52 protein-coding genes and 5 tRNA genes (1 of these 57 running past the window's edge) are annotated in these 57,671 nt (G+C 54.0%); 48 read left to right on the plus strand and 9 right to left on the minus strand.

The genetic code is table 11. The features are described 5' to 3' along the window. Nucleotides 1-246: 246 nt before the first annotated feature. Nucleotides 247-2,976, minus strand: coding sequence for a two-component sensor histidine kinase BarA (gene barA, locus ACFQW4_RS22900; protein WP_271461260.1), 2,730 nt, complete (start codon nucleotides 2,974-2,976; stop codon nucleotides 247-249). Nucleotides 2,977-3,066: 90 nt separating this feature from the next. On the opposite strand from barA, the gene rlmD reads away from it, so the two are divergent. The 6 genes from rlmD (at nucleotide 3,067) to queE (ending at nucleotide 11,625) form a co-directional block, all read left to right on the plus strand. Continuing rightward, entirely contained in the window at nucleotides 3,067-4,383 is a 1,317-nt protein-coding gene (rlmD, locus tag ACFQW4_RS22905; RefSeq protein WP_377727871.1) for a 23S rRNA (uracil(1939)-C(5))-methyltransferase RlmD, read from the plus strand. 32 nt (nucleotides 4,384-4,415) lie between these two features. Next, complete coding sequence (gene relA, locus ACFQW4_RS22910; RefSeq protein ID WP_101762592.1) at nucleotides 4,416-6,647, plus strand: GTP diphosphokinase; 2,232 nt, start codon at nucleotides 4,416-4,418, stop codon at nucleotides 6,645-6,647. 112 nt (nucleotides 6,648-6,759) lie between these two features. Further along, entirely contained in the window at nucleotides 6,760-7,551 is a 792-nt protein-coding gene (mazG, locus tag ACFQW4_RS22915) for a nucleoside triphosphate pyrophosphohydrolase (protein WP_101762593.1), read from the plus strand. Between the two features lie 241 nt (nucleotides 7,552-7,792). Then, nucleotides 7,793-9,430 carry a glutamine hydrolyzing CTP synthase gene (gene pyrG, locus ACFQW4_RS22920; protein WP_007891723.1) on the plus strand — a complete coding sequence of 546 codons (1,638 nt, stop codon included), beginning with the start codon at nucleotides 7,793-7,795 and terminating at the stop codon, nucleotides 9,428-9,430. A 75-nt stretch (nucleotides 9,431-9,505) separates the two neighbouring features. Continuing rightward, a complete protein-coding gene (gene eno / locus ACFQW4_RS22925) occupies nucleotides 9,506-10,804 on the plus strand; it encodes a phosphopyruvate hydratase (RefSeq protein WP_377727876.1) in 1,299 nt (432 codons plus the stop codon). 149 nt (nucleotides 10,805-10,953) lie between these two features. Then, nucleotides 10,954-11,625, plus strand: coding sequence for a 7-carboxy-7-deazaguanine synthase QueE (gene queE, locus ACFQW4_RS22930; RefSeq protein WP_101762595.1), 672 nt, complete (start codon nucleotides 10,954-10,956; stop codon nucleotides 11,623-11,625). A 54-nt stretch (nucleotides 11,626-11,679) separates the two neighbouring features. On the opposite strand, the gene queD is transcribed toward queE, so the two are convergent. Continuing rightward, a complete protein-coding gene (queD, locus tag ACFQW4_RS22935; RefSeq protein ID WP_167391191.1) occupies nucleotides 11,680-12,039 on the minus strand; it encodes a 6-carboxytetrahydropterin synthase QueD in 360 nt (119 codons plus the stop codon). Nucleotides 12,040-12,336: 297 nt separating this feature from the next. Here queD and cysJ point away from each other — a divergent pair, with 297 nt between their 5' ends. Genes cysJ through ACFQW4_RS22950 form a run of 3 tightly spaced genes read left to right on the plus strand, consistent with a single transcriptional unit; the run spans nucleotide 12,337 to nucleotide 16,594 of the window. Further along, nucleotides 12,337-14,139: an NADPH-dependent assimilatory sulfite reductase flavoprotein subunit gene (gene cysJ / locus ACFQW4_RS22940; RefSeq protein WP_354468327.1), complete on the plus strand. Its 1,803-nt coding sequence runs from the start codon at nucleotides 12,337-12,339 to the stop codon at nucleotides 14,137-14,139. After that, nucleotides 14,139-15,863: an assimilatory sulfite reductase (NADPH) hemoprotein subunit gene (gene cysI / locus ACFQW4_RS22945; RefSeq protein ID WP_101762597.1), complete on the plus strand. Its 1,725-nt coding sequence runs from the start codon at nucleotides 14,139-14,141 to the stop codon at nucleotides 15,861-15,863. The genes cysJ and cysI overlap by 1 nt, the downstream gene beginning before the upstream one ends. Continuing rightward, nucleotides 15,860-16,594, plus strand: a complete 735-nt coding sequence (locus ACFQW4_RS22950; RefSeq protein WP_101762598.1) for a phosphoadenylyl-sulfate reductase — start codon at nucleotides 15,860-15,862, stop codon at nucleotides 16,592-16,594. The genes cysI and ACFQW4_RS22950 overlap by 4 nt, the downstream gene beginning before the upstream one ends. 323 nt (nucleotides 16,595-16,917) lie before the next feature. Here the strand turns inward: ACFQW4_RS22950 and ACFQW4_RS22955 are convergent, their stop codons facing one another. After that, the gene (locus ACFQW4_RS22955; protein ID WP_280172009.1) at nucleotides 16,918-17,202 is read right to left on the minus strand and encodes a YciI family protein; all 285 of its coding nucleotides are present in this window, start codon (nucleotides 17,200-17,202) and stop codon (nucleotides 16,918-16,920) included. 9 nt (nucleotides 17,203-17,211) lie between these two features. Then, nucleotides 17,212-18,234 (minus strand): aminopeptidase, encoded by a 1,023-nt coding sequence (locus ACFQW4_RS22960; protein ID WP_377727882.1) that lies wholly within the window; start codon nucleotides 18,232-18,234, stop codon nucleotides 17,212-17,214. Nucleotides 18,235-18,482: 248 nt separating this feature from the next. Here ACFQW4_RS22960 and cysG point away from each other — a divergent pair, with 248 nt between their 5' ends. The 15 genes from cysG to ACFQW4_RS23035 all read left to right on the plus strand — a co-directional run bounded on the left by cysG (nucleotide 18,483) and on the right by ACFQW4_RS23035 (nucleotide 32,114). Continuing rightward, entirely contained in the window at nucleotides 18,483-19,898 is a 1,416-nt protein-coding gene (gene cysG, locus ACFQW4_RS22965; protein ID WP_377727885.1) for a siroheme synthase CysG, read from the plus strand. 9 nt (nucleotides 19,899-19,907) lie between these two features. Then, nucleotides 19,908-20,816: a sulfate adenylyltransferase subunit CysD gene (cysD, locus tag ACFQW4_RS22970; protein WP_007893231.1), complete on the plus strand. Its 909-nt coding sequence runs from the start codon at nucleotides 19,908-19,910 to the stop codon at nucleotides 20,814-20,816. Nucleotides 20,817-20,826: 10 nt separating this feature from the next. Then, nucleotides 20,827-22,254 (plus strand): sulfate adenylyltransferase subunit CysN, encoded by a 1,428-nt coding sequence (gene cysN, locus ACFQW4_RS22975; RefSeq protein WP_377727887.1) that lies wholly within the window; start codon nucleotides 20,827-20,829, stop codon nucleotides 22,252-22,254. After that, on the plus strand, nucleotides 22,254-22,859 hold the full coding sequence (cysC, locus tag ACFQW4_RS22980) for an adenylyl-sulfate kinase (RefSeq protein WP_008104549.1): 606 nt from the start codon (nucleotides 22,254-22,256) through the stop codon (nucleotides 22,857-22,859). The genes cysN and cysC overlap by 1 nt, the downstream gene beginning before the upstream one ends. Before the next feature lie 55 nt (nucleotides 22,860-22,914). Next, nucleotides 22,915-23,235, plus strand: a complete 321-nt coding sequence (locus ACFQW4_RS22985; protein ID WP_101762603.1) for a DUF3561 family protein — start codon at nucleotides 22,915-22,917, stop codon at nucleotides 23,233-23,235. A 171-nt stretch (nucleotides 23,236-23,406) separates the two neighbouring features. After that, a complete protein-coding gene (gene ftsB, locus ACFQW4_RS22990) occupies nucleotides 23,407-23,724 on the plus strand; it encodes a cell division protein FtsB (RefSeq protein ID WP_101762604.1) in 318 nt (105 codons plus the stop codon). Between the two features lie 3 nt (nucleotides 23,725-23,727). After that, nucleotides 23,728-24,444 (plus strand): 2-C-methyl-D-erythritol 4-phosphate cytidylyltransferase, encoded by a 717-nt coding sequence (ispD, locus tag ACFQW4_RS22995; RefSeq protein ID WP_137386339.1) that lies wholly within the window; start codon nucleotides 23,728-23,730, stop codon nucleotides 24,442-24,444. Further along, nucleotides 24,444-24,926: a 2-C-methyl-D-erythritol 2,4-cyclodiphosphate synthase gene (gene ispF / locus ACFQW4_RS23000; RefSeq protein ID WP_061719965.1), complete on the plus strand. Its 483-nt coding sequence runs from the start codon at nucleotides 24,444-24,446 to the stop codon at nucleotides 24,924-24,926. Before ispD ends, ispF begins: the two co-directional genes overlap by 1 nt. Then, nucleotides 24,923-25,966: a tRNA pseudouridine(13) synthase TruD gene (gene truD, locus ACFQW4_RS23005; protein ID WP_377727893.1), complete on the plus strand. Its 1,044-nt coding sequence runs from the start codon at nucleotides 24,923-24,925 to the stop codon at nucleotides 25,964-25,966. Before ispF ends, truD begins: the two co-directional genes overlap by 4 nt. Then, a complete protein-coding gene (gene surE, locus ACFQW4_RS23010) occupies nucleotides 25,947-26,708 on the plus strand; it encodes a 5'/3'-nucleotidase SurE (protein ID WP_101762607.1) in 762 nt (253 codons plus the stop codon). Before truD ends, surE begins: the two co-directional genes overlap by 20 nt. Next, on the plus strand, nucleotides 26,702-27,328 hold the full coding sequence (locus ACFQW4_RS23015) for a protein-L-isoaspartate(D-aspartate) O-methyltransferase (RefSeq protein WP_008104533.1): 627 nt from the start codon (nucleotides 26,702-26,704) through the stop codon (nucleotides 27,326-27,328). Before surE ends, ACFQW4_RS23015 begins: the two co-directional genes overlap by 7 nt. Before the next feature lie 172 nt (nucleotides 27,329-27,500). Beyond that, nucleotides 27,501-28,616, plus strand: a complete 1,116-nt coding sequence (nlpD, locus tag ACFQW4_RS23020) for a murein hydrolase activator NlpD (RefSeq protein ID WP_309833548.1) — start codon at nucleotides 27,501-27,503, stop codon at nucleotides 28,614-28,616. A 48-nt stretch (nucleotides 28,617-28,664) separates the two neighbouring features. Beyond that, nucleotides 28,665-29,663: an RNA polymerase sigma factor RpoS gene (gene rpoS / locus ACFQW4_RS23025; protein WP_007893257.1), complete on the plus strand. Its 999-nt coding sequence runs from the start codon at nucleotides 28,665-28,667 to the stop codon at nucleotides 29,661-29,663. A gap of 424 nt (nucleotides 29,664-30,087) precedes the next feature. Continuing rightward, nucleotides 30,088-31,341, plus strand: coding sequence for an MFS transporter (locus tag ACFQW4_RS23030; RefSeq protein ID WP_377727899.1), 1,254 nt, complete (start codon nucleotides 30,088-30,090; stop codon nucleotides 31,339-31,341). 26 nt (nucleotides 31,342-31,367) lie between these two features. After that, nucleotides 31,368-32,114 (plus strand): GolD/DthD family dehydrogenase, encoded by a 747-nt coding sequence (locus tag ACFQW4_RS23035; RefSeq protein WP_101762610.1) that lies wholly within the window; start codon nucleotides 31,368-31,370, stop codon nucleotides 32,112-32,114. A 108-nt stretch (nucleotides 32,115-32,222) separates the two neighbouring features. On the opposite strand, the gene mutS is transcribed toward ACFQW4_RS23035, so the two are convergent. Then, nucleotides 32,223-34,766 carry a DNA mismatch repair protein MutS gene (mutS, locus tag ACFQW4_RS23040; RefSeq protein ID WP_137386334.1) on the minus strand — a complete coding sequence of 848 codons (2,544 nt, stop codon included), beginning with the start codon at nucleotides 34,764-34,766 and terminating at the stop codon, nucleotides 32,223-32,225. Between the two features lie 377 nt (nucleotides 34,767-35,143). On the opposite strand from mutS, the gene mltB reads away from it, so the two are divergent. Both mltB and ACFQW4_RS23050 read left to right on the plus strand, forming a co-directional pair. Next, nucleotides 35,144-36,226, plus strand: coding sequence for a lytic murein transglycosylase B (gene mltB, locus ACFQW4_RS23045; RefSeq protein WP_101762612.1), 1,083 nt, complete (start codon nucleotides 35,144-35,146; stop codon nucleotides 36,224-36,226). A gap of 85 nt (nucleotides 36,227-36,311) precedes the next feature. Further along, nucleotides 36,312-36,647 carry a zinc ribbon domain-containing protein YjdM gene (locus ACFQW4_RS23050; protein ID WP_377727904.1) on the plus strand — a complete coding sequence of 112 codons (336 nt, stop codon included), beginning with the start codon at nucleotides 36,312-36,314 and terminating at the stop codon, nucleotides 36,645-36,647. Between the two features lie 32 nt (nucleotides 36,648-36,679). On the opposite strand, the gene ACFQW4_RS23055 is transcribed toward ACFQW4_RS23050, so the two are convergent. Further along, nucleotides 36,680-37,567: a dihydrodipicolinate synthase family protein gene (locus ACFQW4_RS23055; protein WP_377727907.1), complete on the minus strand. Its 888-nt coding sequence runs from the start codon at nucleotides 37,565-37,567 to the stop codon at nucleotides 36,680-36,682. Nucleotides 37,568-37,733: 166 nt separating this feature from the next. Between ACFQW4_RS23055 and tam the strand changes: the two genes are divergently transcribed. The 15 genes from tam to luxS all read left to right on the plus strand — a co-directional run bounded on the left by tam (nucleotide 37,734) and on the right by luxS (nucleotide 48,533). Further along, a complete protein-coding gene (tam, locus tag ACFQW4_RS23060; protein ID WP_192411990.1) occupies nucleotides 37,734-38,510 on the plus strand; it encodes a trans-aconitate 2-methyltransferase in 777 nt (258 codons plus the stop codon). A gap of 102 nt (nucleotides 38,511-38,612) precedes the next feature. Continuing rightward, the gene (gene pncC, locus ACFQW4_RS23065; protein ID WP_192236520.1) at nucleotides 38,613-39,107 is read left to right on the plus strand and encodes a nicotinamide-nucleotide amidase; all 495 of its coding nucleotides are present in this window, start codon (nucleotides 38,613-38,615) and stop codon (nucleotides 39,105-39,107) included. A 93-nt stretch (nucleotides 39,108-39,200) separates the two neighbouring features. Beyond that, on the plus strand, nucleotides 39,201-40,271 hold the full coding sequence (gene recA / locus ACFQW4_RS23070) for a recombinase RecA (protein WP_101762617.1): 1,071 nt from the start codon (nucleotides 39,201-39,203) through the stop codon (nucleotides 40,269-40,271). Nucleotides 40,272-40,386: 115 nt separating this feature from the next. Then, nucleotides 40,387-40,902, plus strand: a complete 516-nt coding sequence (locus ACFQW4_RS23075; protein ID WP_222234628.1) for a regulatory protein RecX — start codon at nucleotides 40,387-40,389, stop codon at nucleotides 40,900-40,902. Between the two features lie 135 nt (nucleotides 40,903-41,037). Beyond that, entirely contained in the window at nucleotides 41,038-43,665 is a 2,628-nt protein-coding gene (gene alaS / locus ACFQW4_RS23080) for an alanine--tRNA ligase (protein WP_377727914.1), read from the plus strand. A gap of 249 nt (nucleotides 43,666-43,914) precedes the next feature. Beyond that, entirely contained in the window at nucleotides 43,915-44,100 is a 186-nt protein-coding gene (gene csrA / locus ACFQW4_RS23085) for a carbon storage regulator CsrA (protein WP_008104508.1), read from the plus strand. Nucleotides 44,101-44,405: 305 nt separating this feature from the next. Further along, nucleotides 44,406-44,498 (plus strand) — tRNA-Ser (locus ACFQW4_RS23090). A gap of 8 nt (nucleotides 44,499-44,506) precedes the next feature. Continuing rightward, nucleotides 44,507-44,583 (plus strand) — tRNA-Arg (locus tag ACFQW4_RS23095). Nucleotides 44,584-44,668: 85 nt separating this feature from the next. Then, nucleotides 44,669-44,745 (plus strand) — tRNA-Arg (locus tag ACFQW4_RS23100). Nucleotides 44,746-44,800: 55 nt separating this feature from the next. Then, nucleotides 44,801-44,877, plus strand: a tRNA-Arg gene (locus ACFQW4_RS23105). Nucleotides 44,878-44,921: 44 nt separating this feature from the next. Then, nucleotides 44,922-44,998 (plus strand) — tRNA-Arg (locus ACFQW4_RS23110). 241 nt (nucleotides 44,999-45,239) lie between these two features. Next, nucleotides 45,240-45,806, plus strand: a complete 567-nt coding sequence (gene yqaB, locus ACFQW4_RS23115) for a fructose-1-phosphate/6-phosphogluconate phosphatase (protein WP_008108985.1) — start codon at nucleotides 45,240-45,242, stop codon at nucleotides 45,804-45,806. Then, nucleotides 45,803-46,231, plus strand: coding sequence for a YqaA family protein (locus tag ACFQW4_RS23120; protein WP_101762620.1), 429 nt, complete (start codon nucleotides 45,803-45,805; stop codon nucleotides 46,229-46,231). The genes yqaB and ACFQW4_RS23120 overlap by 4 nt, the downstream gene beginning before the upstream one ends. Nucleotides 46,232-46,262: 31 nt before the next feature. Beyond that, nucleotides 46,263-47,867, plus strand: coding sequence for a glutamate--cysteine ligase (gene gshA / locus ACFQW4_RS23125; RefSeq protein ID WP_101762621.1), 1,605 nt, complete (start codon nucleotides 46,263-46,265; stop codon nucleotides 47,865-47,867). A gap of 150 nt (nucleotides 47,868-48,017) precedes the next feature. Beyond that, nucleotides 48,018-48,533: an S-ribosylhomocysteine lyase gene (gene luxS / locus ACFQW4_RS23130; RefSeq protein ID WP_192236523.1), complete on the plus strand. Its 516-nt coding sequence runs from the start codon at nucleotides 48,018-48,020 to the stop codon at nucleotides 48,531-48,533. 53 nt (nucleotides 48,534-48,586) lie between these two features. Here the strand turns inward: luxS and ACFQW4_RS23135 are convergent, their stop codons facing one another. Together ACFQW4_RS23135 and ACFQW4_RS23140 are read right to left on the minus strand one after the other, a co-directional pair. Continuing rightward, nucleotides 48,587-49,873, minus strand: coding sequence for an HlyC/CorC family transporter (locus ACFQW4_RS23135; RefSeq protein WP_110868330.1), 1,287 nt, complete (start codon nucleotides 49,871-49,873; stop codon nucleotides 48,587-48,589). Nucleotides 49,874-49,883: 10 nt separating this feature from the next. Continuing rightward, nucleotides 49,884-50,678 carry an inner membrane protein YpjD gene (locus tag ACFQW4_RS23140; RefSeq protein ID WP_008108993.1) on the minus strand — a complete coding sequence of 265 codons (795 nt, stop codon included), beginning with the start codon at nucleotides 50,676-50,678 and terminating at the stop codon, nucleotides 49,884-49,886. Nucleotides 50,679-50,845: 167 nt separating this feature from the next. On the opposite strand from ACFQW4_RS23140, the gene ffh reads away from it, so the two are divergent. The 7 genes from ffh to tyrA all read left to right on the plus strand — a co-directional run bounded on the left by ffh (nucleotide 50,846) and on the right by tyrA (nucleotide 56,952). Then, on the plus strand, nucleotides 50,846-52,207 hold the full coding sequence (ffh, locus tag ACFQW4_RS23145; protein ID WP_101762624.1) for a signal recognition particle protein: 1,362 nt from the start codon (nucleotides 50,846-50,848) through the stop codon (nucleotides 52,205-52,207). A 142-nt stretch (nucleotides 52,208-52,349) separates the two neighbouring features. Continuing rightward, nucleotides 52,350-52,598 (plus strand): 30S ribosomal protein S16, encoded by a 249-nt coding sequence (gene rpsP, locus ACFQW4_RS23150; protein ID WP_007893313.1) that lies wholly within the window; start codon nucleotides 52,350-52,352, stop codon nucleotides 52,596-52,598. A gap of 18 nt (nucleotides 52,599-52,616) precedes the next feature. Continuing rightward, nucleotides 52,617-53,165 (plus strand): ribosome maturation factor RimM, encoded by a 549-nt coding sequence (gene rimM, locus ACFQW4_RS23155; RefSeq protein WP_008108998.1) that lies wholly within the window; start codon nucleotides 52,617-52,619, stop codon nucleotides 53,163-53,165. A gap of 35 nt (nucleotides 53,166-53,200) precedes the next feature. After that, nucleotides 53,201-53,965 (plus strand): tRNA (guanosine(37)-N1)-methyltransferase TrmD, encoded by a 765-nt coding sequence (trmD, locus tag ACFQW4_RS23160; protein ID WP_377727941.1) that lies wholly within the window; start codon nucleotides 53,201-53,203, stop codon nucleotides 53,963-53,965. Between the two features lie 42 nt (nucleotides 53,966-54,007). After that, nucleotides 54,008-54,358, plus strand: a complete 351-nt coding sequence (gene rplS / locus ACFQW4_RS23165; RefSeq protein ID WP_007893316.1) for a 50S ribosomal protein L19 — start codon at nucleotides 54,008-54,010, stop codon at nucleotides 54,356-54,358. 386 nt (nucleotides 54,359-54,744) lie between these two features. Continuing rightward, nucleotides 54,745-55,824, plus strand: coding sequence for a 3-deoxy-7-phosphoheptulonate synthase (locus tag ACFQW4_RS23170; protein WP_377727926.1), 1,080 nt, complete (start codon nucleotides 54,745-54,747; stop codon nucleotides 55,822-55,824). Nucleotides 55,825-55,830: 6 nt separating this feature from the next. Further along, nucleotides 55,831-56,952 carry a bifunctional chorismate mutase/prephenate dehydrogenase gene (tyrA, locus tag ACFQW4_RS23175; protein ID WP_377727929.1) on the plus strand — a complete coding sequence of 374 codons (1,122 nt, stop codon included), beginning with the start codon at nucleotides 55,831-55,833 and terminating at the stop codon, nucleotides 56,950-56,952. 34 nt (nucleotides 56,953-56,986) lie between these two features. Here tyrA and pheA read toward each other — a convergent pair whose 3' ends face one another. Then, nucleotides 56,987-57,671, minus strand: partial view of a bifunctional chorismate mutase/prephenate dehydratase gene (pheA, locus tag ACFQW4_RS23180; protein WP_192236526.1) — the 3' portion only. 479 nt of this gene lie beyond the right edge of the window; the window shows 685 of its 1,164 coding nt (coding positions 480-1,164); its start codon lies beyond the right edge, outside the window — the gene reads right to left on this strand; its stop codon occupies nucleotides 56,987-56,989.

Here is a 57,671-nt window from a genome sequence, read left to right on the forward strand (position 1 = left end):
AATGACATGGTATCTCTCGCATCCCAGGACATAAGCGACTCCATAAACGGGTTCTTATGCCTTAGTTGTAAGTGTCTACCATGTCCCCGAACAAGTGTTCACCATGTCCCCGGACTGTACACTCCCAGAGGGAGAGGGAACCGATCGGAGCGATGGAATAAGTTTGCACGTAACTTCAGCATGCTCAGGGCAACTCCCTCGCCCGCTTGCGGGAGAGGGCTGGGGTGAGGGGAAAATCGCACCGCACTAACCCAACGCCAACAATTTCCTCGCTTCACGCGCCACGTTCGCCATCTCATCGCTCAACTCCAGCAGCTCCGGCTCCAGCGCGTCGATATCGCTCTCCTGATGCAAACTCTTCTCCAGCTGCTGACACAGCTGCTTCAGGCGCGGCACGCCGCTGTAGCTGGCGCTGCCGTGCAGCTTGTGGATAATCTCGCGCAATCCCACCACATCATTGCTCGCCATTGCACTCTCTACGCGCTCTTCCACTTCCGGCAGGAAATCGAGCAGCATTTGCAGCAAATCGCGGGCTAAATCGGGTTTATTGGCGGCCTGACGTAGCGCCAGCGTCCAGTCCAGTGACGGCGCCACATGTGGCTGTTGCGGCTGTGGCATGACCCGGTTCGGCGCGTAACGCTGCAGCAGTTGGCTCAGTTTGTCCTCATCAATCGGCTTCGCCAGATAGTCATTCATGCCAGCGTTGATGAGCTGCGCACGTTCGCCGTCCAGCGCATGCGCAGTAACGGCGACAATCGGTGTGGTGGCGTGCAGCGGCAGGCTGCGGATGATTTCGCTGGCGCGGATGCCATCGATATCCGGCATCTGAATGTCCATCAGAATCACGTCCAGCTTGTGCAGGCGCGCCTGACGAATCGCCTGCTCGGCGTTATCACACAGAATGATGTGCTGCACCTGCTCCTCCAGCAGTGCGCCAATCAGTTTCAGGTTGGCGGGATTGTCATCCACCGCCATTACCGTCAGCGGCTGACGTGCGCCGCGCGGCAGCGCATCGCTTTGCCAGTCATGTAAGTCCAGCAGCATCGGCAGCAAGCGCGTCAACGAGACCGGTTTGGCGATACACCCGGCAATGCCGCGCGCCCGTAAGTCATCGGCAAACAGCATCATTTCACTCGGCAGCGCCAGCAGCACCGAATCGGCGCGCGCATGCAGACGTTTAATCAATGCATCCGGCAACGTCGCAGGATGCGGCTCGGTGACCGGCAAACCCATCAGCAGCAGCGGGAAGTGCGTCTCGGGCATCTCTTCCAGGCTGGAGAAGTGCTGCACCTGCAGCGGCGTGATGCTTAGCATCTCCTGCACCGCTTTCGCCACCGCTGGATGTGGCTCGATATACGCCAGCGGCGTGGCGCGCAAATCGTCCAACATGCGCGGAATGGCTGGCGCATTGGGATTGAGATCGAGATGAATATGCACCCAGAAGGTCGAACCCTGATTCGGGCGGCTGTGGAAGGCAATTTCGCCGCCCATTTCGCTCACCAGTTTCTGCGTGATCACCAACCCTAAACCGGTGCCGCCATGACGGCGCGTAATGCTGGCATCGGCCTGACGAAACGCCTGGAATAGCTGCGACTGCTGCTGTTCAGAGATACCGATGCCGGTGTCATGCACCTGAATCTCCAGCTCGACGCGCGTAGTGTTGATGCTGCGCAGCTCAACGCGCAAATCGATATGACCGTGCTCGGTGAATTTAATCGCGTTACCAATCAGGTTAATCATGATCTGCTGCAGGCGCAGCGGGTCGCCAATCACATTATCCGGCACCTGTTTTTCCAGGCACACGGTAATTTCCAGCCCTTTGTCATGGGCGGACGGCGCCAGCAGCACCAGGGTTTCATCCAGCGTGGCGCGCAGCGGGAACGGGATCGACTCCAGCACCAGCTTGCCGGCTTCCAGTTTCGAGAAATCGAGCACGTCATTAATGATGCTCAGCAGGTTATTCGCCGAACGCTCGATGGTGCTCATGTAGTCGCGCTGGTTGGTGCTCAGCCCGGTTTTTAGCATCTGACGGGTAAAGCCAATTACGCCGTTCAGCGGCGTACGCAGCTCATGCGACATGTTGGCGAGGAATTCCGATTTGATGCGCGCCGCTTCCTGCGCGCGCTTCTTCGCCAGATCCAGCTCCACGTTCTGAATCTCCAGCTGCTCCAGCGTTTCACGCAGATCGTAAGTCGCCTGATCGATGTTCTGCTGCATCTCTTCGTGGTAGGCGGTGAGCGACATTGCCATGGCGTTGATGCCGTTTTTCAGAATGCTCAGCTCGCCCAGCATGTAACCATCGACGCGACTGTCCAGCTGGCCACGACGAATGCGGTCCACAGTGGTAACCATATTGCGAATGGGGCCGGTGACGTCGCGCATCAGGCGATAGGCAAACAGCATGGCGATACACAGGCAGAACAGCAGCAGCAGCGTGGCGACAAATACTTCTTTGTACTGCTCCAGCCGCACCGATTGCAGATCCAGTTCGATCGCCACATAACCCAGCGGATTCCCGGCTGGTTTGGCATCTTCGCCCGGCAGCTCATCCACCGAATAGCGTTCAGAGATAATCGGCGTGCGCAGAATCATAATTGTGCCTTGCCGCTCCACCGAGACGCCATCTTCCAGCGTGGAGATGTCCTCTTTTTGCAGCAGCGCCAGATTCTGATTGTTATTCGAGGTGACGTAGACGTGATTGTTGTTGTCGAAAATGGTGATGGCACGGACAATATCGGAGTGGCGGCGATGCAGCAGACTGACTAACTCGCGAATCGCATCGCGGTTGTGCCACGTCATGCCGTATTCACTAGAGACCGCCAGCGGTTCGATGATGTTCGCTCCCGCGTCGTGCACCTGATGCTGTAATTCGTTGTAGCGGTGCACCACAAAGAAGGTACTGAGCAGCAGACCAATCATCAGCGTTGGTGCCAGTATCAAAATCATCATTCGCGCCCGCAGGCTGTATTTGGTCATAATTGTGGCCTGGCGACTCCTGGCATTTTTTCCCTGTGCAAGCACGGTTATTGGCTGCACACCCAATTAACGTAGAGATTTCACAATACTATGGCGCAATTTTACTCCGCAAAACAGCGTGTGACGACGAAGGCTCGCATATCCGTCACCATTGAAGACCTCGATCCTTTCGGACAAGGTGTTGCGCGCCATAAAGGCAAGGCGATGTTTGTTAGCGGCGCGCTGCCCGGTGAACAGGCGGAAGTGACGGTGTTCGAGGATAAAAGCAAATACGCACGCGCCAAAGCCAACAAGATCATTAATCCCAGCCCACAGCGGGAAACACCGCGCTGTGTCCATTTTGGCATGTGCGGCGGCTGCCAGCAGCAACATGCCTCGGTGGCTTTGCAGCAGGAGAGTAAAGCGCGCGCCTTAAGCCGCATGTTAAGCCGCGAAGCGCCGCTGCCGGTGAAGGTGGATGAGATCATCAGCGGCAGCGCGTGGGGCTACCGTCGCCGGGCGCGTTTAGGATTGCAGTGGCAGCCAAAACAGCAGCGTCTGCAAATGGGGTTCCGTCAGGCCGCCAGCAACGATCTGGTTGAACTGAATCAATGCCCGGTTTTGGTGCCCGAACTTGAAGCGTTGCTGCAGCCGCTGCACCAGTGCCTCAGCGATTTACAGGCAGTTAAACGGTTAGGCCACGTAGAATTGGTGCTGGCGGATAATGGCCCGCTGATGGTACTGCGTCATCTTGATGCATTATCTGCCGGCGATCGCGCAAAACTGGAACGCTTTTCGCATGAGCAGCAACTGTCGCTCTATCTGGCTGATGGCAGTGAAAGTTTGCTGGCGCTGAATGCGCGCAAACCTTTTTATCACTCGTTGAATTTGCCACTATCCTTTAGCCCGCAGAATTTTATTCAGGTCAACGATGGTGTGAATCAGCAGATGGTCGCCAAAGCCATTCAATGGCTGGATTTGCAGCCAGAGGATCGTGTGTTGGATTTGTTTTGCGGCATGGGAAACTTTACCTTGCCATTAGGAAAGTTCGTACAAAATGTTGTAGGTGTGGAGGGCGTTGCAGCATTAGTGCAGCAGGCAGCGTATAATGCTGAGCAGACTAATCTCAAGAATGTTCGCTTTTTCCAGCATAACCTGGAGGAAGATGTATCGCGTCAGCCGTGGGCGACGCAGGGATTTAACAAGGTGTTACTGGATCCAGCGCGTGCTGGGGCCGCGGGCGTAATGGCGCATGTGGTTAAACTTGCGCCGCAACGTGTGGTCTATGTTTCCTGTAACCCTACAACGCTGGCGCGTGACAGTCTGACATTGCTGTCAGCGGGCTACCATTTGGAAAGGGTCGCGATGCTGGATATGTTCCCCCATACCAGTCATCTCGAATCCATGGTGCTGTTTAGCAAAGCATAAGCGATGTCCACATCGCTGTGGCAGGAGAGGATATGGTTGCGGTTAGAAGTGCGCATTTAAATACGGCGGGCGAATTTGCCCTCGACCAGTGGATCGCCAGTTTGAGTATCAACAATCCGCAATCCTGTCAGCGACTGGCGGATGCGTGGCGCTACTGTGAAGCCGAAACGCACAACCATCCTGATCAAGCTCTGCTGCTGTGGCGCGGTATTGAGATGGTGGAAATTCTCACCATGCTCAGCATGGACATTGATAGCCTGCGCGCGGCGCTGCTGTTCCCGCTCGCCAACGCCGATGTGGTGAGCGAAGAGGATCTCGAAAAAGCCTTTGGCAAAGAGATTGTGATGTTGGTGCACGGCGTGCGCGACATGGATGCCATTCGCCAGCTGAAAGCGATTCACAACGATTCGATGGCCTCCGAGCAGGTGGATAACGTGCGCCGTATGTTGCTGGCGATGGTGGAAGATTTCCGCTGTGTGGTCATCAAGCTGGCAGAACGTATCGCCCATCTGCGTGAAATGAAAGACGCGCCAGAAGATGAGCGCGTGCTCGCGGCGAAAGAGAGCACCAATATCTACGCGCCGCTGGCCAACCGCTTGGGTATCGGCCAGCTCAAATGGGAGCTGGAAGATTACTGCTTCCGCTATCTGCATCCCGATGAATACAAACGCATTGCTAAGCTGCTGCATGAACGCCGTATTGACCGCGAAGGCTATATTGAAAGCTTCGTTGCCAACCTGCGTGCCGAGATGCAGAAAGAGGGCGTGCGTGCTGAAGTGTATGGTCGTCCGAAACACATCTACAGCATCTGGCGCAAGATGCAGAAGAAGTCATTAGCGTTCGATGAGCTGTTTGACGTGCGCGCGGTGCGTATCGTGGCGGAACGGCTGCAGGATTGCTACGGCGCGCTTGGTACGGTGCATACGCTGTTTCGCCATCTGCCGAGTGAGTTTGACGACTACGTTGCCAATCCCAAGCCTAACGGCTATCAATCGATTCATACCGTGGTGCTGGGTCCGCAGGGCAAAACGGTGGAAATCCAGATTCGTACGCGCCAGATGCATGAAGACGCCGAGCTGGGCGTCGCCGCACACTGGAAGTACAAAGAAGGTCCAACCTCCAGCAACGCGCGCGGCGCGGCAGGACATGAAGGGCGCATCGCCTGGCTGCGTAAGCTGATTAGCTGGCAGGAAGAGATGGCTGATTCCGGCGAGATGCTGGAAGAGGTGCGCAGCCAGGTATTCGACGACCGCGTGTATGTGTTTACCCCGAAAGGTGACGTGGTCGATCTGCCGGCGGGATCAACGCCGCTCGACTTCGCCTACCATATTCACAGCGATATCGGCCACCGCTGCATTGGCGCCAAAATCAGCGGGCGCATCGTGCCGTTTACCTATCAGTTGCAGATGGGCGATCAGATTGAAGTGATCACCCAGAAACAGCCAAACCCAAGCCGCGACTGGCTGAACCCGAACCTCGGCTATATCACCACCAGCCGCGGACGCTCGAAAATTCACGCCTGGTTCCGCAAACAGGATCGTGACAAAAATATCATTGCTGGCCGTCAGATCCTCGAAAGCGAGCTAAATCAGATGGATATCAGCATGCGCGAAGCGGAAAAACTGCTGCTGCCGCGCTATAACGTCAGTTCGCAGGATGAGCTGCTGGCGATGATTGGCGGCGGCGATATTCGCCTCAATCAGATGGTGAATTTCCTGCAGGGCAAGCTCAACAAGCCGAGCGCCGAAGAGGAAGATCGCGAGGCGCTGCGCCTGCTGACGCAGAAGTCACATGCGCCGTCCGCGCGCAAAGAGAGCGGTCGCGTGGTGGTGGAAGGCGTGGGCAATCTGCTGCACCACATCGCCCGCTGCTGCCAGCCGATTCCTGGCGACGATATCGTGGGCTTTATCACCCAGGGGCGCGGCATCTCGATTCACCGCGCCGACTGCGACCAGTTAACCGAGCTGATTTCGCACGCACCGGAACGTATCGTTGATGCGGTGTGGGGCGAGGATTACTCCAGCGGTTATTCGCTGGTGGTACGCGTTACCGCCAACGATCGTAGCGGCCTGCTACGCGATATCACCACCATTCTGGCAAACGAGAAGGTCAATGTGCTCGGCGTCTCCAGCCGCAGTGACACCAAAAAGCAGCTGGCGACCATTGATATGGATATTGAGATCTATAACCAGCAAGTGCTTGGCCGCGTGCTGGCACGTCTTAATCAGGTGCCGGATATTATCGACGCGCGCCGTTTGCATTGATTCAGAGCCGTTTGTCCCCCATCCCGACCTTCCCCCGTTCGCGGGGGAAGAAGACGCTGCCGTATTTGTAACCGGCGCAGTCTCTCCCAAAATTTTCCCAAAGGATCCTTTCATGACGCCCTTAAATCGCCTGCTCACCATCATGCAAACCTTGCGCGACCCGGAGCGCGGCTGCCCGTGGGATCGTCAGCAAACCTTCGCCTCGATCGCGCCTTACACGCTGGAAGAAACCTACGAAGTGATCGATGCCATCCAACGTGAAGATTTTGCCGATCTGCGCGGTGAACTTGGCGATCTGCTGTTTCAGGTGGTGTTCTACGCGCAGATGGCCGATGAGCAGCAGCGCTTTAATTTCGATGACATCTGCAACGCCATCAGCGACAAACTTGAGCGCCGTCATCCGCACATTTTTGGCGATGTTCAGGCTGCAACCAGCGAAGAAGTGCTGAAAAACTGGGAAGCCATCAAGCACAGCGAACGCGCAGAAAAATCGCAGCACTCGGCGCTGGACGACATTCCTAAAGCGCTGCCGGCATTAATGCGCGCGCACAAAATTCAGAAGCGTTGCAGCTCGGTGGGCTTCGACTGGAACAATCTCGGCCCGGTGCTGGATAAAGTGCATGAAGAGATCGATGAGGTGATGCACGAAGCGCAGCAAGCGGTGGTGGATAACGCCAGGCTGGAAGAGGAAATCGGGGATTTGCTGTTCGCGACCGTCAATTTGTCGCGCCATTTAGGCAGCAAAGCGGAAGTCGCCTTGCAAAAAGCCAACGATAAATTTGAGCGCCGCTTCCGTGAAGTTGAAGCCATCATCGCCTCACAAGGGTTAGCCATGAGCGATGCGACCCTGGATCAAATGGAAGCCGCCTGGCAGCAGGTGAAAGTGAGCGAGAACAAACAGTAAGCGAATCTGGCGCTTATTCCAGCACTGCGCATAAATTCGCCGCTTGAGCTTACTCGATTCAGCCTTGCGGCGACTTTGTGACGTACATCAACATTTCGCACTATGCTATCCGCTATGTTACCGGCTTACCTGTGGAGGACGATGGTGTGATTCATCAATTGTGGCTTAAGACGACTTCAAGTATACTATTTTCCCGTCTTGGTTATTCCACCGTCTTTAAACCTAAACTCTCAGGTTCAGCATGACAACGAATTATATTTTTGTGACCGGCGGGGTTGTTTCCTCTCTGGGCAAAGGCATTGCCGCAGCCTCCCTCGCAGCCATCCTTGAAGCACGTGGTCTGAATGTGACCATCATGAAACTCGATCCGTACATCAACGTCGATCCGGGTACCATGAGCCCAACGCAGCACGGTGAAGTATTTGTTACCGATGATGGGGCCGAAACCGATCTGGATTTAGGTCACTACGAGCGCTTCATCCGCACCAAAATGTCGCGCCGTAACAACTTTACTACCGGTCGTATCTACTCAGAAGTGCTGCGCAAAGAGCGTCGCGGTGACTATCTGGGCGCCACGATTCAGGTTATTCCACACATCACCAACGCCATCAAAGAACGCATTATTGAAGGCGGCGAAGGTCATGACGTGGTTCTGGTCGAGATCGGCGGTACCGTGGGTGATATCGAATCCCTGCCGTTCCTCGAAGCGATTCGTCAGATGGCGGTCGATGTCGGTCGTGAACACACCATGTACATGCACCTGACGCTGGTGCCATATATGGCGGCCGCAGGCGAAGTGAAAACCAAGCCAACCCAGCATTCAGTGAAAGAGCTGCTGTCGATCGGGATTCAGCCAGACGTGCTGATCTGCCGTTCTGACCGCGCGGTGCCGGCGAACGAACGCGCTAAAATCGCGCTGTTCTGTAACGTGCCAGAAAAAGCGGTTATTTCCCTGAAAGATGTGGATTCCATCTACAAGATTCCAGGCATGCTGAAATCGCAAGGTCTGGATGATTACATCTGCAAGCGTTTCAATCTGAACGCGCCGGAAGCGAACCTGGCCGAATGGGAACAGGTTATTTACGAAGAAGCCAATCCGGGCGGCGAAGTGACCATCGGTATGGTCGGCAAATATGTCGAACTGCCGGATGCGTACAAGTCAGTGATTGAGGCCTTGAAACACGGTGGCCTGAAAAATCGCGTTACCGTGAATATCAAATTGATCGACTCGCAGGATGTTGAAACGCGCGGTGTCGAATTACTGAAAGATCTGGATGCTATTCTGATCCCTGGCGGCTTTGGCTACCGCGGTGTGGAAGGCAAAATGATGACGGCGCAATACGCCCGTGAGAACAACGTGCCTTACCTGGGAATTTGCCTGGGTATGCAGGTTGCGCTGATGGAATTTGCCCGCAACGTTGCCGGTATGGAAGGCGCGAACTCTACGGAATTTGTGCCAGACTGTAAGTATCCGGTGGTTGCGCTTATCACCGAATGGCGTGACGAAGAGGGCAACGTTGAACAGCGTACTGAGCAGAGCGATCTGGGCGGCACCATGCGTTTGGGCAGCCAGCAGTGCCAGTTGACGCCGGAAAGCAAAGTGCGTCAGTTGTACGGTTCTGAAATCATTACCGAACGCCACCGTCATCGTTACGAAGTAAACAATATGTTGCTGAAGCCGATTGAAGCGGCGGGTCTGCATATTGCCGGTCGTTCTGGCGACGATCAGCTGGTTGAGATCATTGAGATCCCGAACCACCCGTGGTTTGTTGCCTGTCAGTTCCATCCGGAATTCACGTCGACCCCACGCGATGGTCATCCGCTGTTCGCTGGCTTTGTGAAAGCCGCGCAGGAACACCAGAAGCGTTTAGCGAAGTAAGTTTCACGAACAACGCGCGAACTTTTCGCGCGTTGTTTGTCTTAGGATTGACTAACTTGTACTGAGGAAAATCGAATGTCCAAAATCGTAAAAGTCATCGGTCGCGAAATCATCGACTCCCGTGGCAACCCAACTGTAGAAGCAGAAGTGCATCTGGAAGGCGGTTTCGTTGGTCTGGCTGCTGCGCCATCAGGTGCATCAACCGGTTCTCGCGAAGCTCTGGAGCTGCGTGACGGTGACAAATCTCGTTTCCTGGGCAAAGGCGTAACCAAAGCGGTTGCGGCTGTTAACGGTCCAATCGCTAACGCGGTAACCGGTAAAGATGCCAAAGACCAGGCGAAGATCGATAAGATCATGATCGAGCTGGACGGTACTGAGAACAAATCAAACTTCGGTGCTAACGCCATTCTGGCGGTTTCACTGGCTGCTGCTAAAGCTGCTGCTGCCTCTAAAGGCCTGCCGCTGTACGCACACATCGCTGAACTGAACGGCACCCCAGGCAAATACTCTATGCCGCTGCCAATGATGAACATCATCAACGGTGGTGAGCACGCCGATAACAACGTCGACATCCAGGAATTCATGATTCAGCCGGTTGGCGCGCCAACCCTGAAAGAAGCGATTCGCATGGGTTCTGAAGTCTTCCATCACCTGGCGAAAGTTCTGAAGTCTAAAGGCATGAGCACTGCAGTTGGTGACGAAGGTGGCTACGCGCCAAACCTGGGTTCTAACGCCGAAGCGCTGGCTGTTATCGCTGAAGCGGTAAAAGCAGCAGGCTACGAACTGGGCAAAGACATCACCCTGGCGATGGACTGCGCAGCATCTGAATTCTACAAAGACGGCAAATATGTGCTGGCTGGCGAAGGCAACAAAGCCTTCTCTTCAGAAGAGTTCACCCACTTCCTGGAAGACCTGACCAAACAGTACCCAATCGTTTCTATCGAAGACGGTCTGGATGAATCTGACTGGACTGGTTTCGCCTACCAGACCAAAGTGCTGGGCGACAAAATCCAGCTGGTGGGTGACGATCTGTTCGTAACCAACACCAAGATCCTGAAAGAAGGTATCGATAAAGGCATCGCTAACTCCATCCTGATCAAATTCAACCAGATCGGTTCACTGACCGAAACTCTGGCTGCAATCAAGATGGCGAAAGATGCGGGTTATACCGCGGTGATTTCACACCGTTCAGGTGAAACCGAAGATGCAACCATCGCTGACCTGGCGGTAGGTACGGCGGCTGGCCAGATCAAAACCGGTTCTATGAGCCGTTCTGACCGTGTTGCTAAGTACAACCAGCTGATTCGTATCGAAGAAGCGCTGGGCAGCAAAGCACCGTTCAACGGTCTGAAAGAAGTTAAAGGCCAGGCGTAATCGCCTGAGTATGCTGCCTGCGGGCAGCATCGTCTGAATGAAGCCCCGCCTTGTGCGGGGCTTTTGCTTTTATTTGGCACGAAGCAGCTGTGACCTGGCGCATAAGATCTGCCATAATCTGCGCCTCAAATTTTAGACGTGAGTAAATAATGTTCTACCCGATTAACGAAATGTTCCAGACGCTGCAGGGCGAAGGTTTTTACACCGGTGTTCCGGCGCTGTTCATCCGCTTACAAGGATGTCCGGTGGGCTGTAGCTGGTGTGATACCAAACATACCTGGGAAAAGCGGGCGGATCGGGAGACCTCGCTGGGTGATATTCTGGTCAAAACCGTGGAAAGCGATGCGTGGGGCAGCGCCGATGCGGCCATGTTGATCGACACCATCCAACGTCAGGGCTGGACCGCACGTCATGTGGTGATCACCGGCGGCGAACCGGCGATTTTTGATCTGCGCCCTTTGACGGAACAATTAGAAGCGGCGGGTTTTGCCTGCCAGATCGAAACCAGCGGCACGCACGACGTGCAGTGTTCCGACGCAACATGGGTGACGGTTTCACCCAAGGTGAACATGCGCGGTGGCTATGATGTTTTGCCGCAGGCACTGCAGCGTGCCGATGAGATTAAACATCCGGTGGCGCGTGAGCGTGATGTGGAAGCGTTAGATACGTTGCTGGCAGGATTACACGACGATAAAAAGCGTATTGTGGCACTGCAACCGATCAGCCGTGGTGATGCGGCAACGAAACTCTGTATTGAAACCTGTATCGCCCGCAACTGGCGGCTTTCGATGCAGACGCACAAATACCTGAATATTGCCTGAGTTCTAAGGTCGCCATGCATGGCGACCTCACTCACGGTTACGGCTTCACTGACCTCAACCGCGATAAACGCAGCCGGCGGTGCAGGTCTCTTTAATCATTACCGCACTCAATTCCGGCAGAATCGGCTTCATCTGATCCCAAATCCATTTCGCCAGCACTTCACTGGTAGGATTCTCCAGACCCGGAATGTCATTCAGATAGTGATGATCGAGGCGTTCATACAGCGGCTTAAACTTCGCCTTCAGTTCGGCAAAATCCATCACCCAACCGGTATGCGCATCCACTTCGCCGGTAATTTCTAATCGCACCAGGAATGAATGGCCGTGCAAACGCCCACATTTATGGCCTTCCGGCACGTGAGGTAAGCGGTGGGCAGATTCAAACTGGAACTCTTTAAATAACGTGGTAGACATAATGGCTCTCAGACTTAAAAACCGCTGAAGTCTACCTGAATTGCAGATTTTTCGCACCCGCTGGCAACGAAAAGGGCATTTTGCGCCATGCCGACAGCAAAACGCCTAATTAACTCATTGAATCATATCGCCTTCATTTACCACTTTTGCTGGTTAACTTTACCCGAAAAACCACTTAGTCATTTTGGTTATTTAATATGTCGAAGGCGTATTTAATCGTTAATATACAGCCCGGTAACCTACGCACTCTTTCGCAACATATTGATCCGGACTTCTGACACTGGAATTTTTAACGCAATGACGACTCAGGCACCAGGTTCACTGCTTCCGTTATCACCGGAGCAACTCGCGCGCTTACAGGCGGCGACCACGGATTTCAACACCACTCAGATGGCCTGGCTCTCCGGCTATTTCTGGGGCATGGTCAATCAGACGCCGGGTGCGGCTGCCGCGCCAGCGCCTGTGCAGGCAGAAACCCCAACCATCACGCTGATCTCCGCCTCGCAGACCGGTAACGCGCGTCGCCTGGCTGAGCAACTGCGTGATGACCTGCTGGCTGCTAAGCTGAGCGTCAATCTGGTTAACGCCGGCGATTATAAATTCAAGCAGATCGGTCAGGAAAAGCTGCTGGTGGTGGTGACTTCCACGCAAGGCGAGGGCGAGCCGCCGGAAGAGGCCGTGGCGCTGCATAAATTCCTGCTGTCGAAGAAAGCGCCGAAGTTCGCAGGCACAGCGTTTGCTGTGTTCGGTCTCGGCGATACCTCTTATGAGTTTTTCAGCAAAGCCGGTAAAGACTTTGATGAACGTCTGGCTGAGCTGGGTGCAGAACGACTGCTGGATCGTGTGGATGCCGATGTTGAATACAAAGAGCAGGCGAACGCCTGGCGTCAGCAGATCACCGAGATTCTGAAAGCGCGTGTGCCGAGCGAATCGCCAGCACAGGCCGCCATCACCGCGGCGGGCAGCGTTAACCTGGTCGACAGCAGCCCGTACACCAAAGAAGAGCCGCTGGTGGCCAGCCTGGCGGCCAACCAGAAGATCACCGGACGCGATTCGGATAAAGATGTGCGTCACATTGAGATCGACCTTGGCGATTCTGGCCTGCGCTACCAGCCGGGCGACGCACTCGGCGTGTGGTTTGAAAACGATGACGAGCTGGTGCAGGAACTGCTGCAGCTGGTGTGGCTGAAAGGTGACGAGCAGGTTGAGGTGCAGGGCAAAACCCTGCCGCTAGCCGAAGCGCTGAAAACCCATTTCGAACTGACGGTTAACACGCCACAAATCGTTGAACAGTATGCGGCGCTGTCCCGCAATGATGCGCTGTTGGCGCTGGCCGGTGACAAGCCGAAGCTGCAGAGTTATGCGCAGAGCTTCCCGATTGTCGATATGGTGCGTCAGGCACCGACCGAACTGAATGCTGAACAATTAACCGGCCTGCTGCGTCCGCTGACGCCGCGCCTCTACTCCATCGCCTCATCGCAGGCGGAGAACGAAACCGAAGTGCACATCACCGTAGGTGCGGTGCGCTTTGAAATCGACGGTCGTCAGCGCGGCGGCGGCGCCTCAACATGGTTGGCGGATCGTATTGAGGAAGAAGGCGAAATTCGCGTCTTCATCGAGCACAACGATAACTTCCGTTTACCGGCTAACCCGGAAACGCCAGTGATCATGATTGGTCCGGGCACCGGCATCGCGCCGTTCCGCGCCTTTATGCAGCAGCGCGATAACGATGGCGCAGGCGGTAAAAACTGGCTGTTCTTCGGTAACCCGCATTTCACCGATGATTTCCTCTATCAGGTGGAGTGGCAGAAGTATGTCAAAGATGGCCTGCTGACCCATATTGATCTGGCATGGTCGCGCGATCAGGCCGAGAAGGTTTACGTACAAGATAAAATCCGCGCCAAAGGTGCGGAGGTGTGGAGCTGGTTACAGGAAGGCGCACACCTTTACGTCTGCGGCGACGCCAATCGTATGGCGAAAGACGTTGAGCAGGCATTACTGGATGTGGTGGTCGAACACGGCGGCATGGATCGTGAAACGGCTGACGAATTTTTAAGTGAGCTGCGCATTGAGCGCCGTTATCAGCGAGACGTTTACTAATGAGCGAAAAACATCCTGGACCGCTGGTCGTTGAAGGCAAGCTGGTCGACGCTGAGCGTCTGAAAAAACAGAGCAACTACCTGCGCGGCACCATCCTCGACGATCTCGACGATGGCCTGACCGGCGGCTTCACCGGCGACAACTTCCTGCTGATCCGTTTCCACGGTATGTACCAGCAGGATGACCGCGACATTCGTGCCGAGCGTGTAGCGCAGAAACTCGAACCGCGTCACGCCATGATGCTGCGTTGCCGTCTGCCGGGCGGCATCATCACGCCAACGCAGTGGCTGGCAATTGATAAATTCGCCACCGATAAAACCATTTATGGCAGCATCCGGTTGACCAACCGCCAGACCTTCCAGTTTCACGGCATTCTGAAGAAGAACGTCAAGCCGACGCACCAGATGCTGCACGAAGTCGGGCTGGATGCGCTGGCGACCGCCAACGACGTGAACCGTAACGTGCTTTGCACCTCGAATCCGGTGGAATCAGAGCTGCATCAGGAAGCGTACGAGTGGGCGAAAAAGCTGTCAGAGCATCTGCTGCCGCAAACCCGCGCTTACGCGGAAATCTGGTGGGACAAAGAGAAGGTCGCCACCACCGACAAAGAGCCGATTCTTGGCGAAACCTATCTGCCGCGTAAATTCAAAACCACGGTGGTGGTACCGCCACACAACGATGTCGATCTGCACGCCAATGACCTGAACTTCATCGCCATCGCCGAGCAGGGCAAGCTGATTGGCTTTAACCTGCTGGTGGGCGGGGGCTTGTCGATTGATCACGGCAACAAAGCAACGTATGCGCGCACCGCAAGCGAATTCGGCTTTCTGCCGGTCGAGAAGATCCTCGACGTGGCGGCTGCGGTGGTCACCACGCAGCGCGACTGGGGGAATCGCACCGATCGTAAAAATGCCAAGACCAAATACACGCTGGAACGCGTCGGTGTTGAAACCTTCAAAGCGGAAGTGGAAAAGCGTGCCGGTCTGACCTTCGAACCGATTCGTCCGTATGCGTTCACCTCGCGCGGCGATCGCGTTGGCTGGGTGAAAGGCATCGATGAGAAATGGCACCTGACGCTGTTCATTGAGAACGGCCGTCTGCTGGATTATCCTGGCCGTCCGCTGAAACGCGGCATCGCCGAAATTGCCAAAATCCATCAGGGCGATTTCCGTCTGACGGCTAACCAGAACCTGATTGTGGCTGGCGTGCCGGAGAAGCAAAAAGCGCAGATCGAAGCCATCGCCCGTGAACACGGTTTGATGGAAGCGGTCACGCCGCAGCGTGAGAACTCGATGGCGTGTGTGGCGTTCCCGACCTGTCCGCTGGCGATGGCCGAAGCCGAGCGCTTCCTGCCGTCGTTCGTGACCAAAGTGGAAGAGATCATGCATAAGCATGGTGTCGGCGAAGAGCACATAGTGTTACGCGTTACCGGTTGCCCAAATGGTTGTGGCCGTGCTTTGCTGGCGGAGTTAGGTCTGGTGGGCAAAGCGCCGGGCCGTTACAACTTACACATTGGCGGCAACCGCGAAGGTACGCGCATTCCACGCATGTACCGCGAGAACATCAACGAAGGCGAAATCCTCGCCAGCATTGATGAGCTGGTGGCGCGCTGGGCAACCGAGCGTCAGGCCAACGAAGGCTTCGGCGACTTCGTGATTCGCACCGGCATTATTAAAGCCGTGGTTGATCCCGCCCGTGATTTCTGGGACTCGGAGGCAGTATGACGGTACTCGATCTCGCAGCACTGAATGGTTCATCAAAAGTTGACCGCATCATGGCGCTGGCGGAAAGCAACGTGCAGTTGGAGAAACTCTCCGCTGAACAACGCGTGGGCTGGGCATTAGAACAGCTGCCAGGCGCATTTGTGTTGTCATCCAGCTTTGGTATTCAGGCGGCGGTTTTGCTGCATATGGTGACGCAGCAGAAGCCGGACATTCCGGTGATCCTGACCGATACCGGTTACCTGTTCCCGGAAACTTACCGCTTTATTGATGAGCTGACCGACAAGCTCAATCTCAACCTGCAAATCTTCCGTGCGGAGACCTCAGCGGCATGGCAGGAAGCGCGTTATGGCAAACTGTGGGAGCAGGGCGTCGAAGGGATTGAGCAGTATAACCAGATCAACAAAGTGGAACCGATGAACCGCGCGCTGGAAACGCTGGGCGCGCAAACCTGGTTTGCTGGCCTGCGCCGCGATCAGTCTGGCAGTCGCGCCAGTTTGCCGGTGCTGGCGGTGCAGCGCGGCGTGTTCAAGATTCTGCCGATCATTGATTGGGATAACCGTCAGGTGCATCAGTATCTGACCCAACACGGATTGAAATACCATCCGCTGTGGGATGAAGGTTATCTGTCAGTGGGCGATACGCATACCACCAAAAAGTGGGAACCGGGCATGGCAGAGGAAGAGACACGCTTCTTCGGCCTGAAGCGCGAGTGCGGGTTGCATGAAGGTTGATTGGTAGGTGCTCGTTGTCCCCCGTCTTTGGTTTGTGCTCGCTTTCCCCCTCCTCTGTCCTCCCCCATAAATGGGGGAGGAAGATGCTGCCAGTTGGTGCTCGCTTTCCCCCTCCTCGGTCCTCCCCCATGAATGGGGGAGGAAGATGCTGCCAGTTGGTGCTCGCTTTCCCCCTCCTCGGTCCTCCCCCATAAATGGGGGAGGAAGATGCTGCCATATGTGAGTTCTGAAGCTGCATGTGGCAGCGTCTCCTTCCCCCGCTAGCGGGGGAAGGCCGGGATGGGGGACAGCCAGCACAATCGAGTAGAGGATTGTCAGCACAATCAGACCCCCTGCAACCCCACAAACTCTTCCGCCGCACGCGTCACATTCACTTTCGTCACTTCATAATGCGCCACCGCCACAAACGGATCTTCCGCCAGGATGGTATCTAATCGCGCACGATCAATATCCTTCACCAACAGCACGCCGCCGGTGCGTGGATCTTTGCGTCCCGCCGCGATAAACACGCCGTTAGCGAAATAGCGATCCAGCCAGCTAATGTGCGGTTCCAGTAACGCTTCCACTTCTTCTACCGGACGAAAATAGTTCAGATATACCACGTACATAGGGAATCCTCAGGTTGTCGGATTAGCAAGCTCGGTCAGCAGCGGCAGCAGAATCTTCACGCTGTCATGCGTGCGCTGGGTGATGCGGCCAGGCAGCCAGTGATCGAGGTAGTTGAGATTATCGCGCTCGGTTTGATGGCGCACATTGCCTTCCGGGAAGTGGCTGGAACGCGCGCGCTGCTGCTGCCCATCTTTGTTGCCCAGCGTCCAGTTGGCGGCGGTGACATCCATCAGTGGCATGCCGGCTTTGTCGAACGGATTGACGCCGGGATAATCGCGTGCGGTCATCGCGTGGCTGGCGGCGGAGATACCGTAACGGTGCGCCAGCTGCACGGCACGCGCGCTGGTCTGTTTGCGCACCGCCGCTGGCGTATTGATGCCGCTGTTAAAGTAGAGATGATCGCCGACAATCAGGCTATTCAGATCGATCACCAGCAGCGTGTTCTTCTTCTCCTGCGCGCTCATGCGCGCCAGATAATCATCCATGCCGTGCAAACCCGCTTCACCGGCGCTCAGCGCCACAAAGCGCACGCCGTAGTGCAGCGGCGTTTTGCTTAGCGCCTGCGCCAGCTCCAGCATCACGCCAAGCCCGGAGGCATTGTCATCCACGCCCTGCAAACGCAGGCCGCCGAGATTGTTATCGGCTTCGTGGCGGCTGAGCGGCGTCCAGGTATCCAGGTGCGTAACGATCAGGATCTCCTGCGGCACTTCACCGGCACGCGCGGCAATCACCGACGTGGCCGTAACTTTGTGGGTGCGGCTCTCGCCCTTTTTCTCCAGCCAGCTATAGCTGGTTTTAAACTGGCGGGTATTACTCTGATATCCCAACTGGCTGAACTGCTGCTGCAGATAATCGGCAGTCAGCAACTCGGCGGGACTGCCGCTCATGCGGCCGGGGAAATAAGTGGCGATATGGCGAAGCTGCTGTTCGGCAAAATGCCCTTGCGCGCTGTTGCTCGCAGCCTGAACAAAGAAAGGCAAACCGCCCGCGAGCAGTGCAGCCAGCACAGTGCGGCGGAGAGTGGCAAACATAGTTAGCGTCCTTTTCTGACATCCGGTCATGCTAAAAAAATTCCGACTTAGTATGAAACTGTGACGACACTTGCACAATTTGATTTGCTCCGAAACACCAGCAATATCATTTGTTAAGCACAAAATGTTATCAGCAATCCTGGGTCGTTATTCCATTCGGTAACTACTCATTCCAATTCGTAATTTCATCTGCTGGAAGGGCGGGACGTATAGTCGCGTTAACTTATTGTAAAACTAGCAAGGTTAACGTGGATTATCTGCCTCTCTTTGCCGATCTCAAAAGCCGTCCGGTGCTGGTTGTCGGCGGTGGCGACATCGCGGCGCGCAAAATAGAACTGCTGCGGCGTGCCGGTGCGCGCGTGCTGGTCGCCGCGCGCGAACTCGGTCATGAGCTGCAGGCGCTGCTGGAAATTGAGGCGATTGAATGGATCGCTGAACGCTTTGATCCGGCGCAGCTGGATGGCGTGTTCCTCGTGATTGCCGCTACCGATGACAACGCGCTTAACGCGCAGGTGTTCGATGCCGCCAATGCGTGCCACAAGCTGGTGAACGTGGTGGACGATCAGCCGAAGTGCAGCTTTATCTTCCCGTCGATTGTCGATCGTTCACCGCTGGTGGTGGCGATCTCCTCTAGTGGCACCGCGCCGGTGTTGGCGCGTCTGCTGCGTGAAAAAATTGAAGCGTTACTGCCGGCCAATCTCGGACAGATGGCGGAAGTGGCTGGGCAGTGGCGCGACAAAGTGAAGCAGCGCTATCACCGCATGTCTGACCGCCGTCGCTTCTGGGAACGCGCCTTTAACGGTCTGTTCGCCAGCCAGATGGCGGCGGGTAACGTCCATGAAGCGCGGCGCACGCTGGATCACGAACTGGAAAACGATAGCGACAATCAGGGCGAAATCACGCTGGTAGGCGCCGGTCCGGGCGACAGCGGTTTGCTGACGCTGCGTGGCTTGCAGGTGATGCAGCTGGCCGATGTGGTGCTGTATGACCATCTGGTCAGCGACGAAGTGCTTGAGCTGGTGCGGCGCGATGCCGACCGCATCTGCGTCGGCAAACGCGCCGGTGCGCATTCTGTGCCGCAGGAAGAGACCAATCAGATGCTGGTGACGCTGGCGCAACAGGGTAAACGCGTGGTGCGCCTGAAAGGCGGCGATCCGTTTATTTTTGGCCGCGGTGGCGAAGAGCTGCAGGCGGCGCAGGCCGCGGGCATTCCGTTCCAGGTGGTGCCGGGCATCACCGCTGCAGCAGGCGCAACCGCCTATGCCGGTATTCCACTGACCCATCGCGACCACGCGCAGAGCGTGCTGTTTATTACCGGTCACTGTCGCGCGGATGGCGACGGCATTGATTGGCCGTCGCTGGCGCGCGCACGTCAAACCTTAGCGATTTATATGGGCACGGTGAAAGCGGCGGAAATCGCTGCCGGGCTTATCGAACATGGCCGCGCCGCCTCCACGCCGGTGGCGGTGATTGGGCGCGGCACGCGTCAGGATCAGCAGGTGCTGACCGGCACATTGGATCAACTGGAGGCGCTGGCTGCGGCCGCGCCCACGCCAGCACTGTTAGTGATTGGCGAAGTCGTAAATTTGCACGGGCAATTGGCCTGGTTCCAACATTCGGCACAGCAGGGGGCTCGCGAGTCCGCCGTTGTCAATTTGGCTTGAGGAAAAATTATGGACCAAAATCGACTTACTCATCTGCGCCAGCTGGAGGCAGAGAGTATCCATATCATCCGCGAGGTGGCGGCCGAGTTCAGCAATCCGGTGATGATGTACTCCATCGGTAAAGACTCCTCGGTAATGCTGCATCTGGCGCGTAAAGCCTTCTATCCGGGCACGCTGCCGTTTCCGCTGCTGCATGTTGATACCGGCTGGAAATTCCGTGAAATGTACGAGTTCCGCGATCGCACCGTGAAAGCGATGGGCGCGGAGTTGCTGGTGCATCGCAACCCGGAAGGCGTGGCGATGGGCATCAACCCGTTTGTGCACGGCAGCGCCAAGCACACCGACATCATGAAAACCGAAGGCCTGAAGCAGGCGCTGAACAAATACGGTTTTGATGCGGCATTTGGCGGCGCACGTCGTGATGAAGAGAAGTCGCGCGCGAAAGAGCGTATCTACTCCTTCCGCGATCGCTTCCACCGCTGGGACCCGAAAAACCAGCGCCCTGAGCTGTGGCACAACTACAACGGCCAGATTAACAAAGGCGAAAGCATCCGCGTGTTCCCGCTCTCCAACTGGACCGAGCTGGATATCTGGCAGTACATCTTCCTCGAGAATATCGAGATCGTGCCGCTCTACCTCGCCGCGCCGCGTCCGGTGCTGGAGCGTGATGGCATGCTGATGATGATCGACGACGACCGTATCGATCTCCAGCCAGGTGAAGTGATCAAGCAGCGCATGGTGCGTTTCCGTACGCTCGGCTGCTGGCCGCTGACCGGCGCAGTTGAATCAGAGGCGCAGACGCTGCCGGAAATTATTGAAGAGATGCTGGTCTCCACCACCAGTGAACGCCAGGGACGTGTGATTGACCGCGACCAGGCCGGTTCGATGGAAATGAAGAAACGTCAGGGTTATTTCTAAGGAGACGCAGATGAATACCGTTATTGCACAACAGATTGCCGATCAGGGCGGCGTAGAAGCCTGGCTGACCGCGCAACAACATAAAAGCCTGCTGCGTTTCCTGACCTGCGGTAGCGTCGACGACGGCAAAAGTACGCTGATTGGTCGCCTGCTGCACGACACGCGTCAAATTTATGAAGACCAGCTCTCCTCGCTGCACAACGACAGCAAACGTCACGGGACGCAGGGTGAGAAGCTGGATCTCGCGTTACTGGTTGATGGCTTGCAGGCCGAGCGCGAGCAGGGCATCACCATTGATGTGGCGTATCGCTATTTCTCCACTGAGAAGCGCAAATTTATTATTGCCGACACGCCAGGACACGAGCAGTACACCCGCAACATGGCGACCGGTGCATCGACCTGCGATTTGGCGATCCTGCTGATCGATGCGCGTAAAGGCGTGCTGGATCAGACGCGTCGTCACAGCTTTATCTCCACGCTGCTGGGCATTAAGCATCTGGTGGTCGCCATCAACAAGATGGATCTGGTGGAGTACAAGCAAGAGACCTTTGAGCAGATCAAACAGGATTACCTCGATTTCGCCGCGCAGCTGCCGGAAGACCTTGATATTCGCTTTGTGCCGATGTCGGCGCTGGAAGGCGATAACGTGGCAACGCCCAGCGTCACCATGCCGTGGTACAGCGGCCCAACGCTGCTCGACGTATTAGAAACCGTTGAATTGAACCGCGTGGTGGATCATCAGCCAATGCGTTTCCCGGTGCAGTATGTGAACCGTCCTAACCTCGATTTCCGTGGTTATGCCGGTACGCTGGCGTCGGGTGTGGTCAACGTCGGTCAGCGCGTGAAAGTGCTGCCATCGGGCGTGGAATCGACCATCTCGCGCATCGTCACCTTCGATGGCGACCTGCCTGAAGCGGGTGCCGGTGAAGCGATTACGCTGGTGCTGAAAGATGAGATCGACATCAGTCGTGGCGATCTGCTGGTGGATGCGGAAGCCGAGCTGCAAGCGGTGCAATCCGCCACCATTGACGTAGTGTGGATGGCGGAACAACCGCTGCAGCCGGGCCAAAGTTACGAAGTGAAGATCGCCGGTAAGAAAACCCGCGCGCGCGTCGAGAAAGTGATCCATCAGGTGGAGATCAACTCGCTGGAGAAGCGCACCGTGGACAGCCTGCCGCTTAACGGGATCGGACTGGTCGAACTGACCTTTGACGAACCGATGGTGCTGGACGCGTATCGCCAGAATCCGGTGACTGGCGGCATGATCTTTATCGATCGTATGAGCAACGTGACGGTTGGCGCGGGCATGATTAATCAGCCGCTGACCGATGTGCGTACGCAATCAGGTCAGTTCAGCGATTTCGAGCTGGAGCTGAACGCGCTGGTGCGTCGTCACTTCCCACACTGGAACGCGCGCGATCTGCTGGGTGGCAAGTAATGGCGCAACACGATGAAAACGTGGTGTGGCACGATCATCCGGTAACGCGCGAGGAGCGCGAACAGCAGCACGGCCATCAAGGCGTGGTGCTGTGGTTCACCGGGCTTTCCGGCTCGGGGAAATCCACCGTAGCCGGCGCGCTGGAGCAGGCGCTGCATCGGGCCGGTGTGAACACCTATCTGCTGGATGGCGACAACGTGCGTCACGGTTTGTGCCGTGACCTCGGCTTTAGCGATGACGATCGTAAAGAGAACATTCGTCGTGTCGGCGAAGTGGCGAAACTGATGGTCGATGCCGGTTTGGTGGTGCTGACTGCATTTATCTCGCCGCATCGCGCGGAACGCAACATGGTGCGCGATCTGCTGGCTGAAGGGCAGTTTATCGAAGTGTTTGTCGATACGCCCTTGGCCGTGTGCGAAGCGCGCGATCCCAAAGGTTTGTACAAAAAAGCCCGTGCCGGTGAGCTGCGTAATTTCACCGGTATCGATAGTGTTTACGAGGCGCCAGACGCCCCGGAAATCCACCTTGATGGCGAACAATTGGTTACAAAACTCGCCGGCCAATTGTTAGACCTGCTGCGTCACCGCGATATCATCAGATCCTGAACCGACAGCGGCAAATCCCTTTGGGTTTGCCGCGCTTAGCGTCAACAGGATCTCTATGCAGAACGTAACGCCCATGCTAGCCCGTAAAGATGAACGCACCCCGGATGAGTCTCGCTCATCACTGCCGGGCGGCGTGTTTGGCTTTCTCTCGTACTGGTGCGCACTGGCGATTCCGTTCATGCTCTACGGCTCCAACACGCTGTTCTTCTTCCTCTACACCTGGCCATTCTTCCTCGCGCTGCTGCCGGTTTCGGTACTGATTGGTATCGTGCTCAGCCTGATGATCCGCACTCATTTATTCTGGAGCGGGATCGCCACGGCGATTGTGGTGGTGTGCTTGTTCTGGCTGCTGTTCTCATTTCTCTCCGGTTGGTAACGCCCAGCTGATGTGCAAACGCATCGGCAGGTTACAAAACTTTACCTGCCGTCTCGCCTCCCACTCTGGCATTATTTGCACGGCTAAACGCCCGTGCGCGGCATTTTCGCCGTCGCAGTGGAGTCCAGCGTCAAGTTATGGGATGATTGGGCCGTTTTTCAGGGGGCGGGGATGGGAAAACTGACGTTACTGCTACTCGTGCTGCTGGGATGGCTTCAATATTCCCTGTGGCTGGGTAAGAACGGTATTCATGACTATACGCGCGTCAACGAAGACGTCGCGACACAACAGGCGAATAACGCCAAGCTTAAAGCGCGTAACGATCAGCTATTCGCCGAAATTGACGATCTCAATGGCGGCTCTGAAGCGATCGAAGAACGCGCACGTAATGAACTGGGCATGATTAAGCCCGGTGAGACTTTCTATCGTCTGGTGCCAGACCAGAACAAACGTAACGCGCAACAAGCTGCGCAAAATCAACAACGATAAGCCATGAACAAGCGCCCGATCCTTGCGGATGTGATTGCCGTGGTGCCCGCCGCAGGTGTGGGCAGCCGAATGCAGGCTGCCTGCCCAAAACAGTATCTGACCATTGGTCAATTCACCCTTCTTGAACACAGCGTCGCTCGTCTGCTGGCACATCCTGCGGTAAAACAGGTGATTGTGCCGGTCAGCAATGATGATGGCTGGTTCGATTCACTGCCGCTGGCGCAGGATTCCCGTATTCTCCGCGTGACCGGTGGCGACACGCGCGCCGAATCAGTGCTGGCGGGCTTAAACGCCATTCACCACAGCGAATGGGTGCTGGTGCATGACGCCGCGCGTCCTTGCCTGCATCCGGACGATTTAGCACGTCTGCTGGCGGTACGTGAGTACAGCAAGGTTGGCGGAATTCTGGCGGCGCCGGTGCGCGACACCATGAAACGCGCCGAACCGGGCAAAACCGCCATCGCCCACACCGTTGAACGCGAGGATTTATGGCACGCGTTAACGCCGCAATTTTTCCCGCATCAACTGCTCACCGCTTGCCTGACGCGCGCACTCCATGAAGGCGCTACCATTACCGATGAAGCGTCGGCGCTGGAGTATTGCGGTTATCACCCGGAATTGGTGAGTGGACGCAGCGACAATATTAAGGTGACGCGGCCAGAAGATCTGGCGCTGGCGGCCTTCTATCTTACCCAGATTCAGTTACAGGAGAGCGCATGATGCGTATCGGTCACGGTTTTGACGTTCACGCTTTTGGCGGCGAAGGTCCGTTAGTGATTGGCGGGGTGCGTATTCCCTTCGAACACGGTTTTATTGCCCATTCTGATGGTGATGTGGCGCTGCATGCGTTGACGGATGCCTTGCTCGGCGCGGTGGCGATGGGCGATATTGGCAAGTTGTTCCCGGATACCGATCCGGCGTTTAAAGGCGCTGACAGCCGCGGTTTGCTGCGCGAAGCCTGGCGTCGGATTCAGCTGAAAGGCTATCGCATCGGTAACGTTGATGTGACCATCATTGCGCAGGCACCGAAAATGTTGCCGCATGTGCCGCAGATGCGCGTCAATATCGCCGAAGATCTCGGTTGCCATATGGATGACGTCAACGTCAAAGCCACCACCACCGAAAAGCTGGGCTTTACCGGGCGTGGCGAAGGCATTGCCTGTGAAGCGGTTGCGCTGCTGATAAAGGCCGATCAGGCATGAGTGAACTGCATTACCTGCACGGCGTGCCGACTGCCACCGGCGTCATAAAAGCCAATCCCGAAGATTTCGTGGTGATTGAAGATCTTGGCTATCCCTATGATGGCGAAGGTGAACAGCTGTTGGTGCGCATCCGTAAAATTGGCTGCAATACGCGCTTTGTCGCTGAAGCCATCGCCAAATTTCTCGGCGTGCCGGTGCGTGACCTTAGCTACGCCGGCATGAAAGATCGTCATGCCGTCACCGAGCAAACGCTCTGTTTCCGCGTGCCCGGCAATGGCATGCCGAATCTGGCCGGATTCCAGCTGGAAGGCGTTGAAATCCTGCAGGTGATTCGCCACAAACGCAAACTGCGTACCGGCGCGCTGGCGGGCAATGCGTTCCGCTTAGTGGTGCGTCAGATCTCCGATCGCCGTGAAGTCGACGCACGTTTACAGCAGATTCAACAGCGCGGCGTGCCGAACTACTTTGGTGAGCAGCGCTTTGGTCGTGGCGGCAACAACCTAACGCAGGCGAAACAGTGGGCGCAAGAGACATTCCGTCCGCGCGATCGCAATATGAAAGGTTTGCTGTTGTCAGCGACCCGCAGTCATCTGTTTAATCAGGTGACCAGCGCGCGTTTGCAGCGTGATGGCGCACTGGATGTGGTGCAGGTGGGCGATGCGGTACAGCTGGCCGGTCGCGGCAGCTGGTTCGTGGCGCAGGCGGAAGAGTTGCCTGACGTGCAGCAGCGCATCGATAATCATCAACTGCGCATCACTGCGCCGCTGCCGGGTCGCGGTGATGCGGGTCCGCAAGGCGACGCGCTGCTTTTTGAGCAGCAGAGCCTGGCAGGCGCAGAAGAATTGATTACACTGCTTGAGCGCGAGCGGGTTGATGCCGCGCGTCGTGCAATGCTGGTGGTGCCAAAGGATCTGCGCTGGGAATGGTGGGACGATGTGACGCTGGAGATGCAGTTCTGGCTGCCCGCGGGCAGTTTTGCCACCAGCGTGGTGCGTGAGCTTCTCCAACAAGAAGGTAACAATGCGGATATTGCTGAGTAACGATGATGGAATTCATGCGCCAGGTATTCAGACGCTGGCGCGTGCTTTACGTGAGTTTGCCGAGGTGCAGGTTGTCGCGCCCGATCGCAATCGTAGCGGCGCATCTAACTCGCTCACGCTGGAGACGCCGCTGCGTACCTTTACACATGAAAACGGCGATATCGCGTTGCAGATGGGCACGCCGACCGACTGCGTGTTCCTCGGCGTGAACAAGCTGATGCAGCCGCGTCCCGATATCGTCGTGTCCGGCATCAACGCCGGTCCAAACCTTGGCGACGATGTGATTTACTCCGGTACCGTCGCTGCGGCAATGGAAGGGCGCCATCTTGGCTTGCCTGCGCTCGCCGTTTCGCTCAACGGACATCAGCATTACGACACCGCCGCATCCATCACTTGTACGCTGTTACGTGCGCTGTCGCGCGCTCCGCTGCGTACCGGCCGTATTCTCAATATCAACGTGCCTGATTTGCCGTTAGCGGAGATCAAAGGTTTCCGCGTGACCCGCTGCGGCAGCCGCCATCCCGCCGATCAGGTTATCTGCACCGAAGACCCGCGCGGCCAGCCGCTTTACTGGATTGGCCCGCCGGGGCAAAAGCTGGATGCAGGCCCGGATACCGATTTCGCTGCGGTGGATGCGGGCTACGTTTCGTTGACCGCGCTGCATGTGGATTTGACCGCGCATGCTGCACAAGAAGTATTGAGTGACTGGCTGACCCAGGCAGAGGTAAAACTCGCATGGTGAATCGCCGCATCGAAACGCTTTTGGAGCAGCTGCGCGCGCAGGGCATTCATGATGAACACCTGCTGAAAGCCATTGCCGATGTGCCTCGTGAGCGTTTTATCGATGAGGCGTTTGAGCATAAAGCGTGGGAAAACGTTGCGCTGCCGATTGGCAACGGCCAGACCATCTCTCAGCCTTACATGGTGGCGCGCATGACCGCCTTGTTAGAGCTCACGCCGGAATCGCGCGTGCTGGAAATCGGCACCGGTTCTGGCTATCAGACCGCGATTCTGGCGCATCTGGTTAATCATGTTTATTCCGTCGAACGCATCAAGGGCTTGCAGTGGCAGGCTAAGCGTCGCCTCAAGCAACTCGATCTGCATAATATCTCTACCCGGCATGGCGATGGCTGGCAGGGCTGGGCGACGCGAGGTCCGTTTGATGCCATTATCGTGACCGCCGCACCGCCTGAAATTCCGACTTTGCTGATAGCGCAATTAGGTGACGGCGGCAAAATGGTGCTGCCGGTTGGTGAGGATCAGCAGGTATTGAAGCGTTTGCGTCGTCAGGGCGATGAATTGATTGAAGAAATCATCGAACCCGTGCGCTTTGTGCCGTTGGTTCAGGGCGATCTGGCCTAGGACAGCATTACGCAATTCTTCACAACTGTTACATGGCACGGCACAGTTGATATTGTTACTATCCTTGTTTATCAATGCTAAAAACCGTTTTTAACGTTACGCGCAGTGGATAATGCGGTTAACGCCGTTACACATTTATATTCAGGGTTGCCATCACGGGGGATCAGTGAGCATGGGAAGCACAGCATTTCAATTACGCCGTTTGGCGGCACTTTCTTTGGTAGGTTTTTGGCTGGCGGGCTGTAGTTCTGGCGATAATACACAGGCACCCATTAGCCAGATTGGTGGCAATAGCGGCGATAGCGGTATGGCTTCAGCCCCAGTCGGCGGCATGATCTCTTCGCAAAACAGCGCTGTGCCCGCGATGCCACGTGGCGGAATGTTAAGCGGCGGCACACCATCGGCACAACCGTCAGGTGGAATGGTAAGTGACAATAACAATGTGGCCACGGAAAATGGTCGCATTGTGTACAATCGCAATTATGGGAATATTCCTAAAGGTAGCTACGGTGGTGAAACCTATACCGTTAAACGTGGCGATACCCTGTTCTACATTGCCTGGATTACCGGCAACGATTTTCGCGATCTGGCACAGCGTAACAATATTGCAGCCCCGTATGGCTTGAACGCTGGGCAAACGCTGCAGGTTGGTAATGGTAACGGCCAGACCATTACCGGTGGAAACGCGATTACTGCCGCCGATGCAACGCAGGGCGGCGTGCCAGTTACACCGAGCCAGACGCAAATTAAATCCACCCCTGTTGCACAGCAACCTGTTATTACGTATTCTGATGATTCGGGTAATTCGTCGGGTAGCAAATTGCTGCCGTCGAAAGGAGCAAATAATGTGGCAACGACCACAGCTCCGGTTGTCGCACCACCTACAGTCAGCAGCACGACTAATAGCACAACTCCAGTGGGAAGCTGGCGTTGGCCGACTGATGGGAAGATCATCGATAACTTCTCCGCTGCGGAAGGCGGAAATAAAGGGGTCGATATCGCCGGTTCGCGTGGACAACCTGTTGTCGCCACAGCTTCGGGAAGAGTGGTGTACGCAGGCAACGCGCTCCGTGGGTACGGTAATTTAATCATCATCAAACACAATGATGACTACCTGAGCGCCTACGCCCATAACGACTCTATGCTGGTCCGGGAACAACAGGAAGTTAAGGCGGGGCAAAAAATCGCTACCATGGGTAGCACCGGTACCAGTTCAGTACGATTGCACTTTGAAATTCGTTACAAGGGGAAATCCGTAAACCCGTTGCGTTATTTACCGCAGCGATAATCCGGCAGAACCTTGGTTCTGCCCTTGGATCACGGGTAGGAGCCGCTAATGAACCAGAATACGCTGAAAGTTAACGATTTACATGAAGATGCGGAATTCGAGGAAAACAACGGAGCTGAGGTTTTTGATGAGAAGGCTCTCGTTGAGAACGAACCTGGTGATAACAACGACGTAGCGGAAGAAGAGCTGTTGTCACAGGGTGCGACGCAACGCGTTTTGGATGCGACGCAGCTTTACCTCGGAGAGATTGGTTATTCACCGCTGCTGACGGCAGAAGAAGAAGTCTTCTTTGCGCGCCGTGCACTGCGGGGTGACATTCCATCTCGCCGCCGCATGATTGAAAGTAACTTACGCTTGGTAGTAAAGATTGCCCGTCGTTATAGCAATCGTGGTCTGGCGCTGCTGGATCTGATTGAAGAGGGTAATCTCGGCTTGATTCGCGCCGTAGAGAAGTTTGACCCAGAACGTGGGTTCCGTTTCTCAACTTACGCCACGTGGTGGATTCGTCAGACAATTGAACGGGCGATTATGAATCAAACCCGTACCATCCGTCTGCCAATCCACATCGTTAAAGAGTTAAATGTTTACCTGCGTACCGCGCGTGAACTTTCGCACAAGCTTGATCATGAGCCAAGTGCTGAAGAGATTGCCGAGCAGCTAGACAAGCCTGTTGATGACGTGAGCCGTATGCTGCGTCTCAATGAGCGCATTACCTCGGTCGATACACCTTTGGGTGGCGATTCCGAAAAAGCGCTGCTGGATATCCTGGCCGATGAGAAAGACAACGGTCCAGAAGACACCACGCAAGACGATGATATGAAACAGAGCATCGTTAAGTGGTTGTTTGAACTGAATGCCAAGCAGCGTGAAGTGCTGGCGCGTCGTTTCGGCCTGTTAGGCTACGAAGCGGCAACGCTCGAAGATGTCGGTCGTGAAATCGGGTTGACCCGTGAACGCGTACGTCAGATTCAGGTGGAAGGACTGCGTCGTCTGCGTGAGATTCTGCAGACGCAAGGTTTGAACATCGAAGCACTGTTTCGTGAATAACAGAATACGTGGTTAATACAAGAAGCGGTGGTGAAAACCACCGCTTTTTTATTGGTTAAAATATACATACAGCACTTGTTAATTGATCAAAGTAAAATCTTTTAACGCTATCACTTAAACCCTCACCTAAATAGATAAACGTAAATTAAATCCATTAGATGTTAATTAAACATCTAATAAATGCTCAATTTATCTTGCTCTCATTTAGAGAATTGTAATGTTGCGCACGACTTTCTTTGCAATTTTGCCTTATTTCTTTTCTCCGTGTCACTCTGATAAAAGTTTTTAACATGGTGCTATGCCATTTTCTTGCTCGCTGTATCACCAGGATATTCAAGCAATGAATAACTAAAAGGGAGTGAGAAGAACAATGTGTGTGCAAAGCAGCAGTACAAAGTCACAATACTCCAGAGTGGTTTTTGGGATGCCAATATCTCTGCTATGGGGATATATTGCGATGGCCATCTTCATGACCGGCGATGGCATCGAACTGGCTCATCTCTCCCGATATCTCTACGATCTCGGCTATGGAGAAAAACAAGTTTCATTAGTTTTCACCGTTTATGCGTTAACGGCAGCAGTTTCAAGTTGGCTTTCCGGTGCCGTCAGTGAAATTTATGGTCCGAAGAAAATTATGCTCACCGGCGCTATTTGGTGGATGGTGTTACATGCCGTATTTGTTTATTTTGGCGTAAGTGAAAATAACTTTACCTTAATGTTGGTGAGTTATACGTTGCGCGGCTTCGCTTATCCGCTGTTCTTTTATGGATTCTATGTATTAGTAGTGCAGCGCACGCCTGAGCATCGACTTGCCTCCGCAACCGGCTGGATATGGTCGATGTTTACCATTGGTTATGGCATTACCGCTTCCTTCCTCTCCGGCCTTCTGGTGCCTGAAATTGGTTTCATTAATACGCTTTGGCTTTCACTGCTGTTTGCTGCGGTGGGCGGTGTGATTATATTGTTTACGGTTAAAACTCAGAGTGAACACAATCTAAATAGTAACGGCGTCAGTCGCAAAGAAAAATTGCGGGAAATATCGCGCGGAATAACCTTGATCTTCGAAGACCGCAGTATGTTCTTTGCGCTGATAACACGCATCTTATGTAATGTGGCATTATTTGGCCTGCCGGTATTTATGCCGATCTATTTCACCCGTGAATTAGGATTTTCTACTAAAGAGTGGGCGACTATCTGGGGCGTATTTTTCCTGGTTCAACCACTAACCAATGTGCTTTGGGGCATTATTGGCGATCGTATTGGCTGGATTTTTCAAATGCGCTGGTTTGGTTTCTTCGGATGCACGATTACCACTGCCGCTTTCTATTATTTACCCTCATTTTTCCCAGGTAATCTGGCGTTAGCCATTGTCTGCGCGCTGTTATTAGCCTTAACGCTTACCTCCTTTGTGCCAATGGGGGCTATTTTCCCGATGCTGGCGCCGCAGCATAAAGGCGCTGCGGTTTCGGTGCAAAATCTGGGTGGTGGTTTCGGTAATCTAATTGGTCCGGCGGTTGCCGCACTAATGTTCGGCCTGTCATTTGAAATCAAGCACGTGATTATTACTTTCTCCGTTCTCTATTTTGCTGGCGGCGTCATGACATTCTTTATTCGTGATCCCCAACCAAAAATAGAGCGTAACGCTCCTTTCAAGACCACGGCCAGCGAATCCGAATAAATACCCCCAATGAAAAGGACCACAATATGACAACACCATTTTCACTGCAAAATAAGGTCGCCATCGTCACCGGCGCCGCATCGGGAATTGGTTACGCCATTGCCCGCTGTTTAAGTGCTGCGGGTGCTCAAGTGGCGATGATCGATCGCGCAGAAGAGGTAAAAACGGTTGCCAGCAAGATGGACAACCCTGCGCGAGGTTACGTTTTCGATCTGGCTAATGTCGAAGCGCTTGGCGAACTGGTTGAGCAGATTCACCATGATTTTGGCCGCATTGACATCCTGGTCAATAACGCCGGTATTGGCATGCTGGAATCCGTGGGCGAAGTGCAACTCGCCAGCTGGAATACCACGATGTTGATTAACATGACCGCGCCATTCTTCCTCGCTCAGCATTGTGCTCGATATATGAAAGAACACGGTTTTGGCCGCCTGATTAACATCGCCTCACAGGCCAGCGTCATTGCACTCAATGAGCACGCGGCATATTGCACCAGCAAATCGGGTATGGTGTCTTTCACGCGGGTGTTGGCAGCGGAGTTGGGGCCGTTTGGTATTACCGCTAATGCCATTTCACCAACGGTGGTTGAGACGGAATTAGGTAAGCGTTACTGGCATGGGGAGCGAGCGGAGCAGATGAAATCAAAAATCCCATCACGACGTTTTGCCACACCTGACGAAGTCGCGAGTACGGTGTTGTATCTCAGCAGCAATGAAGCGGCAATGGTCAATGGCGAGAATTTAGTGATCGATGGGGGATATAGTGTGATTTAAAGCCGGGCGAGTTGATTAGTATGAGCCCGCTGAAATTGCTTAACACCAGGGAATTGTAAGAAAGAAAAAATGGCCCGCACAGAACGTTGCTTCTGGGCGGGCGAATAACTACACCAGCGTTTTCAAGCGATAGATCCATTCCAGCGCTTGCTTCGGCGTTAAGCTGTCTGGGTCCAGTGCCTCAAGCGCATCAACCGCCGGTGAGGTTTCTGCCACCAGCAACTGCATTTGCGAACCTTCCACTGTGGATGCGGCGGAGCTGCCAGATAACGCTTCCAGCTCCTTCAGCTTGTTACGCGCGCGCTTAATCACTTCCTTCGGCACGCCCGCCAGCGCCGCCACCGCGAGACCATAACTTTTGCTTGCTGCACCATCCTGCACGCTGTGCATAAAGGCGATGGTGTCTCCGTGTTCGACCGCATCCAGATGCACATTCACGACACCTTCCATTTTTTCCGGCAGCGTGGTCAGCTCGAAATAGTGGGTGGCAAACAGCGTCATGGCCTTAATGCGATTCGCCAAACTTTCAGCGCAGGCCCATGCCAGCGACAAACCATCATAAGTCGAGGTGCCACGCCCGATTTCATCCATCAGTACCAGACTGTTTTCGGTAGCGTTATGCAGAATGTTGGCGGTTTCCGTCATCTCCACCATAAAGGTTGAGCGTCCGGAAGCCAGATCATCAGCAGCCCCGACGCGCGTGAAGATGCGATCGATAGGGCCGATGACGGTCTCTTCTGCTGGCACATAGCTGCCTATCCACGCCATCAGCGCGATCAACGCTGTCTGGCGCATGTAGGTACTTTTACCGCCCATATTGGGGCCGGTAATGATCAGCATGCGACGCTGCGGTGAGAGTGACAGCGGATTCGCGATAAACGGCTCTTTCAATACCTGCTCGACCACCGGATGGCGGCCTGCAGTAATACGGATGCCGGCTTTTTCTTGCAGCACCGGGCGGCAATAATTCAGCGTCCATGCACGTTCGGCCAGGTTTGCTAGCACGTCCAGCTCAGAGAGTGCAGCCGCACTGATTTGCAGGGCTTCAAGATGCGGTAGCAAGCGGTCAAACAGCTCATCGTAAAGACCTTTCTCCAGCGCCAGCGCTTTGCCCTTCGACGTCAGGACCTTATCTTCATACTCTTTTAGTTCAGGAATGATATAGCGTTCAGCATTCTTCAGCGTCTGGCGGCGAACGTAATGAATCGGCACCAGATGGCTTTGACCACGGCTGACTTGAATGTAGTAGCCGTGAATCGCGTTAAAGCCGACTTTCAGCGTATCCAGCCCGAGTTTCTCGCGCTCTCGGATTTCCAGACGATCAAGATAATCGGTGGCACCATCGGCTAGCGCACGCCACTCGTCGAGTTCAGCATTGTATCCTGGAGCGATCACGCCACCGTCGCGCACCAGCACCGGTGGCGATTCAATGATCGCCTGTTCCAGCAACTCACGCAGTTCAGTAAATTCGCCCATCTGAGAGCGCAGATTAATTAACTGCGTGGCCTCAACGCCCTCGAGTTGTTGGTTTAACTCGGGCAACTGCTGGAAGGCATGGCGCATACGTGCCAAATCGCGTGGGCGCGCGGTGCGCAGTGCCAGTCGCGCCAGAATACGCTCCAGATCGCCCACCTGGCGCAGCACCGGCTGCAGCTCCTGACTAAGTGATTGCAGTTCTGCGATAGACTCCTGACGCCGGGCAATGGTAGTGACATCGCGCAGCGGCATATGCAGCCAGCGTTTCAGCATACGGCTGCCCATCGGCGTGACGGTTTTATCCAGTATCGCCGCCAGTGTGTTCTCGATGCCGCCGGCCAGGTTTTGCGTTATCTCCAGGTTGCGGCGCGTAGCAGCATCCATGATCACGCTATCCTGCTGACGCTCCATGCTCAGCGAGCGAATATGCGGTAACGACGTGCGTTGCGTGTCTTTAACATATTGCAGCAGACATCCTGCAGCGCGTAGCGCCAGATGCGCCTGCTCAACGCCAAAACCACTTAAATCGCGGGTGCCAAATTGCAGATTGAGCTGCTGGCGCGCCGTATCGATTTCATATTCCCACAGCGGGCGGCGACGCAGGCCACGGCGTTGATCGATCAACGTCATTGCCTGGAAATCTTCGGGATAGAGCAGTTCAGCCGGATTGGTGCGCTGCAGTTCTGCTGCCATCGTCTCCAGATCGCCGGGTTCACTCAGGCGGAAGCGACCAGAACTGATGTCCAGCGTTGCATAACCAAAACCGCGCTGGCTCTGGAAGATGGCGGCGAGCAGGTTATCCTGGCGCTCTTGCAGCAACGCTTCATCGCTGATGGTGCCGGGTGTAACGATGCGCACCACTTTTCGCTCAACCGGGCCTTTGCTCAAGGCAGGGTCGCCAATCTGCTCACAGATCGCCACCGATTCGCCGAGCTGGACCAGTTTCGCCAGATAGCCTTCAACCGCATGGTAAGGCACGCCCGCCATCGGAATAGGTTCCCCAGCAGAGGCGCCGCGTTTAGTCAGAGAGATTTCCAGCAGTTGCGAGGCGCGTTTCGCGTCATCGTAAAACAGCTCGTAAAAATCGCCCATGCGATAAAACAGCAGGATGTCAGGATGATCGGCCTTCAGGCGCAGGTATTGCTGCATCATCGGCGTATGGCCACTAAAGTCCATTTGCTCTGCTCCTTTCATCTCATTCTCACTCAACATTCATTCTTTTAATTACCTGAGGCTGGGTCAATGCAGCCCGGAAGTGTCGTTATCACTTGGGCGGATAACGAAAGCGGGATATTACCATTTTTGCCGCGTAACCTTCATCCGCCAGCAGGGCTTTATGGCTGCCGACCATAACAAATTGCCGCAAACGGTAAAAAGCAAAATTTAATGAAAAAGGTAAAGTGTGGAGCGGTTTCGCAAATTCGCGTTGCAACCGGCTGAAACGGGCGGGAAACGGGCGGGAAACGGCTAAATTTTAAGATATTGCTCTGTATGTCACCCCGATGAACGATTACCATGAGTGCTTCCGGTTTCACCTGGCTTATGGATATCCAATGCGTTTTAAGGTTGCTCTTCTTCCGCTTATTACTCTGCTTGCTGCCTGCAGCAGTAAGCCTGCATCCCATCAGCAGCCCGCCGTTGTGCCTGCACCGAAAGGCGGTTTTTTGCTGGAACCTTCGCACGCGGTTCAACCGATGTTTGGCGATTTTGCGGGTAACCCCGCCGCTGAACAGTTCATTGATCAAATGGTGGCAAAACACGGTTTTAACCGTGAGCAATTGCATGCGGTTATCGGCCAGGCGAAGCGTCTGGATTACGTGCTGCGTCTGATGGACCAGCAAGCCCCGAGCTATACGCCGCCAACCGGACCGAATGGCGCGTGGATTCGCTATCGCAACAAGTTTATTACGCCGGATAACGTGCAGAACGGCGTGGCATTCTGGAATCAGTATCAGGATGCGCTACAGCGTGCGCAGCAGGTTTACGGCGTGCCGCCGGAAATCATAGTTGGCATTATCGGCGTTGAGACGCGCTGGGGCAGGGTAATGGGCAAAACGCGCTTGCTGGATGCGCTGGCAACCTTGTCATTTAGCTATCCGCGTCGTGCAGCTTACTTCAGCGGTGAGCTGGAGACCTTCCTGCTGATGGCGCGAACAGAGCAAGACGATCCGCTGGATCTGCGCGGCTCCTTTGCCGGTGCGATGGGTTATGGACAGTTCATGCCATCCTCTTATAAGCAATACGCAGTCGATTTTAATGGCGATGGTCATATCAACCTTTGGGATCCGGTTGATGCGATTGGCAGCGTAGCCAACTACTTCAAAGAACATGGCTGGCGTGCGGGCGAGAACGTTGCGGTGCCAGCCAGCGGGCAGGCTCCGGCATTGGAGAATGGCTTTAAAACCAAGTACCCGGTCAGCACCTTAGCCGCGAGTGGGTTAACGCCGCAGGGATCGCTGGACGGCAATACTCAGGTCAGTTTGCTGCGTTTGGATCTCGGCACCAGCTATCAATATTGGTATGGTCTGCCCAACTTCTATGCCATTACGCGCTATAACCACAGCACCCACTATGCAATGGCGGTGTGGCAGTTGGGTGAAGCCGTGGCTAAAGCACGTCAGGGCAGCCTGTTTTAATGCTGTCCATATAAAGTGTGAGGGTATAAGATGGCGCCCCATTTGCGGTGCCATCTTCACCGCATCCGACTTCTGAGGAGCGCTTATGAGTACCTTACCTGCCTGTCCTGTCTGCCACGCCGATTACACCTGGCAAGATGGCGAGAACCTGAACTGCCCATCTTGCGGCCATATCTGGGCGGCAAACGCCGATGATGCATCGGACGGTTTGGTGGTACGCGATGCCAACGGCAACCTGTTAGCCGATGGCGACAGCGTCACTGTCGTTAAAGATCTTAAGGTTAAAGGCAGCTCTTCGACGTTGAAAATTGGTACCAAAGTCAAAAGCATTCGCCTGGTCGAAGGCGATCACAACATTGATTGCAAAATTGATGGTTTTGGCCAGATGAAACTCAAATCTGAGTTCGTCAAAAAGAATTAATTATGGGACTGCTTTGCGCCGTCCTGTTTGTTTCAACTCAGTAAACGATCCACTTCCTCGCACTGTTCCGCTGTTAGCTCGCCACCATAATTGCGCGAGTCGCTGCGCATTGAATCAAATCGACGTGCAACAGCCGTTTTTATGGTGGTAACAAAATCATCGCCGATAGTGTAAATCGCCATCAGTTTACCAATACGTTGTTGAATCTCACTGAGCTGCGCTACATCGCCCGCCCGCCAGGCCTGCATCGCACGGGCAAATAGCTCCGGTACAATATTGTTCAAGCCGGAGATCACACCTGAACCGCCAGCCAGTAGATTGGGCAACAGATATTCGTCATAGCCGGAAAGCACGGTGAAATCGCTGCGCACCTGCTTCGTTTCTTCAATCATTGCGCGGTTGTGCGACAAGCAATCCATGGTGTCTTTGATGCCAATAAAGTTGGGCAGCTCTGCCGCCAGTTCTGCGACCAACGCAGGCGTTAAATCACAGCCGGTGCGTGCGGGGAAATTATAGGCGAACCACTTGCCGCCCAGCTGTGTATCCAGCGCTTTGAAATAGCTCAGCAGCTGTTTATGTGTCTGCCCGTAATAGTAAGGAGGCAGCACCATCACAGCATCAAATCCGTTCTGCCAGGCCGCATCTGCCAGTTGCAGCATGTCCGCAATACAGGTGCTGGAGACATTTGCCACCATGGTCAGTGGCGAGAGTTGACGCGCCTCACGGATCAGTAACAGGCGCTCCTGCTGCGAGAGCGAGGCAAATTCGCCAATACTGCCCATCAGCAGCAAGGTATCAATACCTGATTGGCTCAGGCGCGAAAAATGGCGGCCAAGCGCATCAATATCCAGATTATTGTTGCTATCAAAGGGAGTTACTGACGGACACCATACGCCGGGCAATGCAGGTTGTGCAGACATATCAAGCTCCTTGGTTGGAAAATGAAACGTCGTTTTAACTTAATGCCATCTGCACAGGCTAACCAGCTAACGAGGGCAAAAAGGTGAGATATCGCACTTTTCTCTTTCTATAAACGCATGAAAAGCAGGTAGTGTTTAACCCCTCAGCCAAGACAGGAGCATTGCCATGCAAGACTGGAATCCACAGCTGTATCGCCAATTTGAATCAGAGCGAACCCGCCCGGCGCGCGAGCTATTGGAGCGCATTCCGCTCGATGATGTGCGCTTTGCCACCGATCTTGGTTGCGGACCCGGCAACAGCACCGAGCTACTGGCACAAGCCTGGCCGGAGGCGCAGATAACCGGCATTGACAGTTCTGCGGCAATGTTAGAACAGGCGCGCGAACGTCTCCCCAACTGCCATTTCCTGCAGGCCGATATTCGTCGCTGGCAGGCTGAACAGCCGCAGCAGGTTGTCTATGCCAACGCCTCGCTGCAGTGGCTGACCGAGCATCACACCTTGCTGCCGCATCTGGTTGATCAATTGGCCATCGGTGGCGCGCTAGCGATTCAGATGCCGGATAATCTTGAAGAACCATCGCACCGTCTGATGCGTGAAGTGGCGGCGAATGAAAAATGGCAGGCGCTGATTTCGCCACAAGCGGCGGATCGCAAACGTCTGCTAACCACCGATCGCTATTACGATCTGCTGACCGATGCGGGTTGTCAGGTTGATGTCTGGCGCACTACTTATTATCACCCGATGGCAGATGCGCAGGGCATCATTACCTGGTTGCGTGCCACCGGGCTGCGTCCTTTCCTCGCGGGGCTGGATGAAACGCAGCAGGCAGCATTTCTCCATGATTATCATCAGGCTCTCATTCCGGCTTACCCCGCACGCAGTAACGGCCAGGTTTTGTTAGCCTTCCCACGTCTGTTTATGGTTGCAGTGAAAACTGGCTAAGGTATCTGGAAGCCACTACGCAGAAATGATGGCTGAAGGTTGAAAAGGGCTTTTCAGCGCACCATTTACTGCTAACGTGAAGCGCCACAACGGGAGAAGGCGATGAACGATGAACAGTTACAGCAGCTAAGTCACCGCATTGGCGAACAGCTGAAAAGACGCCAGGCCACGGTGACCGCTGCAGAATCCTGCACCGGTGGCTGGATTGCGAAAGTATTTACTGATATCAGCGGTAGCTCTGCCTGGTTTGAGCGCGGTTTCGTCACTTACAGCAATGAAGCTAAGCAGCAGATGGTCGGCGTACAGGAGACAACGCTGCAGCAGCATGGCGCCGTAAGTGAACAGACGGTGCGTGAGATGGCTACCGGTGCGGCTAAAGCGGCAGCGGCAGAATACGCCATCGCTGTAAGCGGCATTGCCGGTCCTGAAGGTGGCACGCCCGATAAACCGGTGGGCACCGTGTGGTTTGCGATTGTGGGCCCAGAGGGACGCGTACTAGCGCAGCGCCAGATCTTTGCTGGCAACCGTGATGCGGTACGCCGTCAGTCAGTGGCTTGGGCGCTGCAAACGCTGCTTGATGAATTTCTGATAAATTAAAACTTGATACTGTATGACCATACAGTATAATTAGCGGCAACAGAACGAGCGACATACTTGATGTCGACTCACCCAGCATGATTAGGAGTGGAAATGGCGATCGACGAGAACAAACAGAAGGCTTTAGCTGCCGCACTGGGCCAGATTGAGAAGCAATTTGGTAAAGGCTCCATCATGCGCTTGGGTGAAGACCGCTCAATGGATGTCGAAACCATCTCTACCGGCTCACTGTCACTGGATATCGCGCTGGGCGCGGGTGGCTTGCCGATGGGCCGTATCGTTGAGATTTACGGACCAGAATCTTCGGGTAAAACCACGCTGACGCTGCAGGTTATTGCTTCTGCACAGCGTAAAGGTAAAACCTGTGCCTTTATCGATGCTGAGCACGCACTGGATCCGGTGTACGCGAAAAAACTGGGCGTTGATATCGATAACCTGCTGTGTTCACAGCCGGATACCGGTGAGCAAGCGCTGGAGATTTGTGATGCGCTGGCGCGTTCAGGCGCAGTTGACGTCATCATCGTCGACTCCGTGGCGGCGCTGACGCCGAAAGCGGAAATCGAAGGCGAGATTGGCGATTCGCACATGGGTCTGGCCGCTCGTATGATGAGCCAGGCAATGCGTAAGCTGGCGGGTAACCTGAAGCAGTCCAACACGCTGCTGATCTTCATCAACCAGATTCGTATGAAGATTGGTGTGATGTTCGGTAACCCGGAAACCACAACAGGCGGTAACGCACTGAAATTCTACGCTTCTGTTCGTCTTGATATCCGCCGTATCGGTGCGATTAAAGAGGGCGACGAAGTGGTAGGTAGCGAAACCCGCGTGAAAGTCGTGAAGAACAAAGTTGCGGCACCGTTTAAGCAGGCTGAATTCCAAATCATGTACGGAGAAGGTATCAACACCTTTGGCGAGCTGGTGGATCTTGGCGTGAAGCACAAACTGGTTGAGAAAGCCGGCGCGTGGTACAGCTACAACGGTGAGAAGATTGGTCAGGGTAAAGCTAACTCCACCAACTTCCTTAAAGAGAACCCGGCGATTGCGAATGAAATCGACAAGAAGCTGCGTGACTTACTGCTAAGTGGTGATGTCGCCGCCGCAGACACCGCGAAAATCTCCGCGGATGATCGCGAAGAAGCCAGCGAAACCAACGAAGATTTCTAAAATATTAACGGGAGCCGAGATGCTCCCGTTTTGCTTTTCCCCGCCAGCGCTTTTCCTCTCTGCCTTCTTGCTTTACCCTGCGACCCTGCACGACTGTTAGAACAAGGTTGATCCTATGTCATCATCACCATCTGCGGCACCGGTGCCAACATATTCCCGTTTACTCGACCGCGCTATGCGCATCCTTTCGCAGCGCGACCATAGCCGTGAAGAGCTGAAGCGTAAATTGCAGCTCTCTTCCCAACGTGCGGCTTATCTGCAGCAGCAGGAAAATACGCCCATTCCCAACGAGTTACTGGAAAAAGTGCTCGACTGGTGTCAGGAGAGCGGTTGGCTCAACGATGAGCGCTTTACCGAACGCTTTATTCAAAGCCGTGCACGTAAAGGATATGGTCCACAGCGCGTGCGTATGGAATTGCAGCAAAAGGGGATTGGCCGTGAGGAGATCAATCAGGCGCTATTCGATACCGACGTAGACTGGAGCCAGTGCGCAGCCGATCTTGCCAAACGCAAATTTGGCGAACCCTTACCGCAAACCTGGACTGAGAAAAGCAAGGTACAGCGTTTTTTAATGTCGAAAGGCTTTATGATGGAAGATATTCAGGCTGTTTTCAGAAATAGTGACGACTGAAAGGCGATGTGATTTTACTTCCCACTGAAGAAAATTTATCTTATTCCCACTTTTTGTTCCTCAGTCAGCGGCAGGCCGGATGGATAGGGTTTGCCAGCGAAAGGGAACGTTCGTTAGCGTGATTCCAGGAATTTTATGAGCAAGAGCACTGCTGAGATCCGTCAAGCGTTTCTCGACTTTTTTCATAGCAAGGGACATCAGGTTGTAGCCAGCAGCTCCCTCGTACCGAACAACGACCCGACTTTGCTGTTTACCAATGCCGGGATGGTCCAGTTTAAAGACGTTTTCCTCGGGCAGGATAAGCGCGACTATGCGCGGGCAACGACGTCGCAGCGCTGTGTGCGTGCCGGCGGCAAGCATAACGACCTCGAAAACGTGGGCTACACGGCACGTCACCACACCTTCTTTGAAATGTTGGGCAACTTCAGCTTTGGTGATTACTTCAAGAAAGAAGCGATCGCTTATGCATGGGAACTGCTGACGGGTGAGCAGTGGTTCAAGCTGCCTAAAGAGCGCCTGTGGGTGACCGTCTATGAAACAGACGATGAAGCCTTCGAAATCTGGGCTAACGATATTGGTGTGCCGCGCGAGCGCATTATCCGTATCGGTGACAACAAAGGCAGCGCTTTCGCATCAGATAACTTCTGGCAGATGGGCGACACCGGACCTTGCGGTCCTTGTACCGAAATTTTCTTCGATCACGGCGATCATATCTGGGGCGGCCCACCGGGCAGCCCGGAAGAAGATGGCGATCGTTACATCGAGATCTGGAACATCGTCTTCATGCAGTTCAACCGTCAGGCCGACGGCACCATGGAGCCGCTGCCTAAACCGTCAGTGGATACCGGCATGGGTCTGGAGCGTATTTCTGCCGTGTTGCAGCACGTTAACTCCAACTATGAAATCGATCTGTTTGCCAAACTGATCAAATCAGTTGCGCAGGTAACTGGCGCAACCGATCTGGATAACAAGTCGCTGCGCGTTATCGCTGACCATATTCGCTCTTGTGCCTTCCTGATCGCCGATGGCGTAATCCCATCGAATGAAAACCGCGGCTATGTGTTGCGTCGCATTATTCGTCGCGCGGTACGTCACGGCAATATGCTGGGTGCGAAAGAAGCCTTCTTCTACAAGCTGGTTGCGCCACTGATTGAAGTGATGGGAGCTGCAGGCGAAGACCTGAAACGTCAGCAGAAGCATGTTGAAAACGCGCTGAAGAACGAAGAAGAGCAATTTGCTAAAACGCTGGAGCGTGGACTTGCACTGCTGGATGAAGAACTGGCCAAACTGCAGGGCGATACGCTTGATGGCGAAACGGTGTTCCGTCTGTACGATACCTTCGGTTTCCCGGCGGATTTGACCGCTGACGTGTGCCGTGAGCGCAATCTGAAGATTGATGAAACGGGTTTTGAAGCCGCGATGGAGCAGCAGCGTCAGCGTGCGCGTGAAGCCAGCGGTTTTGGTGCCGACTATAACAATGTCATTCGCATTGATGCCGCAACCGACTTTAAAGGCTATGACCATCTGGAACTGAACGCGACAGTCGAAGCACTGTTCGTCGACGGTCAGCAAGTTGAGCAGATCAGCGCGGGTCAGGACGCGGTGGTCGTGCTGGACGAAACGCCGTTCTACGGCGAGTCAGGTGGACAGGTTGGCGATACTGGCGTGCTGGCTGGGCAGAATGCTGAATTTAGCGTTCAGGATACACAGAAGTATGGTAAAGCGATTGGTCATATCGGTAAGCTGAGCAGCGGTCAGTTACGCGTTGGTGACCGTTTGCATGCGCAGGTTGATGAAACGCGTCGCGCGCGCATCCGTTTGAATCACTCCGCCACGCACTTACTGCATGCCGCACTGCGTCAGGTGTTGGGTGATCACGTAGGACAAAAAGGCTCGCTGGTTAACGATAAATATCTGCGTTTCGACTTCTCTCATTTTGAAGCCATGAAACCGCAGGAAATCCGTCAGGTCGAGGATATTGTTAACGCGCAGATTCGCCGCAACCTTGTCGTTGAGACCGAAATCATGGATCTCGATGATGCAAAACAGAAGGGCGCAATGGCGCTGTTTGGTGAGAAATACGATCAGCGCGTACGTGTGCTGACCATGGGCGATTTCTCTACCGAACTCTGTGGTGGTATTCACGCGCTGCGTACCGGTGATATTGGCCTGTTCCGCATTCAGTCTGAATCGGGCACTGCTGCAGGTGTACGCCGCATTGAAGCTGTAACCGGCGAAGGTGCGTTGGCACAAGTGAATGCGCAGAGCCAACAGTTGCTGGATGTGGCGCAATTGGTGAAAGCCAATAGCAGTAACCTGAATGAGAAAGTGCGCGGCTTAGTTGATCACGTCCGCGCGCTGGAAAAAGAGTTGCAGCAACTGCGCGATCAGCAAGCTGCGCAGGAAAGCGCGTCACTGAGCAGTAAGGCGATTGACGTTAAAGGCACGAAGTTGCTGGTCAGTGAACTGAGCAACGTTGAGCCGAAAATGTTGCGTACCATGGTTGACGATCTGAAGAACCAGTTAACGTCTGCCATTATCGTGCTGGCAACGGTTGATGATGGCAAAGTTTCATTGATTGCTGGCGTGACCAAAGATCTTACTGACCGTGTAAAAGCCGGCGAGCTGATTGGCGAACTGGCCTCTCAGGTTGGTGGTAAAGGCGGTGGTCGCCCAGATATGGCTCAGGCAGGCGGTACAAATCCGCAGGCGCTAGCGGGTGCGCTGGCAGGCGTGCAGGAATGGGTCAGTAACCGACTGTAACGTATAAAACTTCGCATTGTGATAAGCGCCAGAAGCCCGTTTTCTGGCGCTTTTTTAACGCGGTGCACACCAGGTAATGACAAAGTCCGGTTGATGTAGTGTATTTCGGCTAAACTAACTATCAGCAGAATGTATTGGCATGGCGAAGCACAATGGTGTATTTGTCATAGGCATTGTTCAGCGTTATATGATGGATACGGCCGGGAGACCGAACAAGCCCGACTCTTTTAATCTTTCAAGGAGCAAAGAATGCTTATTCTAACTCGTCGAGTTGGTGAAACCCTCATGATTGGCGATGAGGTGACTGTAACGGTGCTGGGTGTAAAAGGTAACCAGGTTCGCATTGGGGTTAACGCGCCTAAAGAAGTTTCGGTACATCGCGAAGAGATCTATCAGCGTATTCAAGCCGAAAAAACTCAAGCCTCGAGTTACTAACGGATTCAGCGCCTCGCTCATGAGCGAGGCGCTACCGGTTTTTCCTCTCCAGCCCCACACATCTTCCGCTTTTCGCTCTCTATTACCAATTCTCTTTAACGCCCATTTCTGTTCTCCAGCAGGCTTTCTTTGTTGATAAATCACTCTTTTTGTCGCTAAAGCATCCGAATTGAGTGTCATTTGTGCAATCAAACAAAAGGCTGGAAATAAATGTTTGACTTATAAGTCCGGGAAAGTAATATGTGCGCCACGCAGTGCCGATGAGCAGAAACAAGTTCAGAAGCACGGTTCGGAAGAACGCGTAAGGTGAGGTGGCCGAGAGGCTGAAGGCGCTCCCCTGCTAAGGGAGTATGCGGTCAAAAGCTGCATCCGGGGTTCGAATCCCCGCCTCACCGCCATTTCCGATGCATCCATAGCTCAGCTGGATAGAGTACTCGGCTACGAACCGAGCGGTCGGAGGTTCGAATCCTCCTGGATGCACCATTCGGAAAGGTGAAGTAAGAGTGAACGAGCAGTTCCTTTCATGGTGAGTTGTTAGCACCCTGCGTTGTACAAGAATTAACTCGATGCATCCATAGCTCAGCTGGATAGAGTACTCGGCTACGAACCGAGCGGTCGGAGGTTCGAATCCTCCTGGATGCACCATTCTTCGTATCATCCTCAGGTTGTTTCAGTTAGTCCATCGTAAGAAAACCTCAATGCATCCATAGCTCAGCTGGATAGAGTACTCGGCTACGAACCGAGCGGTCGGAGGTTCGAATCCTCCTGGATGCACCATTCCTCTTCAAACTTCTCAAAATTTTCTTCAGCAGTAACTCAATGCATCCATAGCTCAGCTGGATAGAGTACTCGGCTACGAACCGAGCGGTCGGAGGTTCGAATCCTCCTGGATGCACCATCTCTTCTTCGATACCTTTCTGTTTTTGACTCTCAGTTTCTGAATCCTGCAGCAATCAAATCAACTTGTAAAAAAATCGCTGAATTTACCGGCGTTTATCCACGGCATTGCACTCTGACCTTTTTCTGAAAACGAAAAAAACTAATGCTTTCAAAGCATTTGCGGTTAAGCGTGCCTGGCGACAACCTGAGCGCATTACGCTAAAGTAATGGCTCATTTTGTGGTGCTCGATGGAGTGACAATGTACGACCAATATGACGCCCTGATTTTCGATATGGACGGCACAATTCTGGATACTGAGCCGACACATCGAAAAGCCTGGCAGCAGGTGCTTGGCCGCTATGGTTTCACCATGGATGAAGAAAAAATGGTGGGCTTCAATGGCGCTCCAACCTGGCAACTGGCGCAGTTCATTCTTGAGCAGAACAATGCAACGCACGATCCGCATCTGCTGGCGGCGGAAAAAACCGCTGCACTGAAAGCGATGTTGCTGGATGACGTGCGTCCGCTGCCGTTGATGGACGTGGTAAAGGCTTATCATGGTCGCCGTCCGATGGCGGTGGGCACCGGCAGTGAACACAGCCTGGCAAAAGCCTTACTCGAAGAGTTAGGTGTTTACCACCTGTTTGATGCGGTGGTCGGAGCGGATGACGTACAGCGTCATAAGCCGCAGCCGGATACCTTTTTACGCTGCGCTGAATTAATGGGTATCGCACCCGAGCGCTGTGTAGTGTTTGAGGATGCTGACTTCGGCGTACAAGCCGCCAAAGCAGCAGGCATGGACGTGGTTGATGTCCGTTTACTGTGAATGAATTTCTGACCTATGGATCGTTATTCGGCAGCAGCTTTCTTAGCGCGACTCTGTTACCGGGAAGCTCGGAAGCGGTGCTGGTTGCACTGCTGATCGCCCAAAAAGGTTCGGTTTATGGATTGTTATTGGCTGCATCAGTGGGAAACACGCTGGGTGGCCTGACCAACATTCTTCTTGGTCGCCTGATGCCGCCAAAAGGGCAAGGGCGATGGCACGACACAGCAATGACGTGGTTACACCGATTAGGACCTGCAGCACTGATTTTTAGCTGGCTGCCGGTAGTGGGCGACTTACTCTGCGTGCTCGCAGGTTGGTTGCGCTTTGCCTGGCTACCTTCAGTGCTGTTCCTCGCCATGGGTAAAACGCTGCGTTATATCGTTATCGCGACCGCCACATTGCAAACAATGCAATGGTGGCATTGATTCGCACAGATTCGAGGCTACGGCTAACATTATGCTGAACAAAAATAAATTATTAACACAGCGGGAGGTTAACGTGATCCCGGACGTATCTAAGGCACTTTCCTGGCTGGAGGCGCATCCTGACGCGTTAAAGGGTATCGGCCGTGGTATTGAGCGCGAATCATTACGCGTAAAACCCGATGGTCACCTGGCAACCACAGGACATCCTGAGTCACTCGGTTCGGCGCTTAAGCATGATTGGATCACCACCGATTTTGCCGAAACGCTGATGGAGTTCATCACGCCAGTTGATCAGAGCATCGATCGCTCACTGGCGTTTCTGCGCGATATTCACCGTCATGTGGCGCGTGAGTTAGGCGAGGAGCGCTTGTGGCCTTTCAGCATGCCGGGCTTCATTGATGACGTTGATAGCATCGAGTTGGCGCAGTATGGCAGCTCGAACATTGGCAAAATGAAAACGCTGTATCGTCAGGGGCTGAAGAATCGCTACAGCGCGCTGATGCAGATTATCTCTGGCGTGCACTACAACTTCTCGTTGCCGCTGTCGTTTTGGCAGGAGTGGGCGGATGTAAAAGATGCCGAAAGCGGTAAAGAGACCATCTCTGCCGGCTATCTGCGTTTGATTCGCAACTACTATCGTTTCGGCTGGGTCATTCCGTATCTGTTCGGTGCATCGCCAGCGATCTGCTCCTCGTTCCTGCAAGGGCGCGAGAGCAATTTGCCGTTTGAAGGTGATGGCAAGGGTACGCTGTGGCTGCCTCACGCCACCTCACTGCGCCTGAGCGACCTTGGTTATACCAACAAATCGCAGAGCGGTTTGGGTATCACTTTTAACTCGCTGGAAGGTTACGTTGCAGCACTGAAGGCAGCGATTAAAACGCCGTCGGAAGAGTATGCCGCCATGGGTACCAAAGATGCTGAAGGCAACTGGCTGCAGCTGAACACCAATGTGCTGCAAATTGAAAACGAGCTGTATGCGCCGATTCGTCCGAAACGCGTTACGCGTTCAGGCGAGGCACCATCTGATGCGCTGCTGCGCGGCGGTATTGAATACATTGAAGTGCGTTCGCTGGACATCAACCCCTTCTCCGCGATTGGCGTAGATGCCGATCAGGCGCGCTTCCTCGATCTGTTCCTGATTTGGTGTACGCTGGCTGATGCGCCAGAAATGAGCGCGGATGAGCTGCTGTGTACGCGTAAAAACTGGAATCGCGTGGTGATGGAAGGGCGTAAGCCTGGCCAGGTCATTGCAGTAGGTTGCAGCGAAAAAGAACATACGCTGGTTGAAGTGGGTAAAGCGCTGTTTGCCGATCTGCGTCGCGTGGCGGAAGTGCTCGACAGCAATCACGGCAACACGCAATATCAACAGGTTTGCGATCAACTGGTGGCATCTTTCGACGATCCTGAGCTAACCTATTCGGCGCGCATCCTGCATGCGATCAAAGAAAACGGTTTGACCGGCGCGGGCGTGGCATTGGCAGAGCAATATCGTCATCTGCTGTGTGAAGAGTCGTTAGAGATTCTGACTGAAGAAGATTTTAGTCGTCAGGCGCTGGAGTCGGTGCAGGCACAAGAGAAGCTGGAACAGAGCGATACGCTGGATTTCGAAAGCTACCTTGCGGGTCGCGAAGGCTAGAAAAGAAAATGGCCACATCAATGTGGCCAAAATAAACATCTCTGTTGTCAGGGATGATGATAACAAATGCGCGTCTTTCATATATTCAGACGCTGGACGAACAGAAAAGTTTCATCGTTTTAAAAAAAATCTCAAAACAGGAGGTGACGTATGCCACTACTGGATAGTTTTACTGTTGATCACACCATCATGGGCGCACCTGCAGTACGCGTAGCAAAAACCATGAAAACTCCGCATGGCGATACCATCACCGTTTTCGACCTGCGTTTTTGCCGTCCGAATATTGATATTCTGACTGAGCGTGGCATCCATACGCTGGAGCACCTGTTTGCTGGCTTCATGCGTAATCATCTGAATGGTGATGGCGTTGAAATCGTCGACATCTCGCCAATGGGTTGCCGCACCGGCTTCTACATGAGTTTGATTGGTACGCCTGACGAGCAGCGTGTAGCGAAAGCCTGGAAAGGCGCGATGGAAGATGTTCTGAAAGTCAAAGAGCAGGGCCAGATTCCAGAGCTGAACGAATATCAGTGCGGCAGCTATAAACTGCACTCACTGGATGAAGCGCAGCAGATCGCGCGTAATGTGCTGGCGCACGACATCGGCGTGAACCGCAACGAAGATTTGAAGCTGCCAGCGGAAAAGCTGAAAGAGCTGCACATCTAGTTGAGACACCATGAAAAACGCCGCGATTATCGCGGCGTTTTTGTTTACAGGCTTCAGGAGCCGATGGTGGATTTCAGTGCGTGGTGTGGCGTAATGCGCACCTGCTTCACCATGTTGTCCTGCACATCAAGGATATCGATATCGTAGGCGCCAAGGGTGACGCGAGTATCGACCAGCGGAATCTCTTCCAGTGCTTCCAGCAGCATGCCGTTAATGGTGCGCGCATCCTCTTCCGGTAACGTCCAGTTAAAGGCTTTGTTGATTTCACGCACATTGGCGCTGCCTTCAATCAATACCGAACCATCATTTTGCGGCATGACTTCTTCGGCCAGCGACGGCGACATGGAGGTGGTGAAATCGCCGACGATCTCTTCCAGAATATCTTCGATCGTCACTAAGCCTTTAACATCGCCATATTCATCAACCACCATGCCGACTTTCTTTTTGTTACGCTGAAATTTAACCAGCTGCACGTTAAGCGGCGTGCCTTCCGGTACATAGTAAATCTCATCAGCAGCACGCAGCAGGCGATCTTTGTTGAACTCTTTCTTCTCGGTCATCATGCGCCAGGCTTCACGCACGCGCAGCATACCAACACAGTCATCCAGCGAGTCACGGAACAAGACGATACGCCCATGCGGCGAATGACTCAGCTGGCGCTCAATCGATTTCCAGTCATCATTGACGTTGATGCCGACGATCTCATTGCGCGGCACCATGATGTCATCCACGCTGACTTTCTCCAGATCGAGCACTGACAGCAGCATGTCCTGATTACGCCGCGACATCAGCGAGCGCGACTCATGCACAATGGTGCGCAACTCTTCTTTGCTTAACGCCGAACTGATGGAACCGTCGGTTTTAATGCCCACCATGCGCATCAGAATGCGGGTTATGGTATTCAGCAGCCACACCAGCGGCAGCATCACATACTGCAGCGGAGCCAGTAACACGCTGCTGGGATAGGCTACTTTTTCTGGATAGAGCGCCGCGACCGTTTTCGGCAGCACTTCGGCAAAAACCAGCACGACAAAAGTCAGAATGCCGGTGGCAATCGCTACGCCAGCATCGCCATACAGGCGCATACCGACAATGGTGCCGAGTGCGGAGGCGAGAATATTAACGAGGTTGTTGCCAATTAAAACCAGGCTGATCAGGCGGTCGGGACGACGCAGAAGTTTTTCTACCCGACGCGCACCGCGATTGCCGCTTTTGGCTTTATGGCGCAGTTTGTAGCGATTAAGCGTCATCATGCCGGTCTCTGAACCGGAGAAATAGGCAGAGACCAGCACCATGATGACCAGCGTAATGATCAGCGTGGTGGTTGAAACGTGTTCCAACACAAAATCCTTAGTGAGAGGTGAGCAGGTGCTGAAGCACGCGGCTGCCGAAGTAGGCCATGGTTAGCAGCAATGCGCCGCCACAGTTAAACCACACGACGCGGCGTCCGCGCCAGCCTTCACGATAGTGTCCCCAAAGCAGAACGATGTAGACAAACCAGGCAATGATGGAGAGAACCGCTTTATCCACATTCTCAGCGCTAAACAGGTTATGCATGAAGAGCAAACCGGTGCACAGCACCAGCGTCAACAGCACAACGCCAATCTGCGTGATGTGGAACATTTTGCGCTCAATGCTGAGCAGCGGCGGCATATCCTGAGTGAAAGCCAGTTTCTTATTTTTCAACTGGTAATCGATCCACGCCAGCTGCAGCGCATACAGTGCCGCGATGATCAGCGTGGCATAGGCAAACAGCGACAGACCGATGTGAACCATCATGCCCGGCGTGGTTTCCAGATGCGTAATAAAGGCATTGGGCACAAAGGTGGCAAAGGCCAGATTAATCAATGCAAAGCTGTAAACAATCGGCAGCAGCAGCCAGCCACGATTGCGCGAGGCGACAATTGTCATGATTGCGCAGATCAGCAGGCTAACCAGCGAGCCGATATTAAGCAGGCTGAGGTTTTGCCCGTTATCAACAGCAAAAATGCGCTGCTGCAGAGCAACGGCGTGCGCAATCAGCGCCACGCAGGCAGAAAGCACAGCAAAACGACGCCAGCCACCGTTGCGTTTAAGCAGGCTGGGAATGATCAATGCAAGGCTGAGGGAGTAGGCGAACAGCGCCACGATCGCGAAAACGAACATAGATCCTTTCAGGTATCGGTCAGATAAGGAAAAAAGCAGTATAGCGCCAGCAGCAGCAGGCTCCAAACGATCTGACGGTCAATTGCAGAGATCGCTTCGTCTTCGTGTTATAATCCGCCGCATTGTGTCGCCTATGGCGGCCTCGCTACGGTTCTAAGTGAGAGAGCATGTTTGATAATTTAACCGATCGTTTGTCGCAAACCCTGCGCAATATCAGCGGCCGCGGAAGGCTGACTGAAGACAACATCAAAGACACGCTGCGTGAAGTCCGCATGGCGCTGCTGGAAGCTGACGTTGCGCTGCCGGTAGTGCGTGAATTTATTAATCGCGTGAAAGAGGCCGCCGTTGGCCACGATGTGAACAAAAGCCTGACGCCAGGCCAGGAGTTCATCAAAATCGTGCGCAACGAACTGGTTGCGGCGATGGGCGCTGAAAATAATGCGCTCAATCTGAATGCTCAGCCGCCAGCCGTGGTGCTGATGGCAGGTTTGCAAGGTGCTGGTAAAACCACTAGCGTGGCGAAACTGGGTAAATTCTTGCGCGAGAAGCATAAGAAAAAAGTGCTGGTAGTTTCTGCTGACGTTTATCGCCCTGCGGCGATCAAACAGCTGGAAACCCTGGCTGGCCAGGTCGGCGTGGATTTCTGTCCGTCCGATCTGAGTCAAAAGCCGGTCGATATTGTTCAGAACGCGCTAAAACAAGCCAAAGTGCAATTCTACGATGTGCTGCTGGTGGATACCGCCGGTCGTTTACACGTCGATGAAGCGATGATGGACGAAATCAAACAGGTACACGCCGCGATAAATCCGGTGGAAACCCTGTTTGTGGTCGATGCCATGACCGGTCAGGATGCCGCCAACACTGCGAAAGCCTTCAACGAAGCGCTGCCGCTGACTGGTGTGATCCTGACTAAAGTCGATGGTGATGCGCGCGGTGGTGCGGCGCTGTCGATTCGTCACATTACCGGCAAGCCAATCAAATTTATGGGGATGGGCGAGAAGACCGAAGCGCTGGAAGCTTTCTATCCAGAGCGTATCGCGTCGCGCATTCTTGGCATGGGCGATGTTCTGTCGCTGATCGAAGATATCGAAAGCAAAGTTGACCGCGATCAGGCGGAGAAACTGGCGAAGAAACTGAAAACCGGCGACGGTTTTGATCTCAACGACTTCCTTGAGCAGTTGAAGCAGATGCGTAACATGGGCGGCATGGCGAGCCTGATGGGCAAACTGCCGGGCATGGGGCAACTGCCTGACAACGTGAAATCGCAGATGGATGACAAAGTGCTGGTCCGCATGGAAGCCATCATCAATTCGATGACGCGTAAAGAGCGTGAGAAGCCAGAAATTATCAAGGGGTCGCGCAAACGTCGTATTGCGTTGGGCTCAGGCATGCAGGTGCAAGATGTCAATCGACTGCTGAAACAGTTCGATGATATGCAGCGCATGATGAAGAAAATGAAGAAAGGCGGCATGGCCAAAATGATGCGTGGCATGAAAGGTATGATGCCGCCTGGATTCCCTGGTCGCTAAGGCGGCCGTCATAAAGCCGGAAATTTGGCACGCTTAGGTTGCTTTTTGCGCCAAAATGAGTAAAATTTTCGGGCTTTTTATATCGCGCTCGGGCCCCGTTCCTCGATGGGGCCCGAGCGCTTTATTAACTAATGAGGATGTTATGGTAACAATTCGTTTGGCACGTCACGGCGCTAAAAAGCGTCCGTTCTATCAGGTCGTCGTCACTGACAGCCGCAATGCTCGTAACGGTCGTTTCATCGAGCGCGTAGGTTTCTTCAACCCGATCGCTTCTGGTCAGGCTGAAGGTCTGCGTCTGGATCTGGACCGTATTGAGCACTGGGTTGGCCAGGGCGCAACGCTTTCTGATCGCGTTAACGCGCTGATCAAAGAAGCAAAGAAAGCAGCTTAATCTGTCACGGTGGTGAGCATGAGCATTAAACCTGCCGGGCAGCCTCCCGTTAACCCGATTGTATTGGGAAAAATGGGCGCGGCTTACGGAATTCGGGGTTGGCTCAAAGTGTTTTCCTCCACTGAAGACGCTGAAAGCATCTTCGACTACCAACCTTGGTTCATCCAGCGCGCCGGTAAATGGCAGCAGGTCGAACTCGAGGGCTGGAAGCACCACAATCAGGACCTGATCATCAAAGTCAAAGGCATTGACGATCGGGACGCTGCGGCACAGTTGACCAATTGCGAAATTACGGTCGACTCCACGCAGTTGCCAGCGCTGGAAGCAGGCGATTACTACTGGAAAGACCTTATGGGAATGAAAGTAGTGAACCTCGAAGGCTACGAGATGGGCAAAGTCATTGATTTGATGGAAACCGGATCGAACGACGTTCTCGTCGTTAAGGCAAACCTGAAGGATGCATTCGGTGCGCAAGAGCGGTTAATTCCGTTTCTTGATGAACAGGTTATCAAGAAAGTCGATCTCTCTACTGGCCTTATTGAAGTAGATTGGGATCCTGGTTTTTGATCTCCGGACAATCCGGTAACGTAACGGCGAACGCGATGTGGATTGGTGTTATTAGCCTGTTTCCAGAGATGTTTCGCGCTATTACCGAGTACGGGGTAACTGGCCGGGCAGTAAAAAATGGCCTGCTCGACATTCAAAGCTGGAGTCCTCGTGACTTCACGCATGACCGGCACCGTACCGTGGACGATCGTCCTTACGGCGGCGGACCGGGAATGTTGATGATGGTGCAACCCTTACGGGACGCCATCTCCGCAGCGAAAGCAGCGGCGGGAGAAGGTGCTAAGGTGATTTATCTTTCACCTCAGGGACGCAAACTGGACCAACAGGGCGTTTGCGAACTGGCGACCCATCAGAAGTTGATTCTGGTGTGTGGTCGCTACGAAGGGATAGATGAGCGCGTGATTCACACTGAGATTGATGAAGAGTGGTCAATCGGTGATTACGTGCTCAGTGGCGGTGAGCTGCCAGCCATGACGTTGATTGACTCGGTCGCGCGGTTTATTCCCGGCGTACTGGGAAAACAGGCGTCAGCCGATGAGGATTCGTTCTCGGATGGTTTGCTGGATTGCCCGCACTACACCCGACCTGAAGTGTTAGAAGGGATGGAAGTTCCGCCAGTTTTACTGTCGGGCAACCATGCCGATATTCGCCGCTGGCGCCTGAAACAGTCGTTAGGCCGTACCTGGCTAAGAAGACCTGAACTTCTGGAAAACCTGGCTCTGACTGAAGAGCAAGCACGGTTGCTAAATGAGTTCCAGCGTGAACATCAGCAGCAACAAAACTATGAGGCGGGAGAGTAATCTTCCCTCACTATCAGTTTACCCAGGATAAGAGATTTAATTATGAGCAACATTATCAAGCAACTTGAACAAGAGCAGATGAAGCAGGACGTACCTTCATTCCGTCCGGGTGATTCCGTGGAAGTGAAAGTATGGGTCGTAGAAGGTTCTAAGAAGCGTCTGCAGGCATTCGAGGGCGTGGTTATCGCTATTCGTAACCGCGGTCTGCATTCTGCATTCACTGTTCGTAAGATTTCTAACGGCGAAGGTGTTGAGCGTGTCTTCCAGACTCACTCTCCAGTAATTGACAGCATTGCTGTTAAACGTCGTGGTGCTGTGCGTAAAGCCAAACTGTATTACCTGCGTGAGCGTACCGGTAAGTCAGCTCGTATCAAAGAGCGTCTTGGCGCGTAAGCGACTTCTCAAAGTTAATAGCAAACAAGGGGTTGGCCATTTGGCCAGCCCCTTTTTTTATGGGCGTATAAGGGCGCAGGATCATCCCTAAGATGGAAAGTGTATGTTTCCTGAAAATAATGAAAATCAAAATGTTATACCAAACTTTTAGTTGAGAGCATCATCAGAACATAATTGTATGTAACCTTTAGTTTACACTTTCACCCTTCCGTCATTTCAATTATGTATATGATTTTAATTGTTATTTTAATGTTTTATGTGTTTTTTATTTGATGTGGTAATAAATGTGTACATAGTTGGATTGCAACCTGTACAGGATGTGATAAAGTAAGCGACATCCTCAGTGAGGATCCCAAACCGCATAAACGAGTGAAAAGGATCGCATCATGCAAAAAGACGCGCTGAACAATGTGCATATCGCCGACGAACAAATTTTGATTACCCCGCAAGAGCTGAAAGCCAAATTCCCGCTCACTGCGGCGCAGGAAGCGCAAATTGCGTCTTCTCGCCAAACCATTGCCGACATAATTGCGGGCCGCGATCCGCGTCTGTTGGTGGTTTGTGGCCCTTGTTCGATTCACGATACTGAAGCCGCACTTGTCTATGCCCGTCAGTTGCAATCTCTCTCTGCACAGTTGAAGGATCAGCTGTACATCGTTATGCGCGTTTATTTTGAAAAACCTCGAACCACCGTCGGCTGGAAGGGGTTAATCAACGATCCTTACATGAACAACTCGTTTGATATGGAAGCTGGCCTGCATATCGCGCGTCAACTGCTGGTTAATCTCGTTGAGATGGGTTTACCGCTGGCGACCGAAGCGCTGGATCCGAATAGCCCGCAATATCTTGGCGATCTGTTTAGCTGGTCAGCGATTGGTGCGCGTACCACTGAATCACAAACCCACCGTGAAATGGCTTCAGGCCTTTCCATGCCGGTTGGTTTTAAAAATGGTACGGATGGCAGCCTGGGCACCGCGATTAACGCCATGCGCGCCGCCGCAATGCCGCACCGTTTTGTTGGCATCAATCAGGCCGGCCAGGTTTGCTTGCTGCAAACGCAGGGTAACCCAGATGGACATGTGATTCTGCGCGGCGGTAAAGCACCTAACTACGGTCCAGAAGATGTCGCTCAGTGTGAAAAAGAGATGCTGAAAGCGGGACTGCGTCCGGCCTTAATGATAGATTGCAGCCATGGTAATTCTAATAAAGACTATCGTCGCCAGCCTGGCGTAGCCGAATCGGCTATTGCGCAGATTAAAGATGGAAACCGTTCCATCATTGGCCTGATGTTGGAAAGCAACATTCATGAAGGCAACCAGTCTTCTGAACAGCCACGTAGCGAAATGAAATACGGTGTGTCCGTCACTGATGCCTGCATCAACTGGGAAACCACTGAAACCTTGCTGCGTGAAATCCATCAGGATCTGCAGGGAGTGCTGTCGGCGCGTCTGTCACACGAGGTGTAATGAGTCATGGTGGCTGAACTGACCGCGCTACGCGATCAAATCGATGAAGTAGATAAAGCACTGCTTGGGTTACTGGCAAAACGACTGGAGCTGGTAGCTGAAGTAGGGGAAGTTAAAAGCCGCTACGGTTTGCCGATCTATGTTCCTGAGCGTGAGGCCAGCATGCTGGCTTCACGGCGCCAGGAAGCTGAAGCGCTCGGCGTGTCGCCGGACTTGATTGAAGATGTATTGCGTCGTTTGATGCGTGAATCCTATGCGCATGAAAATGACAAAGGCTTCAAAACGCTCTGTCCGACGTTGCGTCCGGTAGTGATTGTAGGTGGCCGCGGCCAGATGGGGCGTCTGTTTGAAAAGATGCTGACGCTTTCTGGCTATCAGGTCCGCATTCTGGATAAAGGCGATTGGGAACGCTCTGACGAGCTGCTGAAAGATGCGGGCATGGTGATCATCAGTGTGCCAATTCATCTGACCGAGCAAATCATCGGTGAGCTGCCGAAATTGCCAGAAGACTGCATTCTGGTCGATCTGGCTTCGGTGAAGAATCGCCCGCTGCAGGCGATGCTGGCCGCGCACACCGGACCGGTTCTGGGCTTGCATCCGATGTTTGGTCCGGACAGCGGCAGCCTGGCAAAGCAGGTTGTGGTTTGGTGTGATGGCCGTCAGCCGGAAGCTTATCAGTGGTTCCTTGAGCAGATTCAGGTTTGGGGCGCGCGGTTGCATCGTATCAGTGCCGTTGAGCACGACCAGAATATGGCGTTTATTCAGGCACTGCGTCACTTTGCGACTTTCGCTTACGGTCTGCATCTGGCGGAAGAGAACGTTAATCTGGATCAGCTGCTGGCGCTATCTTCACCGATATACCGCCTTGAACTGGCAATGGTTGGACGTCTGTTTGCGCAGGATCCGCAGCTTTACGCGGACATCATCATGTCCTCGGAGAGTAATCTGGCGCTGATTAAACGTTATTACAAGCGATTTGGCGATGCGATCAAACTGCTCGAGCAGGGCGATAAGCAAGCCTTTATCGATAGCTTTGAGCGCGTCGAACACTGGTTTGGTGATTACGCGAAACGCTTCCTGGTCGAAAGCAGAAGCATGCTGCGATCGGCGAACGATAGCCGGCAGTAAAAAACAAAAGGCATCCGTGAGGATGCCTTTTTGCTTAGAGGCGCGGCTCAACCGGCACCACATTCTCGCCTGGATAGCAGCCAAGAACTTTTAATGAACGGGTTAAGCCGCTCAACTCGGTTAACGCCAACTGCATATTTTCTGACTGCAGATTGCCCTGCACATCAATATAAAACATCTCTTCCCACGGATTGCCGTTGATTGGACGGTTTTCCAGTTTGCTCATGATGAGGCCGTGGTTACGTAATACCATCAGCGCTTCAACCAATGCGCCTGCTTGTTGACCCGTCGCCATGATCAATGTTGTTTTCGCCGGAACCTGACCCGAAACTTCAATCGCTTTACGTGCCAGCACGATGAAGCGCGTGTGGTTCTGCTGTTGATTGGCCAGATTGCGCTCCAGCACCTGCAATCCATACAGCTCACCGCCCGCTTCGCTACCCAATGCGGCAACCTTTGTTGAATTCATCGCTGCCACTTTCTCCATAGCTGCAGCGGTGCTTTCGGTGTATTCGATTTTCCACTGCGGGAAACGATTAATGAACTGGCTGCACTGCTGGAATGGCTGTGGATGGCTATATACCGTTTCGATCTGCTGCAAATCGGTGCTGCCGTTGACCAGCACACAGTGCTCAATTGGAATGGTCAGTTCACCCACAATCGATAGCGTGGTTTGCTGAAGCAGATCGTAAACGTCGTTGATCGAACCAGAGCTGGTA

This window comes from Pantoea sp. GCM10028869, assembly GCF_042666835.1.
GTDB lineage: Bacteria > Pseudomonadota > Gammaproteobacteria > Enterobacterales > Enterobacteriaceae > Pantoea > Pantoea leporis.

Coding starts and splice junctions, on each gene's coding strand:
- ACFQW4_RS22960 (WP_377727882.1), bottom strand. CDS start 18,234: ATGTTTGCCACTCTCCGCCGCACTGTGCTGGCTGCACTGCTCGCGGGC.
- surE (WP_101762607.1), top strand. CDS start 25,947: ATGCGGATATTGCTGAGTAACGATGATGGAATTCATGCGCCAGGTATT.
- mutS (WP_137386334.1), bottom strand. CDS start 34,766: ATGGACTTTAGTGGCCATACGCCGATGATGCAGCAATACCTGCGCCTG.
- ACFQW4_RS22955 (WP_280172009.1), bottom strand. CDS start 17,202: ATGTACGTGGTATATCTGAACTATTTTCGTCCGGTAGAAGAAGTGGAA.
- ACFQW4_RS23170 (WP_377727926.1), top strand. CDS start 54,745: ATGCAAAAAGACGCGCTGAACAATGTGCATATCGCCGACGAACAAATT.
- gshA (WP_101762621.1), top strand. CDS start 46,263: ATGCTGAACAAAAATAAATTATTAACACAGCGGGAGGTTAACGTGATC.
- ACFQW4_RS23035 (WP_101762610.1), top strand. CDS start 31,368: ATGACAACACCATTTTCACTGCAAAATAAGGTCGCCATCGTCACCGGC.
- rlmD (WP_377727871.1), top strand. CDS start 3,067: ATGGCGCAATTTTACTCCGCAAAACAGCGTGTGACGACGAAGGCTCGC.
- pyrG (WP_007891723.1), top strand. CDS start 7,793: ATGACAACGAATTATATTTTTGTGACCGGCGGGGTTGTTTCCTCTCTG.
- truD (WP_377727893.1), top strand. CDS start 24,923: ATGAGTGAACTGCATTACCTGCACGGCGTGCCGACTGCCACCGGCGTC.
- csrA (WP_008104508.1), top strand. CDS start 43,915: ATGCTTATTCTAACTCGTCGAGTTGGTGAAACCCTCATGATTGGCGAT.
- cysN (WP_377727887.1), top strand. CDS start 20,827: ATGAATACCGTTATTGCACAACAGATTGCCGATCAGGGCGGCGTAGAA.
- ispD (WP_137386339.1), top strand. CDS start 23,728: ATGAACAAGCGCCCGATCCTTGCGGATGTGATTGCCGTGGTGCCCGCC.
- ACFQW4_RS23015 (WP_008104533.1), top strand. CDS start 26,702: ATGGTGAATCGCCGCATCGAAACGCTTTTGGAGCAGCTGCGCGCGCAG.
- pncC (WP_192236520.1), top strand. CDS start 38,613: ATGAACGATGAACAGTTACAGCAGCTAAGTCACCGCATTGGCGAACAG.
- ACFQW4_RS23050 (WP_377727904.1), top strand. CDS start 36,312: ATGAGTACCTTACCTGCCTGTCCTGTCTGCCACGCCGATTACACCTGG.
- eno (WP_377727876.1), top strand. CDS start 9,506: ATGTCCAAAATCGTAAAAGTCATCGGTCGCGAAATCATCGACTCCCGT.
- rplS (WP_007893316.1), top strand. CDS start 54,008: ATGAGCAACATTATCAAGCAACTTGAACAAGAGCAGATGAAGCAGGAC.
- alaS (WP_377727914.1), top strand. CDS start 41,038: ATGAGCAAGAGCACTGCTGAGATCCGTCAAGCGTTTCTCGACTTTTTT.
- yqaB (WP_008108985.1), top strand. CDS start 45,240: ATGTACGACCAATATGACGCCCTGATTTTCGATATGGACGGCACAATT.
- trmD (WP_377727941.1), top strand. CDS start 53,201: ATGTGGATTGGTGTTATTAGCCTGTTTCCAGAGATGTTTCGCGCTATT.
- nlpD (WP_309833548.1), top strand. CDS start 27,501: ATGGGAAGCACAGCATTTCAATTACGCCGTTTGGCGGCACTTTCTTTG.
- ACFQW4_RS23030 (WP_377727899.1), top strand. CDS start 30,088: ATGCCAATATCTCTGCTATGGGGATATATTGCGATGGCCATCTTCATG.
- rpsP (WP_007893313.1), top strand. CDS start 52,350: ATGGTAACAATTCGTTTGGCACGTCACGGCGCTAAAAAGCGTCCGTTC.
- mltB (WP_101762612.1), top strand. CDS start 35,144: ATGCGTTTTAAGGTTGCTCTTCTTCCGCTTATTACTCTGCTTGCTGCC.
- ACFQW4_RS23075 (WP_222234628.1), top strand. CDS start 40,387: ATGTCATCATCACCATCTGCGGCACCGGTGCCAACATATTCCCGTTTA.
- luxS (WP_192236523.1), top strand. CDS start 48,018: ATGCCACTACTGGATAGTTTTACTGTTGATCACACCATCATGGGCGCA.
- tyrA (WP_377727929.1), top strand. CDS start 55,831: ATGGTGGCTGAACTGACCGCGCTACGCGATCAAATCGATGAAGTAGAT.
- tam (WP_192411990.1), top strand. CDS start 37,734: ATGCAAGACTGGAATCCACAGCTGTATCGCCAATTTGAATCAGAGCGA.
- ffh (WP_101762624.1), top strand. CDS start 50,846: ATGTTTGATAATTTAACCGATCGTTTGTCGCAAACCCTGCGCAATATC.
- recA (WP_101762617.1), top strand. CDS start 39,201: ATGGCGATCGACGAGAACAAACAGAAGGCTTTAGCTGCCGCACTGGGC.
- barA (WP_271461260.1), bottom strand. CDS start 2,976: ATGACCAAATACAGCCTGCGGGCGCGAATGATGATTTTGATACTGGCA.
- cysJ (WP_354468327.1), top strand. CDS start 12,337: ATGACGACTCAGGCACCAGGTTCACTGCTTCCGTTATCACCGGAGCAA.
- cysD (WP_007893231.1), top strand. CDS start 19,908: ATGGACCAAAATCGACTTACTCATCTGCGCCAGCTGGAGGCAGAGAGT.
- relA (WP_101762592.1), top strand. CDS start 4,416: ATGGTTGCGGTTAGAAGTGCGCATTTAAATACGGCGGGCGAATTTGCC.
- rpoS (WP_007893257.1), top strand. CDS start 28,665: ATGAACCAGAATACGCTGAAAGTTAACGATTTACATGAAGATGCGGAA.
- ACFQW4_RS23055 (WP_377727907.1), bottom strand. CDS start 37,567: ATGTCTGCACAACCTGCATTGCCCGGCGTATGGTGTCCGTCAGTAACT.
- mazG (WP_101762593.1), top strand. CDS start 6,760: ATGACGCCCTTAAATCGCCTGCTCACCATCATGCAAACCTTGCGCGAC.
- ACFQW4_RS22985 (WP_101762603.1), top strand. CDS start 22,915: ATGCAGAACGTAACGCCCATGCTAGCCCGTAAAGATGAACGCACCCCG.
- ftsB (WP_101762604.1), top strand. CDS start 23,407: ATGGGAAAACTGACGTTACTGCTACTCGTGCTGCTGGGATGGCTTCAA.
- ACFQW4_RS22950 (WP_101762598.1), top strand. CDS start 15,860: ATGACGGTACTCGATCTCGCAGCACTGAATGGTTCATCAAAAGTTGAC.
- ispF (WP_061719965.1), top strand. CDS start 24,444: ATGCGTATCGGTCACGGTTTTGACGTTCACGCTTTTGGCGGCGAAGGT.
- cysI (WP_101762597.1), top strand. CDS start 14,139: ATGAGCGAAAAACATCCTGGACCGCTGGTCGTTGAAGGCAAGCTGGTC.
- queD (WP_167391191.1), bottom strand. CDS start 12,039: ATGTCTACCACGTTATTTAAAGAGTTCCAGTTTGAATCTGCCCACCGC.
- ACFQW4_RS23140 (WP_008108993.1), bottom strand. CDS start 50,678: ATGTTCGTTTTCGCGATCGTGGCGCTGTTCGCCTACTCCCTCAGCCTT.
- queE (WP_101762595.1), top strand. CDS start 10,954: ATGTTCTACCCGATTAACGAAATGTTCCAGACGCTGCAGGGCGAAGGT.
- rimM (WP_008108998.1), top strand. CDS start 52,617: ATGAGCATTAAACCTGCCGGGCAGCCTCCCGTTAACCCGATTGTATTG.
- cysC (WP_008104549.1), top strand. CDS start 22,254: ATGGCGCAACACGATGAAAACGTGGTGTGGCACGATCATCCGGTAACG.